This window comes from Streptomyces sp. NPDC043427 (genome assembly GCF_056436655.1).
In genome coordinates this window covers 113,803-171,473 of record NZ_JBWKCC010000006.1, presented here as the reverse complement: position 1 = coordinate 171,473, position 57,671 = coordinate 113,803, and the positions used below count along the sequence as shown (strand labels likewise).

Sequence of the window (57,671 nt, the reverse complement as noted above, 5' to 3'; positions counted from 1 at the left end):
CTCTTGAGCGCGGGTTCACGCCGGCCGCACTCGGCCCAGACTGTCTTGCCGCCGGGATGGTGGGGCTCGCATCCCCAGGCATCGGCAAGCGAGGCGACGAGGAGCAGGCCGTGCCCCGACTCGCCGTCCCCATCCCCATCGCCGTCTCTGCCTGGTGCCGGTTCGGGCAGGCGGTCACCCCGGGCGTCCGTGACCTCGATGCGCAGGGTGCCGGCCGTGAGGGTCAGGGCGAGTCGGGCGTGGCGGCCCCGTACGCGGCCGTGCAGGGCGGCGTTCGCGGTGAGTTCCGCGATGAGGAGGGAGGCCGTGGCCGCGACCTCGTCGCCGGCCGCGGCCTCCGGGCAGTCCCGCTGGTCGGCGAGCCAGCGTTCGGCGGCGTGACGGGCGGTGTGGGCGCCGTGTCTGCTGGTGGGGAACGTGAGGCGGAAGTGATGGGTGGTGGCGGTCGGTTCACCGGTGACGGTTTGCTGGATCACCTCACCGAGAGTGACGGAGTGCTTCTACTGTGTGGAGGGTGCGGGGCGGTACGGAGGGTGACTGTCCCGGGGCCGAGGGCGGGATGTCCGGGCGTACGGCCGTGACCTGGCCGGACGTTCGGCGGTTCGCCCCAGGTACGACGGAAGTGGGCGGTGGTACGGGATGGCGGCACAGGCGGGCGGTTCGGGGGTTCCCACCGGCGGTGAGGCGGACGGTACGGACGAGGTGGCCGACCTGTTCCGGGCGCTCGGGCGGCAGATCAAGGTCGCGCGGACACGGGCCGGGATGAGCCAGAAGGAGCTGGGCGACCGGCTCGGGTATGGGGAGGAGACCATCTCCTCCATGGAGCGGGGGCGGCGGACGCCTCAGCCTGACCTGCTGGTCGCGGTGGATGAGTTGCTGGAGTGCGGGGGGCTGCTGGCGTCTGCGGCGGAGGATGTGGAGCGGGCGCGGGCGCGGAGGAGGGTTCGGCATCCGGAGTGGTTTCGGGATTATGCGCGGTTGGAGGCGGAGGCGGTTGAGCTCTGCTACTTCGCCAACCAGGCGGTGCCGGGCCTGTTTCAGACCAAGGAGTACGCACGTGCCGTGTTCGCCAGCCGACAGCCACTCTTCGACGAGGAGACGATCGAGCAGCGCGTCACCGCGAGGATGGCACGCCAGGAGCTGATGACCCGCTGGCCACCGCCGACCGTGAGTGCCATCATCCAGGAGAGTGTGCTGCGCCAACCATTTGGCGGACTGGATGTTCAGCGTGGGCAGTTGGAGCGCCTGCTCAGGACCGGCAATTTGCGACACGTGGAAATCCAGGTGATGCCGACGACCAGTGAGGATCACGCCGGAATGGGCGGTCCGTTCACTCTGCTCACCCCTAAGGGCAAACCACAGGTCGCCTACCTGGAGGTCCAGCACATCAGCCGTCTGATCACCGACCCGGACGAGGTACGTGTCCTCGCCGCGAAGTATGGAAGCATCCGGGGACAGGCGCTCACTCCGCGCGAGTCCCTGCGCCTGATCGAGAAGATGCTGGGAGACCTATGAACACCGAACAGCCCATACGGCTCACCTGGTTCAAGAGCAGCTACAGCGGTGACGAAGGCGGCGAGTGCATCGAGGTCGCCGCCGACGGGGCCGCCGTCCGCGTGCGGGACTCCAAGGAACGGAACGGCGGTCCGCAACTCGCGTTCACGCGGGGCGCGTGGGCCGGGTTCGTCGCGGACCTCGGGCGGGACGGGTTCTGACCCACCCACCCGAGGCTGCGGCACTCAGGCCGTGTGACGCGGCCCCTTCCCCGGCGGCGGGTCTAGCACGGTTCGGTACTCGTCGCCGGTTTCGCGGGCCTCTTCCATGCGGTCGTAGATGTCGAGGATGAGGTTCTTGGTGCGGTAACTGCCATGGGCGGCTTCCTCGTCGCTCTTGAGACGGGAGAACGCGTCCATGACGTACGCCGCGTCATCGCGAGCCAGTCCGTAGAGGTGGAAAAAGGCAGCGTCCAGCTCCGCACGCAGCAATCCACGCCGTTCCTCATCCCACCTGAACGGGTGTCCCGTCACACCGATCGCTCTGGCGAAGGCCTCCATGTCACTCGCGGTGTACGCAAGTTCAGCCACTCTTGCGGCAATCCACTCCGCCACGGGCTCGCCGCTGCTCCATGGACACGGCTGGTCACCTGCCTCGGGGCCGGGCACTGGAAGCTGGTGGGCCGTAAAGAACTTCAGGTGTGTACCGCTGAACTTCTGACGCGCCACGAAGTCGAGCACGTAGGAGGACAGCGCCGCCTGAAGCAGCGCAGGATTGCCAAAGGAAGGCAACATCAACAACGTGCCATCAGGAACGGCAGTGCGACGCAGAGCTGTGTTGATCATGGTCCGGCGGTCCGAGGTCCGGCAGATGTCACGCCACCCCAACAGCCAGTCCTCGTACCATTCCTTGTCCGCCAGCCGCGTGTCCACCCCCGCCCACATGATCCGGTTGCCCTTCTTGTCCCGCTTGCCGGAGTCCACGTCCTGCTCCGGCACCCAGTACCGGGGCATCGGAGCGAAGTCGGGGTCGTCGTGCTGTTCCGGCGTCACGCGCGGGAGGGTGCCGACGTTGGCCTGGGCCTGGGTCTGACCCTCGTACGTGCCGAGGCGGTGGTCGAAATGGTGGAGCATCTTCGCCTCGTACAGCGGGAGATAGCGGCGCGTCTTCCCCTCCTCATCGATGCGCGTGAAGACGTTGCCGGTCAACTGCCATCCCTCGTCCTCCAGTTCCTGCTTGCCTCGGAACAGGTGGGAGTCGGAGGCCATGTTGAACAGGCCCTGCCGGAAGGTCAGCCCCCACGGGTTACTGCCGCCTCTGCCGAATTCGTCCGGTTCCTTGAGTAGAACCGGGACTCGGCTGTAGATGCCGAAGGTGATCTCCGCGTCGCGCCGGGACTCGAAGACGGGGAGGTTCCCGGTGTTCGGGTTGACCAGCAGGATCTCCTCCAGCGGCATGGCGAAGCGGCGCTCTGGCAGGTCCTCCATGTACCAGGTCCCGAACGCGAAGGACGCCTCACTAACCCGCTCCTCCGGGCCTGTGACCGTGAGCAAGCAGAAGCGCACGCGATGGTCCACATCCCGGCTCAGCACGAACGCCTCGTTCTTGAAGTCCAGGAACGACACCAGCCGCTTCGAGCGCACCAAGTCGGAGAAGAACGGTGCCGTCGTCGCGTCCGTGGCGATGCCCGTCTGCAGGACCAGCCCAAACCGCCCTCGCGGCGCAATCGCGTGTGACGCGGCCTCCGCGAACAGCGGATACGTGTTGAGCTTGCCCCGCGCGGCCAGCGGGAACCGACCAGACCAGCGCGCGAGATGAGAGAAGCCATCGGACAGCCGCTTGTCGGCGATGTACTGGGCGTGCAGTTCCCGGTCGGCCTCGTCCTCGCTCTCCGCGAGTTTGCCGATCAGGGCCTGCCGCGCCGCCTGGTTCGCAGCCTTGGCGATCTTCGGTGCCGTGGTGGCGAAGTACTCCTCGGTCTTGAACTCAAGGGTCTCCCACGGCGGGTTCCCCAGCACACAACTGAACCCGCCCTTCCACCCGGTCCGCTCGTCCACCCCCGACGCCTTCGCATCCGCCGGAACCCGGAACACCTCCGGGAACTCCAGATGCCAGTGGAAGAAGTGGTACTCCTCCCGCAGCCGGACGACCTCCTCCACCGTGCCGTCCGGCAGGCTCGCGCCGCCGTCCTCGGAGTGCAGCGTGAGCAGCGACTTCGTGGTCAGCGCGGGCGGCGTCGCCGTCTTCGTCTTCTTCCAGACGAACGCCGCGCACCAGGCGTCGGCCAGCTCCAGTGCCCGGATGTAGTCCGGGGAGGTGGTCAGCTCCCGATACGCCTTGGCCTGGTTCTGGACGTCCTCCAGTTCCTGCGAGTCCGTCCCCGTGATCGCCGAGACCTTCTCACCGAACTCCGCATTGGACTCGGCCAGCACCTCCTCCTCCGCGAACAGCGCGTCCTGGCTCGCCCCGTGGCGCAGCGCGACCTTCCACGCCGTCCGCTCCGCGGCGTTGCGCTTCCTCAGGTCGGTGACGTGCTTTGACTCGTCGCCTTCCAGCGGCTTGAACGCATCGTCGGGCAGGCCCTCGGCCAGCAGCTTCGGGGTCGTGCCCAGCAACCCGTTGCCGTGCTTGATGTGGGCGTCGAGGAAGGTGAGCGGCCGGCCCGGCTCCATCGCCTCGATCCACAGGGACACCTTGGCCAGCTCCACGGCCATCTTGTTGAGGTCGACGCCGTACACGCACCGCGCGATGACGTCCCGCAGCGCGTGCCGTACGTCCTCGGCGCTCGGCTCGGGATCGTCCGTGCGGATCTCGGCGAGGCGGCGGGCGATACGGCGGGCCGCGGCGACCAGGAAGTGGCCGGAGCCGCAGGCCGGGTCGCACACCGTCAGGGCGAGCAGCGCATCCTCGCGCTCCTTCTTCGTCGTACCGGACTTGACCGCCTGCTCGATGACCGGGTCGAGGGTGGAGTCGAGGAGGCAGTCGATGAGCGGGGACGGGGTGTAGTAGGAGCCGGACGTCTTGCGGTCGTTGCCGTCCAGCTTGGCCAGGACGTACTCGTTGCCCTCGCCGAGGCGCGGCTCCAGTTCGAGCAGGGACTCGTAGACCGAGCCCAGTTCGTCGGCGCCGAGGTGGCGGTAGTCGACCTTGCGGGGGCGGCCCAGCTTGACGTCGTACACCTCACACAGAGCCTGCACCGCTTCGTACAAGGACCTGTTGGACAGGCTCAGGCCGTCCAGGATCCGGTCCGTGGCGGTGGGCTCGAACAGGCCGCCCAGCGCCGGGAGTCCGAGTTCGGGGCGGCCGCCGGGTTTGCCGAGACCTTCGATGACCAGCCGCAGCGCCTGCCACTGGTCGCCGTGGAGGGTACCGGTGCGGCGGGCGACGCGGCGCAGGCGGGCCGTGGAGAAGTACTTCTCGTACGTGTCGCGGGCCTGCTTGGTGGCGTCGGGGTGCAGGAGCAGGTCGCGGTCCTCGGTGACGAAGAGGAACAGCAGGCGGTAGGCGAGGCGCAGCAGGGCCGGGTGGAGGTCGTCGCGGACGTTCCTGTCGCGGGTGCGCAGGGCGTCGCGCAGGGCGGCGTTGTCGGGGTGGGCGATCAGGCCCGTGCCGATCACCGTCAGGGCCTTCTCCACGCCCTTGCGGAGTTCCTTCAGCGCGCGGGTGCCACTGTCGATGGCCTCGGTGCGCCACTTCTCCAGCGGGCAGGTCGCGGCCGGCTCGCCCTCGGAGCGGGGCTCGAAGCGGGTGCGGTGCAGCAGGCGCCAGAGGAGGACGAAGTCGTCGGAGCGGTCGCCGTCGAAGATCGCCCGGAGGTCGAACTCGATGAATGCGGCGCCGGTGAGCGAGGCGGACTCGCGCAGCAGGCGCAGCTGGCGGCCGTTGGAGAGGACGCCCCAGAGGGTGGAGTCCGCCGAGCGGTTGAGGTACTCCTGCACCATCGACTGGGGGGCCTGCTTGGCCAGTTCGGTGGTGCGCGTGTCGAGGGGGACGTTCCAGCCGGTGAAGTGGACGGGGACGTGCGCCCAGTGGTGGCTGACCTCGAAGTCCTTCTCGCCGTCGTGGGAGGGCAGGCCGGGCGCGGGTACGGGGGTGAGGGCGCCGAAGCCGAGCTGCTCGAACAGGGGCAGCAGCCAGCGTTCGGTGGTGACGCCGACCGCGTGCACGCCGGGGTCGGCGTCGGCGCCGTCGCGGGTTAGGGCGTCCTGGTAGGCGGCCCACACGCCGCGCAGATAGCCCCAGGAGCGTTCGGCGGCGTCCCGTACCGAGTCGCCCTTGGCGTACAGGCGGTAGTCGGCGGGCTTCGAGCCGGTCTGCTCCTTGCCCTCCTTGATGCGGACCAGGAGGTCGTACGGCAGGAGGCCGCCGACGGTGGCGACGGTGTCGGTGACAAGGGTCCTGGCGGTACTCATGCGCCCACTCCCTGGGGGAACGTCGGGGCCGGGCGGTAGTGGTACACGCCCAGGATGTCCGGGTCGCCCTGGGGGACGACCTTCAAGCCGGCCAGGCGGGCGCGGGAGGCGGTGCGGACCCTGCGGTGCGAGGCCTCCAGGGTGCGTCCCAACTCGGCCGACTGGTCCCGTAGTTCCGGCATGATCGCGGGCAGGGCGGCCAGGATCTCGGCGATGTGCTCGGTGGCGAACTTCGGGTCGGTGTTCTGCGTGGCGCGGGCGTCGAGGAGGGCCACGGCCTCGTCCTCCGGCAGCCACTCGGGGGCGTCGGGCCTGCCTCGGTAGGCGACCACACGGGCGTCCTCGGCGAGCTGCTCGCGCACCGAGCCGTCACGGGCGGGCAGGTTCAGCTGGAAGCGGTGGCGCACCAGCAGGAGCGTGGTGTTCCGCTCCACGGCCTTCGTACGGACGACTCCGCAGCGGCGGGCCGGGCGCTGCCACTCGGGGACCTTGCCGGCGTCGTCGAGGGCCGCGTCCAGCACGAAGCGGGCGACGGCGGCGACCACCGGATCGGTGCGGGTGAGGGCGGCCTCGCCACGTGGGGCGCTGGGGGCGTCGTGGAAGATGACCGGGCGAGGGTGGCGGGGGCCGAGCGCGTGCGAAATGGTGTCGCGAAGGCCCTCCGGAAGGGCGTCGGTGTGCGCGGTGAAGCCGCCCTGCTTCGTCGCCGCGGGCATACCGCGCAAGGCGCCCAGGGCGCGGCGGGTGAAGTCCCGTACCTCCTCACCGGTGCCGAGCGCGGCACGGATCTCGTCGACCTCGGCGGCCACCTCGTCCTTCTTGATGGTGAGCTGGGCGTAGCGGGAGCGGTAGCGCTTCTCTCGCTCGGCGGAGGACTGCCAGGCGATCTCCAGCTGCTCGGCCACCTCCTCCTGGGCGAACAACCCTTCCTGCTCGTAGGCCGACCGCTCTCCGCGCAGGATCAGGCCCTCGAAGACGGCCTGCATGGCGCTCTCGGACTCCTGCGGCACGGGCACGGAGATGCCGGTGACGCGGCGGATGCGCTCGTGCTTGCGGAGCAGGACGTTGAGGACGATGCCGTCGACGGGGTTGTCGGTGCCGTACAGGGTGAGCGCCTTGACGACGTCGGTGCGCTGGCCGAAGCGGTCCACGCGGCCCTCGCGCTGTTCGTGGCGGGTCGGGTTCCAGGCAAGGTCGTAGTGGACGACGGCGTCGAAGGACTCCTGGAGGTTGACGCCCTCGGAGAGGCAGTCGGTGGCGACCAGGACGCGCCGCTCGGGCGCGGGGTTGCCCTCCTCGTCGGTGCCGGTCAGCTCGGCGATGCGGGTGACACGCTGGTCGGGCGAGAGTTCGCCGGTGACGGAGGCGACCGCGACCGGGTGTTCGGTGCCCTTCTTGTTGAGGATTTTCTTGAGGTGGTCGGCCACGTAGTCGGCGGTCGCGATGTAGCGGCAGAAGACGATGGGCCGGTAGCCCTGGTCGAGGAGGTCGGAGACGGTGGTGATCAGCTTCTTCAGCTTGGCGTCGCGGGTCGGGCCGTAAAGCTTCTTGGCCGATTCGGCCATGGCGACCAGGCGGGCCTTCTCCTCGTCGTCGGCCTCGGTGCCGGTGGCGTCGGTGCCTGTGGCCGTGGGACCGGTGGCCGTGGGGAGGCGGGTGCCCGGTACGGCGTCCGCGGACTCGGGGGTCTCGCTGTCGGCCGGGTCGGAGACGGTGCGCTCCCCGGTGCGGTCCGCCTCGGCGGGGGTGTCCGCCTCCTCGACGCCGGCGCGCGTGTTCAGGGACTGCACGGCGGCGGCCGGGGAGGAGGACAGGGTGCGCAGCAGGGCGAGGGTGGACCACCAGCGCTGGCGCTGCTGGAGGGCGCCGTCGGCCGCGCGTACGGTCTCACGGGCGTACGACAGGACCTCGTCGAGGAGCTTCTTGTAGTCGCGGTGCAGGGTGTAGGCGGTCTCGGCGGTGTCCCGGGAGGAAGGGAAGTGCGCGCCGTCCTGGAAGTCCTCGCGGATGTCGGCGCGGCGGCGCTGCACGAAGAACTCGGCGAGCCGCCTGCGGCCCGCGTCGGTGTCGAGGGGGACGGCGGCCAGGCGGTCGTCGAGCAGGCCGATCAGGCGGCGGAAGGGCTCCTCCTTGCCGCTGTGCGGGGTGGCCGTGACCAGCAGGAGGTGGCGGTCGGCCCGGTCGGCGAGGGCGCGCAACAGGGCGTACCGCTGCTGGGAGGAGCGGGCGGACGCGCCGACCGTGGTGTCGGAGACGCAGGAGTGCGCCTCGTCGACGATCACCAGGTCGGGGCAGTTACGCAGGAAGTCCTCGCGGTGGCGGGGGGACTTGATGAAGTCGGTGGAGACGACGTACGCGCCGTCCGGGCGGAACACCGACTGGCCGTACGGGGTCTCCCGCTCCAGACGGCCGATCGTGGACGGCAGCACGAGACGGGCGTCGACGCCGAACTTGCCGTACAGCTCGGCCCGCCACTGCTCGGCCAGGGCAGGCGAGCACAACACGACCAGGCCGCGGGCGTCGCCCTGCGCCAGCAGCTCGGCGGCGATCAGCCCGGCCTCCACCGTCTTGCCGATACCGACGTCGTCGGCGATCAGCAGCCGGACGGTGTCCTGACGCAGCGCCATCAGCAGCGGGACCAGCTGGTAGGGGCGGGGGTCGACGGCGATCGAGGCGACCGACCGGAAAGGGCCCGCGCCGGAGCGGAAGCCGATGCGCAGGGCGGTGCGCAGCAGCCCGGCTGCCTGCTGGTCGCCCAGGTCGGAGGGGGTGGGCGGGGCGAAAGTAGCCTGGACCACGGTCTCCAGGCCGGGCAGGACGCCCGCGATGTCGTCGTCGGCGCCGCCGAGCGGGCGCAGGACCAGCAGCTCGGCTGTGGAGTCGGGCAGCACGACCCACTCACGGCCCCGGGCGTGGACGAGGGAGCCGACGGCGTACGGCCGGGTCGGCTGGGCGGCGGTGGTCATGCGGGCCTTCCGGGTCGGGGCGGTAGGGGTCAGGGCGGGAGGTCGTTCGGGCGGGTCGGCTGGGGCGGTGGCCGGGCGGATCGCTTGCGGGCCGTGGGACCGGGGCGGATCGAAGGGGTCCGTCCCGGTCCCCGAGATCAGCGGCGCGCCTCGCCGAACACCGAAGGGTAGTCGGCCACGGCCTTCGACCAGTCGTCGTCGTAGCGGATGCGGATGACCTCCCAGCCGATCTCCTTCAGCCGCTCGGCGGCCTCCTCGTCGCGCAGCGTCGTCTCCGCGTGGTCGTGGTGCGGGCCGTCGACGAAGACCGCGACGGGGCCGAAGGAGGTGTCGTAGACGAAGTCCGGCTTGGACAGGGCCGCGCTCAGCTTCACCTGCTGGTGGTCGGGCAGGCGGTGGCCGTGGGTCCTGAGGTAGGCGACGAACCGCTCCTCCAGGGAGGAGTCGGCACCTTCGATGAGCGCGTCGGCCTGTTCGTCGCGGGTGCGGCCCGCGTGGCTGGAGCCGACCTCGCCGTCCGCGAAGTCCATCAGCAGCTGCTTCACCAGGTGGCGGTCGATCATCCGGTGGTGGCGCTGGTTGCCGAAGGAGAGCAGGCAGTCGTAGCAGCCCTTCTCGCACGGGTCGCCGTTGCGCTTCTCGGCTCCCCGGTCGCGGCCGACCTGGTCGAAGTGCGCGATCTCCAGGGCCCGGCGGGCGGCGCGGGCGAGCGCGCCGGGCTCGGCCTGGAGGCGGCGCAGGACGCCCGCGCCGCCCTCTGCGCTCTCGATGAACAGCAGCCGCTCGCGGGGACCGTCGTGCGGCGGCAGCTCCTCGGTGTCCAGCTCGGAGTCCTCCAGCTGGAACTCGGCCTCGATGCCCCGCTCCAGCGCGTACTGGAGGGTGATCGCGGTGTCCTTGTCGACGGGGGCCGCGAGCTTGAGGACGAGGATGTTGCGGGTGTCCTGGACGTACGGGATGACGGGGATCTTGCGCACGACCTTCTCCGCGTCGGCGAGGCCCTCGTCCTCCACCGGAGTCTCCCGGCCGGGCGCGCTCGTGCTCTGCCTGCCGGTCGAGCCGGCCAGCCACTGACCGGTGACGGGGTCGAGCCAGAAGCCGATCTCGCCCTTGGCGACCGAGCGGCGGTAGCCCAGGTTGGTGAGCCGGACGGTGGCGCTGTCGCCGTAGACCAGTTCGGCGAGGAGGCGGCCGGCCGCCGCCTTCGCCTCGGCGCGCAGCGAACCGTCACGGCCGTCCTCGTGCTGCTTGAAACGGTAGGAGATCTCCACCGCGTAGCCCGTGCGCTGGCGCTCCTCCTCGTCGGAGGAGATCCGGTCGCGACGGTGGGTGAAGACGGTGTGCAGGTGCAGCAGCCCGGTGCGGGGGTCACCGTACGAGCTGCCACAGCCCAGGCAGGTGTCCTCCCGCCGCTCCTCGGGGGACAGATAGCCGCAACCCTGGCACACCTTGGCACTCTCGGTGGTCAGTTCGCCGCTGGTGTCCGGGGGCAGTTGCACCCGGTCCACCTTGAACCTGCTGCCCTCGTGGTAGATCAGCGCGCCCGGCCCGAACTCGCGGATCGCGATGAACCGGGACCGCTGGAGGTAGTCGCCGTCGTAGCCGCGGCTGGTGCGGCCGGTGCCGGGGATGTACGCGGCGAGCGGCAGCCGGGGGAAGGAGTAGCCGGGCAGGAAGCCCTCGGAGGCGAAGTAGCGGTACGGGTAGAAGTCGGACAGCACCGTGCGCTCGCCTCCCTGCCTGTTCTCCAGGAGGGCGATCTGGTTCTCCGCCTGGGCGCGGCGGCGGACGGCCTGAGCCTGGGAACGGCCGGTCGCCGTGCGGTTGCGGATGTTGTCGTGCTGGATCTCCCGCTCCTCCAGGGCCTTGCGGTAGAGGTTCCGCCAGCGGCCGCACTTCTCGTCGAAACGCCCGGGGGCCTTGGCGACGGTGTCCTCCAGCCACTGCTCGTGCCACCAGGACGTCTCGCGCAGGGCGTCGACGCATCCCGCGAGGACGGTGCGGGCCCGTGCGAGGGCGCGCTGCTGGGCGGCCGGCTTGCCGATCTGCTCCCGCACCCCGTCCAGCAGCTCCAGCGAGGGAGTCTTGCCGTCCGTGTCGAGGATCTTCGTCATGGTGCGGCCGAGTTCCAGACGGGTCTCGGCGAGCCAGATGGCGTGCACGTGCGAGGCGAGCAGGTCCTCGTTGGCCAGGTCTAGGCGGGGCGCGGCGACGGTGCCTGCGACCATCTGGTCGGAGCGGGTGAAGTAGTACTGGTCGTGGCTGTTGCCGGTCGCGCAGTACGTGGTGACCAGCGCGGGCTGGCCCGAGCGGCCCGCGCGGCCCGAGCGCTGGGCGTAGTTCGCGGGGGTCGGCGGGACGTTGCGGAGGTTGACGGCGTTGAGGCTGGCGATGTCGACGCCGAGCTCCATCGTGGGCGAGCAGTAGAGCAGGGGCAGCGGCAGCCCCTTGCTGAACAGCTTCTCCCGCTCCTCGCGGACGTCGGGGTGAACCTGGGCGGTGTGCTCTGCGGCGTGCAGTCCGGCGAAGGTGGACGCGACCTCCTTGTAGAGACCCTTGAAGAAGGCGTTGACGCGGGGACCACGGCCGGTGCGGTAGGTGCGGCGCAGCCGGTCCACCGCGCCGTGCTCGTCGTCGCGGGCGTGCCAGCGGATCACCGGGTGGTGGATCTGGTAGCCGGGGTCCTCGCCCCGGCCCTGGGTGATCCGGCTCAGGACACCGCCGTCGGCGAGGACCTCCAGCAGGTCGCAAATCACCTTCTGGGCGTCGTCGAGGGAGAGGTCGTGGCTCCAGTCCGGGAAGGTCTCCGGCTTGCGGACGTGGCGGCCGAAAGCGCCGCGGCCGGTGAGGCTCTTCTCGCTGCGGCTATGGCCGGGCCGCCCCGCGCGCGGCAGGGCGACGGTCGGTGTGGGGGGCGCCGCCTCGGTGTCGGCGATCCCCCAGGCGTCGTTGAGCTTCGCCGACTCCTTGCGCAGCTCGTTGAACTTGGCCTCGGTGAAGTACGGGGTGTCCACGGCCCGCTGGCGGCGCAGCTCGTCCATGAGGACCCGGGCGAGATCGAGCCGGGTGGCGGGAGTGGCAGTGCGCAGCGGCCCCGCCGCCTGCTGCCAGCGCTCATCGTCCTCGGCGATCTGGTCGAGCCCCGCGTACTCCAGGCCAAGCAGACCGGTCTGCTCCAGGTTGGGCATGGTCACCCGCCAGCCGCGCTCCAGGTCCAGGAAGAGCCGGTACTCGGCCACCTGGGCCAGCGCGTCCCGCGTCTCCTCGGCGAGCGCCTCCACTTCGGTGGGGTTGTTGGCGTACTCGTGCGGGGCCAGCCCCAGGGCCTCGACGACCTCCTCGCCCAGCCGCTTCCAGCGCAGCCCCTTCTCCCCCGCCTTCAGCATCGCGCGGTACAGCGCACCCCGCAGCTGGGTGACCATCACGAAGTCGTTGAAGTGCCCGGACTGCAGGCTGGCGTCCTGCCGGTTGTCGACGAAGGTGAGCAACTTGCGTGCGTCCTTGCCGAGTTCCTTCTCCGGCAGACTCTTCAGGTGGCGCACGATGGAAGCGCTGACGACAGACGTGGCTGTGGACCGGCCCTCCTGGTCGAGCGTCATCAGCTTGGCGAAATCCCGCTCCCGCACTTCCTCGTAGCTGACCCCGCACTCCAGGCAGAACAGGAACGGGGCAGGAACGTAGGCGGCGTACAGGCCGTCCCCGTCTTTGTTCACCGCCGTGCCGTCGGGCCTCACCCACACAGGCTGCGGGGCGCGCTTCTTACGGCTCGCGGTGAGGGCGGGCGTGCCCTTCTTCGGATCGAGGGTGAGCCAGCTTTCGGGGAAGCGGCGCTGGTCGATCGCGTCCGTGACACGCTCGGGCCAGGGGTTGGTGGCCGAGAGGTAGAGGTAGCCCTGCTCGTCGTCCGCGTCCTCACGGGTGCGGAAGGAGACCGTGCCGTCGTCGCTCTGCTCGCGGGCCACGGTGAGGTACTCCTGGCCGCACTCGCGGCAGAAGGACAGCGGCAGCAGGAGCTTCTCCGGCTCTCCGGGCACCCGCTGCTGGTAGGTGCGGGTGATGTGGCGGCTGTCCGCCGGCTCCAGGGAGACGTACGCCGAGCCGCCCTTGGAGAGGAACTGGTGGAGGCGGAACGCGAACAGCGCGCGGTCGTCGGCGTCGCGGACCTGCGTGCCGGCCCGGAGGGTGGACCGGATGGCCTTGGCGCAGGCGGTGTACGGCTCGTCCTCGGGTGCGTCGCGCGGGATGTCGAAGGCTTGCTCGCGCAGGGCCCGCGCGGCGAGCTCCACGGTGGTGGGCTTGGCGCGCACCAGCAGGCGGGTGCCGTCCTCGTCGGTGGTCTCGGTGAGGCCGAAGGCGGTCTCGACCCAGCGGGCCAGAGGGTCGGTCTTGAGTGCGTCGTACTCCAGCGGAGGGTTGTTCTCCCTTACGCGGGCGGCGAGTTCGGCACGCGTGGGGGGCGTGTCGCCGGTCGCGCGGACCAGGGTCTCGCCCACCACCCGGTCCGGGGAGATCTCCGTGTCGAACAGCGTGGAGGCGACCTCGACGACCTCACGGCGGCGGGCGGCGGGGGTGCCCTTGGTGGACATGGTGGCGGAGGTGCCGACGCACTGCAGGGAGGGCGACTCGCACGCCTCGCGCACGCGCCGGACCAGCAGGGCGACGTCGGCGCCCTGACGGCCGCGGTAGGTGTGCAGTTCGTCCAGGACGAGGAAGCGCAAGCCCTTGGCCCGGCCGATGAGACGCTTGCGCTCCTCGGGGCGGGTGAGCATCAGCTCCAGCATCACGTAGTTGGTGAGCAGGATGTCCGGAGGGGTGTCGAGGACCGCGTCCTTCTCGGACTGCTTTTCCTGGCCGGTGTAACGGGCGTACGTGACGGGCTCGTCGCCCTCGCCGTATCCGGCGGTGAGGAACTTTCTCAGCTCGCCCCGCTGGCTGTTGGCCAGCGCGTTCATCGGGTAGACGATGATCGCCTTGATGCTCGGCGGGTCTCCGGGCCGCTTCTCGCTCAGGATCCGGCTGACGATAGGCACGATGTAGCCGAGGCTCTTTCCGGAGCCGGTGCCGGTCGTCAGGACGTACGAGTCCTTCGAGTCGGCGGCCTCGATGGCGTCGCGCTGGTGCCGGTGGAAGCGGATGGGACGGATCGTCGCGCCCCGCTTGTCCTTGCCGGTGCGGAAGATCCGCTTGCACTCGGGGTGGAGGAGGCCGAGGTCGTCGGCGAGGTGGTCGACGGTGCCGCCGCTCGCGAAGCTCGGGTTGAGCGAGAGCCAGGGGTCGGGCCACTGGTCGCCGTCGGCAAGGGACTTGGACACCTTCTCGCCGATCCGCGGGTCGTCGATCACCACCGATCCGGACGTGTATTCCTTGTAGTCCCGGATGAGCCGACGGTGCACCTCGAAGACGTCCACGTGATCCTCACTAGCTCCCGACGCGATCCACGCATCACCGTAGTGGGTGAGGCGCACGGGACGAACCGCCCCGCCTCCACCCCATTAGAGCAAGAGTATGTGAACTCAGTCAACGAATAAAGCGTCGCGCGGGCGGCATTCGAAGCACCGCCGTGTCACACTCTCCCTGACACCAGCCCGGGCAGGGCGCGGCAGGGCACGGAGGGGACGGGCCGCAGCGCAAATGGACACCGGAACACTGATCGCCGGTCGCTACCGGATCAAGCGCCTCATCGGCCGGGGCGGCATGGGAGTCGTCTGGCTCGCCCACGACGAGAACCTGGGCCGCGACGTGGCGCTGAAGACCATGAACGTCGATCTGGGACTCACCGAGGAGCAGCGCGCCCGCGACGCCGAAAGGTTCCGCCGGGAGGCGCAGGCTGTCGCGCGACTCGACCACGCGGGCCTCGCCACCGTCTACGACCTCGGCGAGGAGAACGGCACCCGCTTTCTCGTCATGCAGTACGTGATCGGACCCCCGCTCGACGACCGGATCGTCGAGGAGGGCCCGCTCTCCATCGAGGAGACCGCGTCGATAGGCGTCCAGATCGCCTCGGTCCTGGGTTCAGTGCACGCCCGCGACGTCGTGCACCGCGACCTCAAGGGCAGCAACGTCGTGATCCGCACGGACGGCGTGGTCAAGGTCCTCGACTTCGGAGTCGCCGCCTTCCTCGACCCGGACACCACAGGCCTCACCACGACCGGTGAGCGCCCCGGCAGCCTGGAGTGCATGGCGCCGGAACAGGTACAGGGCAAGCCGGTCGATCCCCGCACCGATCTGTACGCGCTGGGCTGCCTGCTGTACGCGATGCTGACGGGCGAGCCGGTCTTCACGCACGAGTCCGAACTGATGCTGCCCGGCATGATCCTTGAGCAGCCGCCCGTACCGCCCGGAAGGCTCCGCGCGGGCATCCCCTCCGAACTGGAGGACCTGGTGCTCCAGTTACTGGCCAAGGACCCCGACGAGCGACCCGCCCACGCCGGCGAGGTGTGGCGGCGCCTCGCCGTGTGGCTGCCCGAGCGCCGCACCCCCGAACAGGCACTCCTCCCGTGGGCCGAAGTGGACCCGCTGCGACCCTTCACCCACCCCATGGGACCCGAGGCCCGGCCGGTGCGGGCATGGGCGGCATCGGTGCGGAACGGCCGACCCGGGCGGACGGGGGCGACGTCCGGGCGCGACGGCCGGCCGTCGCGCTGACCCGCGCGCCTCGCCGACCGGAACGCGACGTACACCCCCAAACCCGCCATGATGCATCTGTGAACAAAGTCAATGGTCATGTACGCTGACCGATGCAGTTCGGAGGAAGGGTGGCTTGATCACACACCCATGACCGGGGGAAATATCCTCCCTCCACCAGAAATGCCCTGGGAGTGTAGATGTCCACGTCGCGCGCCGTACCGGTTACCTTGGCCGAAATCGCCCGCCTTGCGGGTGTGGGACGAGCCGCGGTGAGCAACTGGCGGCGGCGGCATCCGTCCTTCCCGGAGCGGATCGCCGGCACCGACACCAACCCTCAGTTCTCCTTGACCGACATCGAGGGCTGGCTGCGCGACAACAAGAAGTTGAAGAAGTCCGCCGAGAGGGAATGGCTCTGGCCCGGTTTCGAGGCGCTCGGCGGGCGTGACGAGACAGGGGCCGCGATCGCCGAGGTAGGACGGCTCCTCTCCGGGCGGGTGAGCGACGAAGGCGAAAAGATCCGTGCCGACACACGGGAGCTGATCAAACGGGCCGTGGATCTCGGACAGCGTGAAGGAGGCACGGATACGTTCGCGTTTCTGCTGCGCCGCTGGCTCGACGTCCATGTGCGCCAGATCGCCACGACCCCGGAACCGCTGGCATCCCTGATGGCACAACTCGCCCTCAGGACGGCCAACGGCGTGGCGGGAGACAGCCCGCGCAACTCCGCCAGCACCACGGTCATGGACCCTGCTTGCGGCCCCGGGCATCTCCTCCTGGCCGCGGCCGACGCCGCGAGGGCATCCGGCGCCGAGGCACTCACGCTGCTCGGCAATGACCGGGACGCCGTCCTCGCCTCGCTGGCGGGCTCCCGCATGGCCCTCGCCGAGAACGAGGGCCACAGGGAGAAGGAGAGGGCGCAGGTCTCCGTACGGGCTGCCGACTCCCTGCGCGACGACCCGTTCTCCGGCACCCCCGCCGACATCGTCCTGTGCAACCCGCCCTTCAACGAACGGGACTGGGGATACGAGGAGTTGGCCACCGACTCCCGCTGGAGCCACGGCCTTCCCCCGCGCACCGAGCCCGAACTCGCCTGGGTCCAGCACTGCCTGGCCCAGCTGCGGCCCGGCGGCGCCGCGGTACTGCTGCTGCCGCCCGCCGTCGCGGCCAGGAAGGCCGGCCGCCGCATCCGCGGCTCGCTGCTGCGCACCGGGCAACTGCGGGCCGTCGTCGCGTTGCCGCCGGGCTGCGCCGCACCGCACAGCGTCTCCCTTCACCTGTGGGTGCTGCGGATGCCCGCCCACGGGGAAGGCACGCCGGTGGGCGATCGGCTGCTGGTCGCCGACGCGGCCTCGCGCTTCCCCCGGGACCCGGAGGAGAAGTGGACCCCCGACTGGGCGGCGATCAGCGCTTTCGTGCGCGAGGCCGTCGAAGAGGCGGACTCCCCACAGGCCCCTGCCTACGTACGACAGGTGCCCGTCATCGAACTCCTCAACGACGAGGTCGACCTAACCCCTGGACGCCACATTGCCCCGTCCCCAGCGGACACGGCACCCCGACTGGCCGAATCCTGGCGGGAGTTCACCGGGCTCACCGCGAACATGAACAAGTCGGCCAGGCTGCTCGCGGCGCTCGACCTCGCCACGGCCGAGGCGGACACACCGACGGCAACCACAGTCGCCGAACTCGCCCGGGCCGGGGCGCTCACCCTGCGCGGCGGCCAGCAGCCGCCGGAGGAATCGATCCACGCCGGCCCGCCGCCCGACGACGGCATCCCCTTCCTCAGCGTCCCCGATCTTCTGGTGGACGGCGAACCCCGCAGCTGGCTCGCTCCCAGCACCGCGGCGGCCGGCGAGGCCGTGATCGCCGAACCCGGGGACATCGTGGTGGTGGGCGTCGCCCGTGCCTTCTCCGCCTGGGTCCACGAGGGGTCGCCGACCGCCCTCGGCCCACAACTGCATGCCGTGCGAGTTCAGCCCGAACAGCTCGACGCCTGGTTCCTCGCCGGTTCACTGCGGGCTCCCGCCAATGCCCGGCAGGCCGGCACCCACACCACGAACTCCTCCCGCATCGACGTCCGCCGTCTTCAGATCCGCCAGGTTCCCCTCGGGGAACAACGACGCTACGGAGAAGCGTTCCGCGAACTCACCGCCTTCGAACGGCTGTTGCGCCGCACAGCCGACCTCGGCACCAGCCTTATCCGCGACCTTGGCGACGAACTGGCAGCCGGACGCCTCGCCAACCAGGCGTAGCTCATCGGCTCGACCACACCGGCCGGCGTTACGCCTCCTTGCGCCTGGGCTCGGCCAGGTGGGCCGTGAGCTGGGCGTCGACCGCGTGGCGTACGGCCTCGACACGAGCCGCGAGTTCCGGTGGCAGTCCGGCGGCGGTGCGGCCCGCCGTGTCAACCGCCACAATGGCCGCCTCCAGTTCCCCGAAGGTGAGCCGGCACTCAGCCAGGCGCAGCCGGATCAGCGTGCGATCGGCCCGCTCGGCCGGGCCGTCCCCGTGAATGAGTTCGTTGTCGACGGCCTGGTAGAGGCGGGCCGCAGCGCCGAAGTTGCCGGAGAGGCGGAATCCGTCCGCAGCCCCCTGCCACACGCGCCGCACCAGAGGGCGCCGATCACCCCACTCCTTGCGGACCTGTTCTGTCAGACCGTGCAGCCGGTCGGTCGCGTCGCCCGGCTCACCGGACGCGATTTCCGACTCGGCCTGCGCGCAGAGCTGTTCCACCACGCGGGCGTCCAGCCACTCGTCGGCCGGTGCGGACGCGACACGCAGCGTGAGAGCGACCGGGCGCGGACGAACAGCCCGGTCCCGCGGCAGACGCAGGGGGGCGGTGGGGTCGGGGTGGGTGCGGGGCCGGGGCTCGGGATCGCTGACCCCCGGGGCGAACGGGTCGAGGACCTCCAGGACCTCGTCAACGGCCGGGCGCTGCTCGGGCTTCTTGGCGAGCATCCGCAGTACGAGATCGTCGATCGGCTCCGGGATGCCCGCGGCGTACGTGCTCGGTGGCAGCGGCTCCTCGTTGAGGTGCTTGTCGGTCAGGCCGGACTCCGGGCCGAGCGAGAACGGGGGCCGCCCGGTGAGGAGTTCGTAGAAGATGCAGCCGAAGCAGTAGACATCCGTGCGCGTGGTGGGCTCGCGCTCCAGGAGCTGCTCCGGCGCCAGATAACCGCGGGTGCCAAGCGTCGAACCGTGGGCCGTGTAACGGGTGGCGTCGGCGTGCAGCGGCTTGGCGATGCCGAAGTCGATGAGGACGACCCACCCCTCTTCATCGATCATGATGTTCGCGGGCTTGAGGTCCCGGTGTACGACCGGGAGCGTGTGTGCGCAGGCCAACGCCCCTGCCACCTGGATGGCGACGGCAACCGCCGTGGCCAGAGGCAGGGGGCTGTGCTCGTCGAGGAACGTCCGCAGACTCACTCCGGTCACCAGGCGCATGGCGATGTAGGGGACGCCCCGGTGCGATCCGCTCCCGTAGAGTTCGGTGATTCCCGGATGATCGAGCGTGCCCAGGAGGTTGGCCTCGCGCCGGAACCGGGCGTTCCTGACGGCGAGTTCGGCATCCCGCTCGTACGGGTCGAGGCAGTACAGGGCCTCGGAGTCGTGGCGCAGGAACTTCACCGCCACCTCCCGCCCGCCGGACACCTCTCGGGCCCGCCAGACCTGGGCCATCCCGCCCTTGCCCAGAGAGTCCTTCAACTCGTAGCGCCCGTCGACCAGATCACCCACGCCGGGCCTGTACGTATCCGCGTCCACCACTGTGCCCCTTCGCACCACTGTGCATCAGACCCACCAGCGTAGCGTGAAAGATTCTGAACATGAGACGTTCATGGACTCAGTTCACAGATTTGTGCCATGCTCTAGTGGTGCCCGGACGTCCTCGACCTCCCGTTGCTCTGGGCACCCTCCTGCCCATACCGCCTGACGGGGGTCATTATGCAGAGCCCACCCGGTGTCACCGGCCACGACTGGTTGATCAGAGCGAGCCCCCGGATGGCCCGGCCCGACGACGCGGCCTGTCCCACCCACCGACGCACCGCTATGCGGCCCCTACTCGTCGCCGACCCAACCGTGCCGTTCCGGCGGCCACCCCGCGAGGAGTTCGGGTTCGGCCCGCTCTTCACCGCCCTCGACCTGGTGGAACACGACGGATGGTCTGTGGAGCGGGTACGCGAGGAACTCCGGGGCACCCGCGGTCCCTTCCGGGGATGGGGCGCCCCGGTCCACCCCGCCCACCTGGCCTGGACCGCCCACGCCATGGAGCGCTACGTGGCCGCCCGTACCCGCGAACAGGCAGCCGCCGTCGAGGCCGGGCTGCCTGAGACCAAGCCGGTGAAGCAGCCATGGACGTGGCGCACTCCCCGCACGGACGCTCCCGACGCCCGTGGCGCCCGGCAGTACGAGCACACCCTCTGGGGCCGCATGTACGCCTCCTCCGACGGAAGGGTGCGCGACCTGTGGCTGCCTTCCATGGGCCGGGCCAAGACCGCCCGCCCCGACGCGGAACTCGGGGCCGTGGCGCAGGTGATGGCCTTCGGCTCGCCCACGCCTCGCCGCAAGCAACGCGCCCAGCCTCCGCCCACCGCGACCGAGAGCACCAGCTTGCCCCGATTGGTCCGCGTCTTCGACGTCGGGTGCGCCGACGGGTCCGTGGAGGAGCTGCTCTCCGAGGACCCCGCCGGGGCGAGGCAGCGGTTCCGGGACGACGCTGTACCTGCCTTCCTCACGGCTGCCACCGAACTCGGCGTGCGTCCCGGGGAGAGCTGTGTCGACTGCAAGGCCATCGCCGGCTGCACGGATCTGAAACGCACCCCGCGGCTGTGGGGCGGGCGCCCTCCGGCTCTCGCACGCCAACGCCGCTCTGTCTCCGTCTGGGACCTGCGGCTGCACGCCGAGTGCCCCGCCCAGTACCACCTTGTGCGGCGACTGCACCTCAACGACCTCTCGGCCGAGGACCGGGGGGCGCGGCGCGGCAGAGCCGTCGATGCCTGGCTCGACGCAGAGCACGCCGAACGCCCGGTGCGCGGCTGCCGGGACCGCGAGATCCCCGAGCCGACGGCGGTACGGGCCAGGGCCGGACTCGACGACACCTCCGCACGCGAGGCTGCCGGGATGCTCGCGGAACACCGGCTCCTGTGCCCCCTCAACGGACTTGACGCCGACGAGCAGGTGCTCGTACAGCATCGGGTCACGGCCTACGTGCCCGAACTCGACATCGTCGTCCTCGCCGTACCCGACCTGGTGTACACCCACCGCGGCCGGTGGATCTGGCGCGAGACCAAGACGTCGGCCCGCCCGCTGTGGGAACGCGATTCCCTGCTCCACACCTATCCCCAACTCGCCCTCGGCGTCCTGCTGTTCCACGCGGGCGCGCTGGGCGACGATCCGCGCCGCTCCTGGGTCGAACTGGAGCACCTACGTGAGGGCCACGGGGAGAGTCGGCTGGAACCCATCGACCCCGGCCGCGACGAGAACGTCGACGAAGCCCGGGCCGTCATCGCCGAACTCGCCCAGCCACTCCTGGACGACACCACCTACGAACCGAGGACCGGACGCCACTGCCACGGCTGTCAGGCCCGGACCTGGTGTCGGCCCGGCACCGCCTACGTCACCGACCATCCGCGCCCGCCGAGCCTCGACACGCAGACCTCGCCACGAGGAGACGCCACGCCTCATGCCTGATCAACAGCTCGTACCGGACTGGCTGTCCAACCCCGATGTCGTCCTCCTGCGGGACGTGGCCACCGCCGTACTGCACCTGGCGGCCGTCGACCGCCTCGACTCCTTCACTCTGCCCTACCCGGCCGGCGCGCAGCGGGCCCTGGATGCCCTGGTACTCCAGTGCCTGCGCAACGGCGCCAAGCCCCCGGCCGGGGTGCCCGAGATGATGCGCTGGGCCCGCGCCCGCCCCTTGGGCAGCTGGCCCCTGGACCGACTGCCCACCGACCTGTTCGACACCGCGGACCGGCTGATCGAGGAGGATTCCGGAGAACCCTCGCAGCTCTGCCACGAGCTCGCCGTGCAGGGGTACGGCGACAGCACCGGACGGCAGTACGACCGCCTGGTGATCCACGAGGCCCTGCGCGCCTGCCGGGCCATGTCGTCACCCGAGTCGTACACGGCCTTCCGTCGCCTCCTGGTGGATCGGCCCGTCCTCACCGAGGCGGACTGGGCCGAGGTGAGCACCGACCTCTTCCTCGACCCCGTGCGCTTTCTCGTCGAGGAGATCTATGCCCCCGTCCCGCTCGGGTTCCGCCGGGACGGCGCGTACCTGTGCTGTCATCGCTGCCTGACCCTGCTCCATCCGGTGTCCGACACCGAGTGGTGGTGCGAGCGCGACCAGTGCCGGCACCAAGGCCCCCCACCGCACGGCCGGGAACTCGTCGCGTCGGAGGTGGGCGAGCTGCGTCAACTGCGGAAACCTCTACGGCAGTTCGTCACCGGGCCCGGACGCGCCGAGGTCTTTCTGGAGGGCGAGCTACGCGCCCTGGGCTTCACCGTCGAGATGTGGCCTGGCTTCGACGCGTACGACCTTCGCATCACCTTCCCCGACGGTCACGTGTGGGCCGTCGACGTCAAGGACTGGGCACACCCCGCCTTCCTCGGGCGCGCCGCCACCGCCGTCCGCCCCGAGCCCCCGTACGACGAAGCCTGTTGGGTGGTGCCCGAATTCCGGGTGCGCGCCCGCCGTGACTACCTGGCCATGTACGCCAAGGAGCGGGGCGTGGGGGCGGGCGGTCTGCGGCTGCTGACGGACGACCAGCTGAAACGGGCCGCGCGGCTGCGGCTGTCCGGCGAACGCGGGCCGGACGCGTCCATCGCGCCCCTGCACACAGTGCCTCCGGCCAGGGAGCACGGCGGGGCAGGCACAGCGTCGTCCCGGTCCGGAAGCCAGACGGCGGCGACCGGCAGCGCCGGGAAGAAGGGAACAGACCATGCGTGACCGCAGCAGCTGGTACCAGCCGGTCGTCGCCGCATTGGGGCCTTGGCCCGAAGAACACGCCGGAACCCGGCCCGCTCTGCTCTGCCAGGTCGAGCTCGCTCTGCGGCTGATGGAGACCGCGGCGCCCGGTCACGCTGCCGACGGGGCGTGGACGCTCCTCGGCGGCTACGGCCTCGCCTTCGCGCGGGCCTCGAAGCTCCCCAGCGACACCGCCGAACAGGTCGCGCTGACCGCTGCCAGGCACCTGCTCTGGCCGATGCGTCGCGGCCGGATGTGGCAGCAGAGCCTGGACGCCTACCTGGAACTGCCCGAACGTCTGCGCGCGTACCGCGTCCCGGCGGCCGGGGGGCCCGCCCATCGAGTCCCCCTCAAGGTGGCGGCCGACCGCTTCACCACCTACGACGACGCGCTCGCGAACCTCCCCGGCTTCGCCACGCAGGTGCTTCCCCCAGCGGAGGCGGGCGAACACCGCTTCATGGACCGCCGTCACCGGCGCACTTCCGTCACGGTCCCCGCCGATCTCGTGCGGGCCCCCTGCCCCGGCCACCCCCTCACCGCCGACCGCCCCGCCACCGCAGGTCCCCTCGACGTGCCGCTCGACGAACTCGCCGACGTCGCACGGTGGATGGACGCGGAGGAGCAGCGGCGCGGGCTCAAGGCGGGGAACTGGGAGCAGCGTCTCGCCCAACTCGAACTCGATACCCGTACCCCGGACGGGACAGTCTTCGAAGCGGCGTCCGCGCTACCGCTCGACCGGCTCACCCACCTCGTCGGCATGGTCGGCGCCGGCAAGTCGACCTTGATGACCCTGCTCGCTGTCTGGGCGTACCACAACGGCCTGCGCATCACACTCGTCGTCGGCGACGTGGCGGAACAGCTGACGCTGACCGAGCTGTTCCGCACGCTCGGTCTGAGCACCTCCCTGGTTCAGGGGGGCACGACGCGGCCGCAGCACACTCAGCGGCTGCACCGCAGACTCGCCGCACGGGGAGAACACTCCCTGCTGGCGCACACCGGTCCCGTCTTCGCCCACCTCAGCACCGCCTGCCCACTGGACGCTTTGCGCGCACTCGACACGTCCGAGCCCCTGCGCTACACCGACGCGCCGTGCGGTGCCCTTCACCCCGCTCGGCGCCAGGAGACCGCCGAGGAGCCCGCGGCCGAGCGCGCGGTACGCGAGCTCGAACGAGCCCGAGGCGCCGTCGACGGGGAGGGCGCCACGGACGACACCGACACCGACGAGGAGGACCTGGGCACCCCGCACGCCTGCCCGCTGTGGAGCGTCTGCCCCCGGCACTCCGCCGCGCGTGACCTCGTGGATGCGCTGATCTGGGTGGCCAACCCGGCCAGTCTCGTCCAGACGGCGGTTCCGCGTCAGCTCAACGCCGAGCGCCTGCGCTATCTGGAGCTGGCCTGCCTGCGCAGCGACATCGTCGTCGTCGACGAGGCCGACCGCGTACAGATGCAGCTCGACCAGATGTTCGCCCCGTCGGCCACGCTCGTCACCACCGGTGTCTCCGACTCCTGGCTTGACCAGCTACAGACCCACGAGATCGCCGAACTCGCCCGGCAGGGACGGCTGCAGCTCTCCGACCAGGACGTGGAACGGTGGTCCGCCGCCCTGGACGTCGTTGGTTCCGCCGCGGACCGGCTGTACGCCATGCTCATCGACGACGGAGGCCTGCGGGACTGGGCGCAGATCGACTACTTCAGCGCCTGGACCCTCCAGGAGAAGCTGCTGCAAGCCTGGTACCCGCTGGCGCGAGGCCAGGCCGCCGGGTGGCCGGACAGCACGAACGAAGGGGATGTCGAGGACGAGAGCGCACTCTACGAGGACGAGGAAGGGCTCGGGGCCGGTGGCGACTCCCACATCCCTGACGCTCCGTGGGCGCAGCGACGCACCGAGATCACCGGGTTCTTCGACACGTTCCGCGACGATCCGCTCGGCGGACGCGGCCCCTACGGAACCCCCGCCGACGAGCTCACGGCCCTCGCCCACGATGTCCTGCACACCCTCGACGAGAAGCGGACACGACGCCGAGTCCGCGCGCTCCTCGACTCCTTCCTTGTCGGAGCGCCAGGCCCGGAACAGCGCCCCATGCCCGCTGCCAAGCGAGGCAAGGAACCTGCCCCCGAGGACGTGCCACTCACCGAGCAGTGGCGTGAACTCAACGCACAGCGGCTGGAGTTCACCCTCGTCCTCGCCGCCCTGCATCAACGCCTTGACCGGGTGACGTTCCTGTGGCCTCAGGTGGAGGCAGCGCTACGGCTGGACTCCGCGGCCCACGAGCTGACCCGCCGCCCGCCCCTCGACTACGCGCCACTGCTGCCCGAAGCGCCCATGGGCAACGTCCTGGGCTTCCAATACTTGGTGGACGAACGGGCCGCCGCCCGCAACAAGGACGGACACCGTACCGGCACCCTGCGCTTCTTCCGTTGCGCGGGCGTGGGCCGGGAGCTGCTCCTGGGTCTTCCCCAGCTCGGCGCCGACCCAGGCCTCGGCAAAGCCGGCCCACACGTGCTGTTGATGTCCGGCACCAGTTGGGCCGGCACCTCTACCCGGGCCCACGTCCTCGCACCTGTCCGCGCCGTACTGAAACCGCAGCCCAAGGCTCTCGACGCCATCCGGAAGACCGTGTTCCGAACCGAGTTCCTGTACGACGCCGCAGGACAGCCGATCCGGCTCTCCGGCCAGGACCCCGACCAGCGCGAGGACGTCCTGCGCCTGATGATCGACCGGCTCGCCCGGTCCCGGAGCGACGGCAACTCCTCCCCTCTCCAGAGCGAACTCGCCCGAATCCCCGACCAGCGCCGCAGACGTGCCCTGCTCCTGGTGGGCAGCTACGCGGAAGCCAAAGTGGCCGCCACCGCCCTGAACGAGATCCCGCGCTGGCGTGGCCGTGTACGCGTCCTGGCCTCCGACGACGCCGAACTAGAGGCCGCCGTCGACGGGACTGCGTCGGCACGAAGCCAGGCGCCAGCCACGGAATCGGGCGCAGGAGCGGTCCGGCGTGGGGACCTCGCGTCCTTCGCCGACGACCCGGACGCCGAACTGCTCGTGGCGCCCCTCCTCGCTGTGGAGCGAGGACACAACATCCTCACCGCCCCCCAACGGCCCGGCGAGGAGAAGGTGGCGGCGTTCGGGACGGTGTTCTTCCTGGTCCGCCCGCACCCCCGCCCCGACGACCTCTCCCTGGCGGTCTTCGCCATCAACGACTGGGCGACGCGGTTCGTACGCGGTCAACTGAAGCTGCCGGACGAAGGGACGTTCAGCGACATGGTCGCCCAGGCCGGGGACCTGCACGCGGCAGGCAGCGCTTTCCGGACCACCGCACGCGGCGTATGGCGACACGTACTGTCACGGCCCTACATCTACTCCTCGCTCTCCGATGACGAGAAGAAGTCCTTCGTCTGGGACCAGCTCGTCACCATCTGGCAGGTCATCGGGCGCCTCGTCCGTGGTGGCGTACCCGCCCGCGTCGTGTTCGTCGACGCGGCCTTCGCACCGCGACTCGCCGCAGCACAGGCCCCCTTCGCCGGTCAGAACCGGCGTCCACGCCGCACAGGCGACCCGGGGTTGCTCGTCCGACTGCGGGACGTCCTGGCGCCTTACTTCGCCCAGAGCGACACCGACACCGTCACGTACGGCGCGCGCACCGACCCCGCCGACGCCGCACTCGTCAAGCTGCTCTACCGCCCGCTGTACGAAGCACTGTGCGCCATGGGGACGTCACCCGGCCCGCGATCGGTCGACTGAAGCACGCCAACCACCGCCCCTGGGCAGCACTGTTGGCGGGCAACCGCACCCGCCCACGTACGGACATCGCAGGGAGAACCGACATGTACAAGAACATCCGCCGATCCGCATACCACCTGGCCGAGGAGGGCACCCCCTGGACCGAGGACTTCCACGCACTCCCTTTCCCCGAACACTGGCATGCCGGACTTCTCGAACTGCACAACCACGGGCGGGACGAGGAGAAGCGGCAGCCGACGCTGCCCACCCGCCGACTCGACGGCGTGCTCCAGACCCTCGCCCCCGACGTGATCGTCCGCCCCCGGCCGCGGATCCCGGTGGAACCGGGGCCGCAGGCCGCCGAGGACTTCTGGATGTACGTACCGGCCTCGGCGCCCGACCCCCTCCCCGGCCGTTCCATGCAGCAACTCCTCGACGCCTGGCTGCGTACCCTCGGTCCCAAGGGCTCCGCACAGGATCCCCGGTTCCGCTCGCAGTTGCTCGCGAGCAGCACCGAGCTGAAGCAGAACCTGCCCGAGTGGCAGCCGGTCAGCGGCGTCGAACTCCTCACCACCCCGACCACCCGGAGCGGCACCGCCGCTCCGCAACCGCGCCAGTTCCAACTCGCCACCGACGCCCTGGCACGCCGCATCCTGACCCTCGACCCCTTCCCGTTCGAGGGAGGGGAGCTGCGGTTCCGGGCGCTGCCCCGCGGACCTCGCGACCAGGGCGCGGAACTCATGTCGCAGCCTCTGTGCCGGACCGTCAAACGCAAGGAATGGTGGTTCTCCGTCCTTCTGAACATCTCCCTGCACACCACTCCGTTCGACCCCAGGCCGCGTCTCCACCTGCACTGGGGTGTACGCCGCTGGGCAACCCACCCTCGGGCCACCACCAAACGCCTCAACCTGCCCTACCGGGAGGCCACCACCGTCTACCTGCGGCCCACCATCCCCTGGCTGCCCGGCGCACCGGCCACCGAACGCTACGCACTGGCACGCCTGCGCCGCGACCGGGCCACCGACACCTTCGTCTGGTCGGAGAACGACACCGCCGGCATCCTGCGCGGACTCAGCCTCGCCGGCAACTTCCCCGACCCCGAACAGCTCCTCACCGAACCGGTCTCCTGGATCGGCGAGGGCCGCGGCGTCAGGGCCGCCGTGGTCCACAGCACCAGAATGGGCAAGCACGAGATCGGCACCGGCTTCATGCCCAACCAGCGGGCCCAGCTCACCGAATGGGCCGAGCAGGCCCTCCCTGAAACACTGGCCCGGGTACCCGACCTCACGCGCGGACGTGGCAAGGGCATCGGCGCTCCGGAGAACCGGCGGCCCAAGCCCAGGACCGACGAGGCCAAGAAGACCGAGCTGCTGCGCGAGACCCGGGCACGGCGCGTGGCACTCGCGGCACAGGCCCGGATCGCCTCCCACAGCCAGGAACAGGCCGGCCCGCCCGTGGTGGAGGCCCGGCTGCTGTGGCAGTCGCCCGAGGTACGCGGCGAGGCAGTGGAACAGTTCGCCAAGGCCCTGGGCCTCGACGGCGACGGCGGCGCCAGTGCCGCCCACGTCACGGACCAGGACTTCGACGAGGCCACGCCCGGAGCACCGGTCGTCCTGGAGTGGCGGACGGCGGAGGTCACACTCCGGCTGCGCTGCCTGCCCCTCGCCGACGGACTGGGCGACCGGCTCGTGCCCGACCCGGCGGTCAAAGGCAAAGGCGCGGCGCTCGCGGCGGCCGTCGCCGAACGGCGCCGCGCCCTGCGCGCCTGGCTCCGCGCGGACGGCGCGGACCCCTCCCGCCCCGAACTCGCCCTCGTGGAAGTCGCACACCGCAGCACGTTCCGCCCAGCGTTGACGGACCCCAAGTTCGCCATCCGCCTCGGGTGCGCCGACGCGGGCCTGCTGACTCAGTTCGTCGTCACCTCGTCCACCGACCGGCAGATCGACAATGCGGAGAGCCTCGACCACCGCACGTGCAGCTCGTGGCTCGACGGACTGCGCCAGCTCGGCGTCCGCGTCCTGCCCCAGCACACCCTCGGTGACGATCTTCCGGACTCGCTGCAATACGCGGCGGTGTGGATGGTGAAACGTCGCAAGGACGGCCCGACCCGGTTGCCCAAGCACCTGCCTGTGGCCGTCCTGGTCACCCCGCTCCCGGCCGGGGAAGGCCTCGCGGCCGTACGCGGCTGGGATGACACCGCGGGGGAATGGGTGCCCTATCCGCAGTTCCTCCTCGGTCTGGTGAAACAGGCGGAGATCGACCCCGAAGCGTTCACGGAACCCGGGACTCCAGACGATGACGCACGTTCCGATGCCCCTAGGGTCACCGGCAAGCAGTGGCGCAGCAACCTCGCCCAACAGCGCAGGGAGACCGCGGCATTCCTCCAACGCGTGCTGCACTCCCTCCGAGGGCAACCCACCGCACTGATCACCCACGCTCAGAACAGCCGACTGCACTGGCCCTGGCTCCAGGACGGCCAGACCGAACGCGATCTGATCAAGACCGGCCACGCCCCGGCAGGACGACTGGACGACGAACTGCGCCTCGTACGCGTGCGCGGGTGCGGCGGTCGCGAGAGTGCCCAGTGGTGGGGCCTGGGCGACCCGGGCAAGCCCCACGGGCAGCCGGCCGGCTTCTGGGCACAGAATCCCCAGCAGCAGTACGGGGCTTCGTCGCGGGAGCGGGTCTTCTACAGCACCACCGAACGCCCCGGCACCCATGCGATCTCCCCCGCACTCGACCGCCTCGCCACCCGGGTCAACGCGGCAGGCAACCTCACCTCGCAGGCGGGCACCAGCGCCTGGAACCCGACCCTGGTGGAGATCGCGGTACTGGGCTGCCACGAAGACGACGACTCCGCGGCCCCCGAACTGGAAAAGCCCGACGACCCCGAGGCGCTGGCCCTCGCCATGCACCAGCTCCGCCAGGCCCCGGACTACGCCGCCGCCCTGTCTCTCCCCCTCCCCCTCCACCTCGCGGGGCTGGCCCAGGCATACGTCCTCCCGACACTCGCGGACGGCGACGGGACTTCGAACGAGGACTGGGACTCGCCTGCCGGTAACCAGAGCATGGAGGACCCAGATCTCGCCGACGCGGCCGGACTGTCCACAACGCCGGACGACGAGGCCAAGACTGACCACGACTGACGACGGGATCGACACATATGCAGTGCCCTGACGACGGAGGACACCGGTATCCACAGAACCTGTGTTCTGAGAGTCCGACGACAGCCCCTGCGTGCACCCTTCTCTACTCGTGTGCGCGGTCCAGCGGAGGAAGGCGGAACGCTGGGGTGACCGTGACCAGTTCGGGTCTGGCCGCGACGTCGGTCACGTCGCCATCGGTGCCCTCGCCGCCGGCGCGGTCAGGCGTTTCCCTCACTCATCCCGTTCCAGGGTTCGAACCTGCAACCGCTTACCCGACAGCACGTCTGACGAGCCAAATCACCCCCGCCGGCCGTTCCCGCATCTCACGGTCGGCAAGGGGTTGCCGGTCATCGCCTCGGCGCTAGCGTCCAGTGCACGTCGCCTGAATCCGGGCAGATCCACCACCCTTCCAAAACGCCGTTCGCCGTCAGATGGCTGAGCACACCGTGGAACCCTTGATCGCGCAGGCCACAGTCACGGATGATCCGGTCGCACTCACTCAGTCCTTCCCCCGAGGACGGATCGCTGCGCGCCGCGAGATAGACGCCCGACAGTCGCAGCTGCGGCTCTGCCCCACCGATCCGGGCAGGGCACCCGGTGCGCAACGCCCAGTCGGCCGCGCGCCGCCGGTCGGGGCGGGCCGGTGACTGGGCGAGCAGCGTGGCGTCGCGAAGCTCCGCAGCCACCCCGGCCGCTCCGGGACTGTTCACCATGCTTGCCCACCGCGCCCGTTCCAACTCGCGACAGGCCTGCACCGGATCGATACGAAGGCTGCGCAGCAGGCCCGCACGGAGTTCGACGTGTAGGTACGCGTTCATGCGCAGGGCGCACTGCAGGGCGAGGAGCCTCGCCCCGGCGGACACGTCCGCGGGCAGGGCCGCGGCCAGGTAGCTGAGGATCTCGCTCACGCGGACACGCTCCCCCGGCCCCCGGCTGGGCCGGGGACCGCGCGGCCGCACGGAAGGCGGGTGGAACGGTGCGGCCAGCACGGTGTCGGGCACAACGGCGGCCTGGGCGGTTGCCGCGGCGCAGGCGCCGCAGGCGTCGGCGAGGCGCCAGACACGGCCGCCGCGTTCGCAAGCCAGGAGCAGGCGGATGGGCCCCGCGCACCCGCGGTGACGGCGGTGCCAACGGCAGCCGCGTTCATGGCACTGACAGATCCGCAGGTGAGGAGCCCTCAGGTCACCGCGGGCATGCCGGGCGAGGTGAGCAAGGGCCGCCGAGCGCGCGGACTGCGCGGTGACCCGCCGGCCGTCCTGGGGACAGTGCTGGCAAACGAGAACGAGCCCACCGGTCTGGCATCGCAGTTCCACCGTCCAGGTCCGCTCCGCCTGAGGACACACGGTGCGCAGCCTCATGGGGGTGTGGCCCTCCTTTCCCGGTCCGGCGCCAGCCCCACCGCGCGGTACAGCGGGACGGCCGACACCGTAGTGCAGACCCCTGCCCTCCCGCGGTGGAGACATCTGGAGAAATAGGGCAGAGGTCTGCACTGACAGGGCAGGGGTCTGCACCGTCGGATGGTCGGGTGACGATCTTGCCGCCCGATCCGGACCTCGACGCCCTCCGACTGGAGCTCGGGCGTCTGCGGGCTGAGCGCGGGTGGAGCTACGACAAGCTCGCCTCCCGCAGCGGCCTGGGCAGGCGCACTGTGATCGAGATCGAGCAGGGCCGCACCGTCGGCACCCTCAAGACATGGCACGCCCTCGCACACGCCCTGGACACACCGCTCGACGAGCTCTTCGCCACCCTCTGCCACGAGCACGGCCTCCCCGGCACCGACGACAGCTCCGACAGCTGATACGGGCCCGTCCGGCGCCGGCGGCGATTCACTCGTTCCGGCAACGCCCTATCGAATGCGCGAGCAAGCGTTCGCACTGTTGTCGCCCCGCCCTGCTCTGCCCGGGGGATCATCAGGGTCGCGTACCGCAGGCGGGGCGTGTCGGCTGGCAGCTTCGCCCGCATGTGCTCCTCTCCTTCTCCTTCCGCTCGACGCTGGGACGGCAGCCGCGCGAGCGCGCCCCAGCGGCGGTCCCTGCGTATCGTCCCCGACAGTGCCAGCCGGTTGCTGCGACGCGGCCAGACCACGTCCTGCCGCGAATGCGGCAATCCGGTCGAGTGCTACCTGGGGGCCGACGACCGGCTGGTGCGGCTGCATCCGCACGAACTGCCGGTGGCCGGGGTGCCGGAGTCCTGCCGCTGGCACGTCAGCCGCGGCCTCGCCCATCCCGCGGGCGACGGGAGCAGCTGGTGCCGGCTGGCACACGACCTGCTGTGCCCAGCCCGCCCGGCTCCGATGGCCGCGCCGCAGCTGTCCGGCCTGCGCCGGACTCTCGCCCTGCGCACCCGCCGTCTGCTGGACACCAAAGTTCTCGCTGCACCTGCCACACTGGCAGGCGGCCCGCCGCCGGGCGAGGCCGTCTGTCGTCCGGCCCGGCCCGTCGTGCAGCTGCTGTTCGTCCGCTACCTGGCCTCCCGCCCCGTCGATGAGATCCAGTGCGTCGCCCAGACCCGGCGCCGAACCCGCTGTACGGCCGAGGTCCTCGGCCCTGGCGGGTTGCACGGGGTGTGGACCCTGGTACCCGTGACCATGCACCACGGTCAGCTCGCACTGCCGTCGGATGTCATGGCCGTCTACAGCCTGTCCGCACTGCCATACCAGGAACAGCTGCGCTGGCGCACCCAACGGTGCCGGGACCATGCCACAGCGTCGACCGCCGGTGACCTCGCCGTCGCGGACTGGGAGCCCTTCGACCCGCTCCGCCACCACGAGCACATCCACACCCGCCTGCCCACGCACGGGCGCCGTCCCAACGGCCACGCACCCCGGCGGGTCTTGTCGTGACGCATCAGTACGCCGTCGAGATCGTCCTGACGCGGCCCGCCACCGTTCGGGAACTTCACCAGGCCCGCCACCGGGTGACGTTCGCCGCGAACGCAGACCGCACCCGGCTGATGACGGTGCAGCGCGGCAAGAGCCCGGGCCGCGCCCTGCACCGCCTGCGCCGCCGCCTGGACACGGTCCTGCCGATCGACATGCTGACCACGCACTATCCCGACCGCCAGGGCCATGTCCTGCTCAATGTCGCCCTCAGCCGCCGCGCCGACGCGCAGATCCGCGAGGAGGCGGCCGCGCTTGGCCAGCGCGCCGGGGACGTCCTGGCCGAACGAATCACGACCTATCTCGCGCACGAGCAACGCCAGCGGCGCCACCGCCTCGAATCGCCGATACAGCGCCTGCTCACCCACCACACCCTGGAAGAAGTTCTGGCCTGCGCCGCAGGCCGCCTTCTGCAGGTACGTCTGCCGCGCTGAGCCCGCCGGCACCAAACGCCGGGGACGCTACCTGGCCTTCAACAAGGACATCGCGCAGGACGCCGCAGCCCGCTTCCCGTCCACGGTGCAGTGCCGGACCGCCCACGCCACCGCCTTCGCCGCACTCGGACACCGCTATGCCGACCGACTCAACAGCCCCCGCCAGCCGGCCTGGAAGACCGGACAGTCCCTCGGTATCCTCCGCCCCGTACGGATCGCCGACCACGAGATCAGCCAGAGAACCCTGTCCCACAACGTGCTGCGCACCGTCACCCGCTTCTGTCACTCCGCCGACAGCGCGCTGGCCCAACACCACGTGCCGCGCCTACGCGGCCTCGACGCCCCCGCCGCCCATCGGCAGTTCGCCGAACTCGTGCTCCCCTTCGCCGCCAAGGCATGGGCGGACCTGCAGCGCCCCGACCACGGCATCGTCCGCTTCGAACACGACCACTACCTCAAGATGTGGGCGCTGACCAGGCCGAAGATCGAGGCCGACTTCCTCCTCCTCGACGAGGCCCAGGACACCAACCCGGTGCTGGAGCAGGTGTTCACCGCACAGCGCGACCACGCCCAGCTCGTCATGGTCGGCGACTCCGCCCAAGCCATCTACGGCTGGCGGGGCGCAACCGACGTGATGACCGGCTTCGACGCCGAACAGCTGACCCTCACCCGCTCGTTCCGCTTCGGGCCACAGATCGCCAACGAGGCCAACCGGTGGCTCGCGCTCGCCGACGCCCCTATCCGGCTGACGGGCACCACCAGCGTTCCCGCAGAGGTCAGCAGCGTCGACCACCCCGACGCCGTGCTGTGCCGCACCAACATCGGCGCCATGACAGAGGTCATGCGTCTGCTCGGCGAAGGGCACCGCGTAGCCCTCACCCGGGGAGGCCAGCAACTGGCCCAACTCGCCTCTGCCGCACGCGACTTGAAGGAAGGGCGCCGCACTCATCACCCCGAGCTGGTGCTGTTCGCGTCCTGGGGCGACTTGCAGGACTACGCCGCCTACGATCCGGCCGGCTGCGACCTGCAGCCCTTCGCCGACCTCGTCGATACCCATGGTCCCGACGCCATCCTCGCTGCCGTGTCCGACCTCACCGAGGAAGCACACGCCGACGTCACCGTCTCCACCGCCCACAAAGCCAAAGGCCGCGAATGGTCGACCGTCAGGATCGGCAACGACTTCCCCCAGCCGAAGGACCCCAACTCCGGCACGAGCGCGGCCGACCAGGCCCCGGAAGTAAGCGACACGGACGCCCGTCTCGCCTACGTCGCCGTCACCCGTGCCCGCCACCAACTCGACCTCGGCGGCCTGGCATGGAACGCCGCCCCTTAGGAGAACGAGAGTGGTTGACGCCGCAGACATCGAGGGCAGCCAGTTCCCCAGCCCGTCCGGGACCAGGGCGGCCGAGTGGTGGCCCAGCCAGTCGGCTCGGTCATCTCGCAAGCCTTGTGCAGCACACTTAACCTCTCGCTGGTGTCGTCGCAGGTAGAGCTACATGCAGTTACAGAGAGTCAACGACGGCAACCATGATTTGCCAACTAGCCTTCTCATGATTTGCCAACAAGGATTCTCCACCCGCTCCCGACCTGCGCGTCTCAGTCCATGATTTGCCAACTAGAGTTCTCGGTCACAGCCGCCGCGACCCCGCGACCCCGCGGGGTCGGCCGGACCGGCCGGACCGGCCAGCGGCCCGCATGCCGAGCGAAGAATCAGAAAACCGCAAGAGAACAACAGGTTAATCAAGCACTCAAGGAATGAGGTCTTTCGCTCGTTTCACATTGCTCGCGACGACCGTGGATTTCCCCCGGGAAACAGCACCACGTCGACGGAAGACCGGAATGGCGCCGAACAAAATCAGTCCCAGGAGCGAAGCGGCCCCGACGATTGTGCCCAGCCGTAGGCCGGGTGGGTGGAAGGAACAGGTGAGTCGGGTCGAGGAGCCGTCGAGCGGCATGGCGATCAGTCCGTGGAACTCCTTGGCGGGTACGGCCGGGGTGTCCCCCAGGGCGCAGCGCCAGCCGGCGATCCTGGGTGCCGCGACGACGGCGGTTCCCACGCTGTGGGCGGGGAGCTTCGCCCGGAGGGTGCCGTCGGACACGGACACGTCGGTGGCGCCGGTGGCCGTGAGGCGCTCGGCGGCGGCGCGCAGCCGGGCGGTGTCCAGGCAGCCGACCGCTCCGTCCGGGACGAGGCTCATACGGGTCGGGGACAGCTCGATCCGCAGGGTGCCGGAGGCCGGAACCCGGCCGAGCCGCTGCATGGCGGCGATCTTGGTGCCGTGGTCGGACCTGAACCGCCCGGTCGGGCCGTCCGAGTCACCGGCGACCCGCGCCGTGCCCGAGAAGTACGGCGCCCACAGGTACACCTCGCTGCCGGCCGCGCAGCGGGCCGTGATCGTCGGTTTCCGTACGACGCCGGGAGCGGGATCGCCGATGCGCAGGCCGGGCCGCTCGTCGCCGCTGCGGGACGGCTGCCGGCCGGCGCTCGTGCGGACCGTGAGCCGCGGGATGTCGTACACGCGGGTGCCCAGCAGCAGTTCCTGGTTGCGGTACGGCGAGGGCCCGAAGCCTAAGCGGTTCGCGCCCGGGCGAGCGGGGGTGGTGGAGGGCCGTACGGTCACCAGCGGCGGTACGGCCTGCCGGGTCACGGTCACCTGGCTGCCGTCCTGCGGGAACCAGTTCTGGTGGGGGTCCGGCGGGGAGTGCACCCGTGCGCCGACGGAGAAGATCACGTCCGTCACGGCGTTGTCCAGGCTCTGCAGGTTCCGGCCGCGTGAGGTGAAGCCGCCCCCGAGGGCGGGCAGTGTGCGGCTGAGGATGTCGGACGTGTGGCTGCTGTAGTACTGGGCGCCCTGGCCGCCCACCACCATCGGATCGTTGGCCACGGTCTGCTCCCGGCCCGGGTCCGTGCGGTAGCGGGGCCAGCCGTCGGCCTCCTCGACCGCCCGCGCCTGGCTCTCCTGCCGCTGCCCCCAGGGCGCGTAGTCGTCCATGTGGCCGAACCGGAGCCGGGTGGCGACGGCGGAGGTGGCGGTGGCCTCGCCGAGCTGCGCCCCGACCAGCAACGTCACGGCGAGCACGGCCGGGGTGGTGGATCTCAGGCCTGCGGGGAGCGGGCGGCGGCCGGGGCGGCCGAGCAGGGCCAGTCCGAGCAGCGTGCCCCCGGCGGCCGGCAGCAGCACCGGCCAGGCGACGGGGCGTACCAGGTCGCTCCTGCTCGCGACGGCGGCGATCAGTGCGAGCAGCGCGCCCGCCGCGCCGAGAGCGCGCAGGTCGGGTGGGCCGTACGAGAGCGCGTACCAGGCGGCGATCACCAGTAGCCCGCACAGGACGAAGGTCTCGCGGTAGGAACTGCCCTGGGGCGTGGCGAAGGCGTGCCAGGCCAGTTGGGTGGGCGCCCACTGCATCGACAGCACCATGCCGGCCACGAGCAGCGTCCACGCGGCGCGCACACGCCGGGGCACCGCCCGTTGGAACGGCAGGGCGAGGGCGAGCACCAGCGCCGTCATGCCCACGTAGACGCCCGGTGTGCCGAAGCCGTACGTCGTCGGCAGCAGGCGGGCCAGGAAGTCCTCCCCCGCCACCGGGACGAACCCCCGGAAGCGGCCCGGAGAGGCGTGCTTGCTGCCGAAGTAGACCACCGCGACCACCGGAGCGGCCAGTCCCACACCCAGGGCGACGGTCAGCCCGGCGCGGCCCGCCGCGGCGAGCGCCTGCCGGCGGGAAGGACGGGCGAGCAGGAGCCTGACCAGCAGCACCAGACCGGCGCCGACGGTGGCCATGTACGCCGTGTAGAAGTTGGCGATCCAGGCGAGGGTCACGACCAGCACGCCGAGGACCCGGTGCCGGCCTTGCAGGATCCATTCGCCGACCAGGCACAGCAGCGGCAGCGCGATGAGGCCGTCGAGCCACATCAGGTTGTAGGCCGCGTCCGCCACGCTCCAGCCGCACAGGGCGTAGGAGGCGCCCAGCAGTCCCGCCGCCCACCAGCGGCCGGGGCGCAGGGTGAGCAGCAGCCAGGCCATGACGGCGCCGGCGGTCGCCGTCTTCAGCAGGGTGATCACGTACACCGCGAGATCGATCTCGTCCCGCGGGAACACCCCTACGAGCAGGGCGAACGGGCTGGTGAGGTAGGTGCCGAGGTCGGGCAGGAAGCTGGTGCCGAACCCCGACTGCCAGTTGACGAGGAGTCCGCCCTCGGCCCGTCCGTGGAGCAGGTCCCACAGGTGGGTGTGGAAGGGCACGTACTGGTTGCCCAGGTCGTTGACGCTGCGGGTGCGCGGGCCGAAGGGGTAGCTGCGGGCGACGGCGTCGGCAGCACAGAACGCGGTGACGGTGAGGGCCGCGGCCAGCAGGGCGGCCAAGCGCCGAGCATTACCACTTCCGCGCAATGCGGATGTGGGCAGGGTCGGGCTGGGCATTTTCGGGAGTCCCCCGTCCGTGGTCGATTTCGCCGTCTTAGACGAGCGTTTCTTCCGGACGGTTGTGCCGCCACTGGAAAGTGACGAGTGGAATTCCGAATACGCGCGAGGAGTGGGAAATAGAAGCCGTCGGCCGCCCGTGCTCAGCCGGGCCGGTGTGCCGTCGGGGATGGCGCCGGGCGGGCCTGGGGAGAGTGCACCCAGGCCCGCCCGGCTGGTTCGGCTACCTCTGCTTGAGGCGGAGGAAGGTGATCGAGTTCGCCGGGAAGGTGTACGTGAACCTGTCGGCGACCCCGGTGAAGGTGGACGCCACCGGCGTGACCGGTGTCTGCGTCTCGCTGTTCACGGCGTCCGGCGCGGCGGCCAGCGTGGTCACCTTGGCCCTGGAGGACACCTTCGCACCGCCGAGGTCGACGGCCGTGCGGGCGGCGTTGGGCTGGGCGTTGACGACCTTGACGATCAGGTCACCGGTCTTCACGTCGCGCGTGACGACCTGGCGGAACGGCTCGGCCGGCTTGTCGTCGGTGAAGCTGCCCCACTCCTTGCCGTCGAGGTAGAGGGTCACCTGGCGGCCACGCACCTTGATGTCGATGTCGTAGGCACGGCCCGTCTGGACCGACCCCGCCTTGGAGAGGAGCGTCGACTTGCCACCGTCCACGGCCTGCTCGACCGCGCTCTGGGTGTTGTTCCAGCCACCCAGGTTCCACCAGTAGTAGTTGCCGGTGTCCTTGACGCCGAAGGCGACGAGGAAGCCTTCCTTGCCGGACTTCTTGGTGGCCTTCACGTGCACGTCGTAGTCGTGCCAGCTCACGTCACCGGCCGAGACCATCGTGTTCTCGGCGGCCGCGTCGCTCTGGACGTACTGGCCGTCCTGGACGCTCCAGCTGCCACCACCGGTGTGGCTCCACTGCGAGGCGTCACCGGAGAAGTCGTCGGCGAGCAGCGTCTTGCCGTCCGCGTCCGTCACCTTGACGTCGTCGTACGCCGCGCTGGTGGCCCAGGTCGACAGGCCGACAGCACCCGTGATCGGGCCCTGCAGAGCGGGCGTCCCCGTGGCCGTCGACGGCACCACCCGGTCGCCGACGTTGTTCATGAACAGCTTCTGGACCTCGTAGTTGGCCGAGTTCCAGGAGGCGTGGTTGTTGAACCACACCAGGTCCGGGCGCCACTGCACATAGTCCTCGTTGGCGAACAGCGGGGCGTAGGAGGCGAGTTTGACGACGTCCGCGTTGCGCTCCAGGCCGGTCATGAACGCGGCTTCGGCGAGGCCGTTCTTGAAGGCGTTGCCCTGGGACGCGTACTCACCGAGGAAGACCTTGGGGCCACTGCGGTCGTAGGAGTCGTAGCGGTTGTTGTTCTGCAGGAACCACTGCGGGCTGTTGTAGTAGTGCTCGTCGACCATGTCGACCTTCGCGTCCCGGTTGAGCTGCCAGGCCGTGTCGAAGGTCGAACCGGCGTCGTCGGGACCGGAGTTGGAGATGACCGTGATGTCCGGGTACGTGGCCTCGATGGCCGCCCGGAACTGCTTGAAGCGGGCGAAGAACTCTTCTGGCAGGTTCTCCTCGTTGCCGACCTCGATGTGGGTGAGGTGGAACGGCTTGGGATGGCCCATCTGGGCGCGCTTCCTGCCCCACGTCGACGTCACCGGGCCGTTGGCGAATTCGATGAGGTCGAGGGTGTCCTGGATGTGCCGCTTGAGCAGCGCGTCGTCGACGACGGCCTTGTTCTGGCCGCAGCCGGTCACCAGCGCCGGTACGACGGGCAGCGGCATCGCGCCGATGTCCTCGGAGAGCCGGAAGTACTCGTAGTAGCCGAGGCCGTAACTCTGGTTGTAGCCCCAGAAGTTGGAATTGGTGGCGCGTTGCTCGACCGGTCCGATGGTGTCCTTCCACTGGTAGGACCGGGCGCGCTGCCAGCCGGAGGCCTCGCTGTAGTCCTGCATGGAGCCGGTGTTGACCAGGCAGCCGCCGGGGAAGCGTACGAAGCCCGGGTGCAGGGCTGCGACCTTCTCGGCGAGGTCCTTGCGCAGGCCGTTGGGCTCGTTCCTGTAGGTGTCGCGGGGGAACAGGGACACCATGTCGAGGGCGGTCACGGCGGAGGAGGCGACGGTCAGGCGGCCGTTGCCGCTGGTGCGGGTGGCGGTGAAGGCCGCCTTGTACTTCGCCCAGCCGCCCGCGCGTACGGCCACCCGGCGGGCCGTGGCCAGCGTGCCGTCGGCGTCCTGCAGGGAGACCGTCAGGGTCGTGCCGCTCGCGGCGCGCGCCCACACCGAGAAGTCGTACCTCTTGCCCTGCTCGACGTGGATGCCGGTGTTGTACCCCGCGTTGGTGACGGACGAGGCGGCACCCAGGGAGAGGTAGGCGCGGTTGCGGTCGTTGAGACGGCCGTCGTCGTTCACGACCTGCGCGGTGCCGTCGACCGTCCAGGAGGTCAGCGGGGTGTACGACTTGTTGTCGACGGTGGAGTACTCGAAGGATCGGTTCTGCACGAGCTCGGCGTAGAGACCGCCGTCGGCGGCGCGGTTGATGTCCTCGAAGAAGACGCCGTACATCGTGTCGTCGATCTTCGCGCCCTTGGCGGTGGGGTCGACCTTGATCGCGTAGTCGGTGGTCGTCTCGGCGTGCGCGGGGACCGGGACGAGTGCGGCGGCCGCCAGGACGGCCGTCGCAGTGAGACCGAGTCTCCAGCGGGTGGGGGTGGTGCTGCGTGACATGGATACTCCGCGGCTCAGGTGTGTCGCTGTTCGAAATATCGAATCTTGATCAGCACTTCGAACGGCAAGATAGGGAGGGGGCGGGAGTGCGTCAATGGGTCGCACAGGAACCGATGCGACGGAGGGCGGTGCGCGGTGGGCGAGTTCTGGCCAGTGCCCGACGTTCTGAGGTACCTCGCCGGGAGGTGGCGGGTGGAACGATCGGTGCGGGATCTCGCGAGCGGGGACGCGGGTCGGTTCGAGGGGACGACCGTTTTCAGCCCGCTCGACGACGAAGGCGGTCTACGGCACCGGGAGCTCGGCACCTTCGTCTGGCAGGGCGTGGCGCGTCCCGCCGAGCGCACCCTGCGCTTCCTGCCGGGCCCGACGCACGGCACCGCGGACGTCCGCTTCGCCGACGGGCGGCCCTTCCACGACCTGGACCTGACGTCCGGGCGGCACGTCACCGACCACCCCTGCGCCGCCGACCTCTACCGGGGCGAGTTCACCGTCCGGGACGCGGACCACTGGCGGTCGGTCTGGCGGGTGGGCGGCCCGGCCAAGGACCTCGTCCTGACGACGGACTACGCGCGCGAGGGCTGAGTGGACGCTCCGTCGAAGCGGAGGTTCCAGCGACCCGCCCGGCCCGTGACGGTGGTCGTCGAGAGGGGGCGGACGTCGATGTTCCAGTACGACGACGGCGGCGCCTTGAGGGCGTACACCAGCGCGGCCCTGATCACGGAAGGTTCGGCCACGGCGACGATACGGCCGCCGTCCTCGATGGGCCGGGTGTCGAGCCAGCCGCCGACCCGGGCGATGAAGCCCAGCAGTGACTCGCCTCCGTGCGGTGTGGCGCGCGGGTCGGCGAGCCAGGCGTCCACCGCCCCCGGCTCCCGGGCCATCGCCTCGCCGAGCGTCAGCCCGCGCCAGCGGCCCATGTCGCAGTCCCGCAGGGCCGGTTGCACGAGCGGCGCATAACCGAGGGCGTCCCCGGTGGCGCGGCTGCGCGGTGTCGGCGAGCAGTAGCGCAGCTCGGCGACCGCGAGGAGCAGCAGGCCACCGGCGACATGCTGCACCTCGTCCCAGCCGGCCTGGTCCAACGGCCGGTCGTCCTCGAAACGCTCCGCCAGCAGCGGAGAGCTGCGCGCGGCTGCGACGAACGTGACCCGAAGCGCCATGCGGCGATGGTGAGCCGCAGAAGTGCGCAGGTCAAGAGGCGTTACGGGCCAGTTATCGGGGCTGCGCCGAACCTCGCTGAAATGTCCGGACGCGCCCGGGCAAGTCAGTCGAAAACGAGCGCCATCCACCGGTCTGGCTCGACGAGCGGCCGGAAGCCGACCTTCTCGTAGACGCCGTGCGCGTCCGCGGTGGCGAGCAGGATGCGCCGCAGCCCGTACGGCGTCAGGTGGGCGCGCACGGCCTCGACCATCGCCGTCCCGATCCCCTTGCCCCGCACGGACGGATCCACATAGACGTCGCACAGCCATGCGAAGGTGGCCTGGTCGGTCACCACCCGCGCATACGCGACCTGCTCCCCCGAAGCCGCGTCGAACACCCCGAAGTTGAGCGATCCGGCAATCGCCCGCACCTGCTTCTCCCGCGCCCGCCCGATCGCCCAGTACGCGTCGGTCGACAGCCAGCGATGCACACGCTCGACGTCGATGCGGTCGGGGTCGGTGGAGATCTCGTAGCCGTCTGCGAGGCCCGGGGTGTCTGTCATGGCGGGATCCTCACAGCGGCGAGGCCTCAAGTCGAACGGTTTCCGGATGCCGAACGGTTTCCGGGGAGCACCTCGTCGCAGGCGGTACGCAGCCGTCGTACGCCCTCCGCGATCTCGCCCGTGCCCGCGACCGCCGCGAAGCTCAGGCGGACGTGCCCTGCCGGGGGGTCGGCGCTGAAGTAGGGGCGGCCCGGGGTGATCGCGACGCCCGCGCGGAGGGCGGCCGCCGTGAGGGCGTGCTCTCCCCCAGAGCCGAAAGCCTGGGAGGTGCCCCCAGCGCCGTCGGGGAGGCGCAGCCAGAGGTGGTAGCCGCCGGACGGGACGTGCGGGAGGGTGAGTTCGGGGAGGTCCAGGCGCAGGGCGGTCGTCATGGCGTCGCGACGGGCCTTCAACTCGGCGGCCAGCGCCCGCAGATGGCGGGGCCAGGCCGGTGAGCCGACCAGTTCGAGTGCCGCCTCCTGGAGCGGGCGGGGAACGAAGAAGGTGTCGACGACCTGGATGGCGCGCAGCCGCTCCAGGACCGGACCGCGCGCGGCCAGGGCGCTGACCCGGAAGCTGGGCGAGGTCGCCTTGGTGAGCGAGCCGACGTGCACGACGACTCCGTCGGGGTCGTCGGCGGCGAGCGGACGCGGCAGCTGTCCGGCGTCCTCGTGCACGAGCCGCCGCACGTAGTCGTCCTCGACGACGAACGCGCCCGCCTCCCGTGCGATCCGCAGTACCTCGCCGCGCCGGTCGGGGGCGAGGACGACGCCCGTCGGGTTCTGGAAGAGCGGCTGGCAGACGAAGACCCGGGCGCCGGTCGCCCGGAACGCGTCGGCGAGCAGCGCGGGCCGTACGCCGTCCGCGTCGACCGGCACGGGCACCGGGCGCAGGCCCGCGGACCGGGCGATCGCCAGCATGCCGGGGTACGTGGGCGATTCCACGAGCACGGGCGCGCCGGGCGGTGCGACCGCCCGGAGGGCCGTCGTCAGGGCCGACTGGCCGCCCGCGGTGACCAGTACCTCCGCCGCGGTGACCGCGCCGCCGATGCCGCGCGCGAACCACTCGCGCAGCTCCGGCAGCCCTTCCAGCGGCGGCCGCCCCCAGGCGCCGGGCCGCCGTCCCGCCCGCGCCAGAGCCGCGGACATCGCCCGCTCGGGCTGCAACGAGGGATGCAGATATCCGCCGTTGAACTCGACGACCCCGGGCGGCGGGGCCGCTAGCGAGACCGTCACGCCGGAGGCGTCCACGGTGCGCGGTACGAGGTCGCCGACACCGTCCGCGCTGAGCGCGACCTCCTGCCAGGAGGTGTCCCCCGCGGGAGCGCTCGCCGCGCGGGGCCGGGCCCGGAACGCGCCGGCGCCGGGCCGCGTGACCACCAGTCCCTCGGCGACCAGCTGCGCGAGGGCCCGCGACACCGTCACCGGGCTCACCCGGAACCGCTCGACCAGGGACCGGCTCGACGGGAGCTTTCCACCGGGAGAGTAGCGGTCGAGCTCCCGCCGCAGCGTGTCCGCCAGCTCACCCACACTGCTACGCTCATTCATGAGAGCAAAGAGTAGCGCTACTGAGTCGCCCCGGATAGCAGTCACCCCTCCGAACACAGCACCGTGCACGACGCGAGTCACGGCGCCCGGCGCCACCCCCCGCGAGCGCCGCGGGCTCGGTGTCCTTCAGGCCGGACTGGGGGTCGTCGCCTTCTCGCTCACCTTTCCGGCCACCGCCTTGGGGCTGGAGGGGTTCGGGCCCTGGGCGCTGGTGGCTGTGCGCAGTGTCCTCGCGGCACTGATCGCGGGGGCCTGTCTGCTGGCCCTGCGGGTTCCGCCGCCCGCTCGGCGGCACTGGCCCGGGCTCGCGGTCGTCGCCGGTGGAGTGGTCGTGGGCTTCCCGCTGCTGTCGACGCTCGCCCTGGAGACCTCGACCACCGCCCATGCCGCCGTCGTGGTCGGCCTGCTGCCCCTGACGACCGCCCTGACCTCGGCCCTGCGCGTCGGCAGCCGACCCTCCCGCACCTTCTGGGTGGCCGCGCTCGCGGGGGCGGCGGCGGTGCTCGCGTTCACCGTGCAGCAGAGCGGCGGCGCCCTCACCACGGCCGACCTGTACCTGTTCGGCGCTCTGCTGGTGTGCGCGGCCGGTTACACCGAGGGCGGCCGACTGGCCCGGATCATGCCGGGCTGGCAGGTGATCGGCTGGGCGCTGGTGCTGTGCCTGCCCCTGGCCGTACCCGCCGCCGCGCTCGCTCTGGCACACCAGCCCGCGCATCTCACCGCGCACAGCGTGGCCGGGCTGCTGTGGGTGGCGGCTGGTTCGCAGTTCCTCGGGCTGGTCGTCTGGTACCGGGGCATGGCGGCCATCGGCATCCCGAAGGCCAGCCAGTTGCAGTTGGCCCAGCCGCTGCTCACACTGGTGTGGTCGGTGCTGCTGCTGGGCGAGCACCTGACAGCGGCCGCCCCCGTGACGGCCGCTGCCGTACTGGTCTGCATCGCGGTCACCCAGCGGGCGCGAGGCTGAGTGGGCCCCCGGGTCCCCTTTCCGCCGGCGCCCTCCGCCGTAGACTCAAAGCCACGGACCGCCGCTCCCGCTCGCGTGAGGAGGCCCCCAGATGCACGCAACCGTGGGCGACCAGCTTGTCCAGCACGGCAGGGTGGTCGGTCAGCACGACAAGGTCGGCGAAATCGTCGAAGTGATGGGCCACGAGGGCAACCCCCCGTACCGCGTCCGCTTCGAGGACGGACACGTGGGCGTCTGCTCGCCGGGTCCCGACACCGAGATCCGTCACAGGCAGACCGGCCCGTCGATGGGCCGCTAGGGCCCGTCGTCTGGATCACGCCGCAGACGCGGGGTCGAACAGCCCCCGTCACTTCCCTGCGACCTGATCCAAACGAAAGGCCCCAGGCCCCCGTCGTTCGGATCACTGCGCCGCAGATGCGCATGCCATGCCCCGCGTCTGCGGCGTGATCCAAACGAGAGGCCCCAGGTCACTGCGGTCGGCGACTCTGGCCCGGCAGGCATCACGCCTGGCCCGTCCGCGGGGCATCCTGCCCGAGGCTGTGGAGGCCTTGGACCGGGTCGCCGCCTTCGTCGAGCGCGTCGTGGCCGACCGCGTGGTGAACGGCGCCCGCAGCAAGAGGACTCGTCATCGGGGTGGCCGCGCCGGCTCCCGGTAGTGGTCGGCGACTGTCCGGGCCATGGCGCCGATCCGGTCCACCGATACGTCCTTGGCCGCGAAGAACACGTGCCCCCGCACCTGTGGGTGCTCCTTGGCGAGGGTGAGGTGCCGGGACAGCTCGGCCGGGTCCTGCCAGGCCGCCGCCTGCGCCGGGTCCCCCGCCCGGTACAGCGCCTCACCGACGTACAGCTTCGTCCTCGTGCCCTGCGCCACCTCGGCCCACCAGGGCACGAGTTTCGCGTAGTCGGCGGCGGCGAAGCCCATGTGCCAGTACAACTGCGGGCAGATGTAGTCGATCCAGCCCTCGCGCACCCACGTGCGGGTGTCGGCGTGGATGTCGTCGTACGACTCAAGCGCCTGCGTGTCCGAGCCGCGCGGGTCGCTGGAGGCGTTGCGCCACACGCCGAAGGGGCTGATCCCGAACTGCGTGGCGGGCCGGATCTCCTTGATGCGGGCGGCGGTCTCGCGCACGAGCCGGTCGATGTTGTCCCGCCGCCAGGCGGCCCGGTTCGGGAAGGCGCCGCCGTGGGTGTCGTAGGCCGCGTCGTCGTCGAAGGTCTGGCCCGGCACGGGATACGGATAGAAGTAGTCGTCGAAGTGCACGGCGTCCACGGGGTACTTCCGCACCGCGTCCAGCATCGCGTCCTGCACGAAGGCGCGGACCTGGGGCAGCCCGGGGTTGTAGTAGAGCCGCCCGCCGAACGTCACCACCCAGTCCGGGTGCCTGCGGGCGGGGTGGGAGGCGACGAGCTTCGACGGGTCGGCGTGCAGGGCGATGCGGTACGGGTTGAACCAGGCGTGGAGCTGCAGGCCCCGCGCGTGGGCCTCCGCGACGGCCGTGCCGAGCGGGTCCCAGCCCGGATCCGCGCCCTGGGTGCCCGTGAGGACCTGGGACCACGGCTCGTACGGCGAGGACCACAGCGCGTCGGCGGTGGGCCGCACCTGGAACATCACGGTGTTGAGCCGGTTGCGGACCGCCCGGTCGAGCAGGGCGAGCAGCTCGGCGCGCTGCTGCGCGGCGCTCAGGCCGGGCCGGGACGGCCAGTCCCGGTTGTTCACGGTCGCCAGCCACATCCCCCGCATCTCGGTCACCGCGCGCCGGTGTCCCGGGGCGGGCGCCGAGCCCATCGCCAGCATCGACATCGCGGCCAGCGTGAACGCCCGCCGAGTCGGTCGTCCCATGCCCCACACACCCCCGCACTCCGTGGATCCGTGCCGTCACGGACCGTCTCCGCGCCCCAGGATGCCGTACCCCGGCGATCGATCATCGGTACTTGGCGGTAACGTGCACGGTCGGAGCAGGCACCGCATCACGGCGTACTGTCAGAGCGGTAGAGCAGCAGCGAAAGGGACGATGTGACGGGCATCCCAGCGGGAGACATTGCACGCGTCGGAGTGGTGGGCTGCGGTCAGATGGGCGCGGGCATCGCCGAGGTGTGCGCCCGCGCCGGACTGGACGTGAAGGTCGCCGAGACCACCGGCGAGGCCCTGGAGATCGGCCGTACCCGGCTGTTGAACTCCCTGGCCAAGGCCGCCGAGCGCGGCAAGATCACTGAGGAGGAGCGGGACGCGACGCAGGCGCGCCTCGGCTTCACCACCGACCTCGGCGAGTTCGCCGACCGGGAGCTGGTGATCGAGGCCGTCGTCGAGAACGAGCAGGTCAAGACCGAGATCTTCCAGGTGCTCGACCATGTGGTGACGCGGCCGGACGCCATCCTGGCCTCCAACACCTCCTCGATCCCTCTGGTGAAGCTGGCGGTGGCCACCTCGCGGCCCGACCACGTCATCGGCATCCACTTCTTCAACCCGGCCCCGGTGCAGCAGCTCGTCGAGCTGATCCCGGCGCTCACCACGTCCGAGGGCACGCTCAGCCGGGCGCAGTTGTTCACCGAGAAGCTGCTCGGCAAGCACGCCATCCGCGCCCAGGACCGCTCGGGCTTCGTGGTCAACGCGCTGCTGATCCCGTACCTGCTCTCCGCGATCCGGATGTTCGAGTCGGGCATCGCCAGCCGCGAGGACATCGACAACGGCATGGAGATGGGCTGCGCCCACCCCATGGGCCCGCTGAAGCTGTCGGACCTGATCGGTCTCGACACGGTCGCCTCGGTGGCCCACTCGATGTACGAGGAGTACAAGGAGCCGCTGTACGCCGCTCCCCCGCTGCTCCAGCGCATGGTGGACGCCGGCCGGCTGGGCCGGAAGTCGGGTTCCGGCTTCTACACCTACGGCTGACCACGATCGGTGACGACCAACGGGCCCGGCACTCCGCGGAGTGCCGGGCCCGCGCCATTCACACACCGTGTGCGCTCCGGACCCGCATATGCCCCTCGCACACTCTCCCCACCCGTCCACCAGGCGAGTTCACTCATCATGCGCATGCAAGGGACGTGAGACGACTACGGAAAGGAGTGGACACGTGACCGCCGATCCCGAGCATCCCGTGGCCCCTGGAGAACTCGCAGAGTTACGTCGCCGCCTCGACGTGGCGTACGCCCGTGTCGAGGGAGGACTGGCCCTGCTGTCCCACCGCACCGAAGAGGCCGCCAAGGAACTGGACGAACTGAGCACCCGCATCGTCACGTTGGAACACGCGCGATGGCCGCTGCCCTCGCTCGCGGCCGTGGTGGCCGTCGGAGCCCTGGTGGTGACGGTCTGGCAGGCCTTCGGCCACTAGCGCCTGCTGCGGCACAAGCCGCGGGGGACGCACGGGGGATTCAGGGTTTCGCGTCCTGCCCGAGCCTGAGGTGGTGCAGCAGCAGTAACGCGGCCGCCATGTTGGCGGCCGGGACCTCCCCACGGGCGACCATGTCGGGGACGAGCTTGAGGGGGACCCATTCCCGGCGGTCCGACTCGAAGTCGTCCACGGGGTGCCCGAGGTACTCGCCCTCGTCCGACCAGTAGATGTGGTGCCGGGCGTCGGTGAGGCCGTTGGACGGCTCCACGCTCATGAGGTGGTGCAGGGGCCCCGGTCGCCAGCCGGTCTCCTCCTCGAGTTCCCTGGCGGCCGCGCGGGCGATGTCCTCGCCGTCCTCGACGACGCCCGCCGCGAGTTCCCACCCCCAGCTGTCCGTGATGAAGCGGTGACGCCACAGGAGGAGGACCTCGTTGGCCTCGTTCACGACCGTGGCCACGGCGACGGGCCGCAGTCGTATGAGGAAGTGGTCGAGGTGCCGACCGTCCGGTAGTGCGACGTCCGCGAGGTTGACGCTGAACCAGCGGTTTTCATACACCGTTTGTTCGTTCTCTTTCGTCCACTGCACGGTTCTGCCACCTTCCGTCGAGTAAGTGGCAATATCGCAGCAGGGACTGTGACTCTCCGATGGCTACAGCGGTACGCGCAGTGCCCCGTCGATGAGTTCGGCGGCCTCGGCCGTGCCCGCGCCGCCGCTGCGGACGAGGTGCTCGCGCACCGCCCTGAGTCTGTCCCGCAGGCGCTGGGACTCCATTCCCCGGGCCGCCTCGGCCATCCGCACCGCCGTGTCCACCGCCTTGTCGGCGTTGCCCTGACGCAGTTCGATCGTGCTGAGCATGGCCAGCCGGTGCACCCGCCCGCGGTCGTGCGCGGGGTTGTCGACGGCTGCGGCGGCGTGCTCCCGGGCGGCCGCCAGCTCGCCGAGACTGAGCAGCGCCTCCGCCACCTGGACGTTGACCAGGCCGGGTTGGACATAGCCGGTCTCGTCGGGTTCGTAGCCGCGCCGGATGTTTCCGGCGGCCGTCTCCGCCCGCCGGATGCAGGACAGCGCGCTCGTGCCGTCGCCGAGGTGGGCGTACGCCTTCGCCTGCATCGCGTACAGGTCGGAGGCCAGCGCGGGCGTGATGTGCTTGCCGGCGGTGCGCAGCGCGGCCTCGGCGAAGGCGACGGCCTGCCGGTACTCCCGCATGAACAGTGCCTGGTTGACGAGGAGCGCGATCACGTACGCCCCGAGGCCCCGGTCCCCGCTGGCCTTCGCGAGCCGCAGCGCCTGGTGGAAGTAGCGCTGGGCGAGACCGTGCGCGTCGGAGTCGTACGCGCAGATGCCCGCGATCGCCACCAACCCGCCTGTGGCCCGGTGGAGTTGACGGCCCGTCGCGTCGGTGTAGCTGCCGCGCAGCAGGGGGGCCGCCTCCGCGTTGAGGAAGCCGACGATGCGGGCGCGGGTCGCTATGCCGCCGGCCTTGCGGTACATCTGTTCGTAGTGGGCGCGGGCGGCGCGCAGCATCTCCAGGTCGGCCGACGTGACCCGGTGCCGGCCGCCGCGCGAGACGTCCACGTCCTCGGGCGGGTTCTCCCACTCCCACACCGGCATCACGGCGGGCGTTCCGGTGACGGCGGGCGCGCCGAGTATGTGCGGCCGCTGCTGCTCGTCGCAGCGCCACAGGGCGGTGGCCCGCTCGACGAAGCCGGAGAGCGAGGTGCCGTGCGGGGTGGACGGCTCACCGGGGACGCCGAGGCCGATGTCGTCGAGCGTGACCGGCCGGTGCAGCCGGCCGGCGAGCACCTCGCAGATGAGGTCGGGCACCTGGCCCCGCGGCCGCTGGCCCTTCAACCACCGCGCCACGGCGGTGTGTTCGTACCGCAGGGCGAGACCGCGTGCCCGTCCCGCCTGGTTGACGTGTGCGGCCAGCCCCGCGTGCGAGATCCCGGCCTCGTCCAGGATCGCGTCGAGCAAGGTGTTGGGCTGCATGGGTGCCCCCCGGGTGGCTCGGTGCCGTCAGGGTAGTGCGTGCGCCTTCACACGGGGTGTGAACGGAGTGCGCGAATCCGGGCTGTGTGCGCGCTGTTGCGGAGAGTTCCCACCCGGTTGACTGAAATACCTCGCAAGAGGCCAGCCGGGCCGCCGGCTCCCCCTCGTACAGTACGGCGGCCCGGCGCTGCGCCGGCTTCAGCGGTGGTTTGTCGGGTGCGGGTGGGTGGGGGCTGGTCGCGCCCGCGCGGCGGAGCCGCTGATGTCGCTGCCCCGCGCCCCTGGAGGTGAGCCGCACTGGGCCCTGTCGCGGTCGTTGTGCAGGACCAGCAGGGCGATGTCGTCGGTGGGCCTGCCCGCCGTGTGGTGCAGGAGTGCCGACAGGACGACCCGCAGGATCGTCTGCGGTGTGACCGGGCGGCCTCGCATCGCCTCCCCGATCGCGTCCGGCAGGGAGAAGAACCGGCCATGAGCGTCCCGGGCGTCCTCGGCACCGTCCGTGTGCAGGACGAGGGACTCGCCGAGGAGCAGGCGACCGACGGGCTCGGCGGGGAGGTCGCGCGGCAGCGGAAACGGGCCGAGGGGCGGGAGGGGATCCGCGTCGGCGAGCGGTACGACGCGGGTGCCGGTCAGCAGGTAGGGCCAGGGGTGACCGCAGTTCAGACAGAGCAGTTCGCCGTCCGGGCGGATCTCCAGCAGCAGTACGGTGACGAACTCCTCGACGACCGGGTGCTCGTCGCCTGCCCGCTCACGCAGGTGCCGGGCGAGCGCCCGGTCGAGTCGGCGCAGTACGGCTCCGAGCTCTGGCTCGTCGTGCACGGCCTCCCGGAAGCTGCCCAGCACGGCGGCGACGGTGCCGAGAGCGGCGAGGCCGTGTCCGCGTACGTCGCCCATCACCACCCGTACGCCGTGCTCGGTGGCGATCACCTCGTACAGGTCACCGCCGACCCGGGCCCCACTGTCCGCGGAGAGCTGGGCGGCGGCGGTGTGCAGTCCGCCCACGCGGGCCGGCAACGGCCGCAGCAGGGCGTTCTGAGCGGCCCGCGCGACCCGGCGGGCCTGCCTGAGCTCCTGCAGCAGAGCCCGGCGGACGTGCAGGATCAGCCCGGTGCCGAGCGCGAAGAAGACCGTCGTGGTGAAAAGCCGCGCCCCCAGGTCGCCCTGCCGGGCGAGCGGGCACACCAGCCTGTACGTGATCGCCAGCGCACCCCACATGAGCGGCAGCCCGAACACGAAGGGCCGCACTCCACGGGGAACCCCAGCCTTGATGCGGATCATGCCGACGGCCCCCCAGACAGGCCCTGACAACGGAGATCGGACCGGCCCCGAGGGGCCGGTCCGATTCTGTCGGCAGCTGACCCAAAAGGGCCAGATCACCCGCCTTTATCACTCAATCGAGTGAGGTAACCGTTGAGTGGCGAATGTGGGGGTATGCGGGCTAGCCCCGCAGCACCGCCCCCGCCCGCTCACCCGCGAGGGCGACCGCCGCGTCCCGCGCCGCCGACGCCTCGTCGACCGTCAGCGTCCGGTCCACCGCCCGGAACCGCAACGCGTACGCGAGCGACTTCTTGCCCTCGCCCAGCTGCTCCGGGTTCTCGTACACGTCGAACAGCCGGATCCCCTCCAGCAGTTCACCCGCGCCCTCACGCAGCGCCGCCTCGACGTCCGCGTGCGGTACGGACTGGTCGACGACGAGGGCGACGTCCTGCGTGGCCACGGGGAACGTGGAGATGCTCGGCGCCTGGGGCGTACCGTCACCGGCCTGCTCCAGGGCGTCCAGGTTCAGCTCCATCGCGCTGGTGCGCTCCGGCAGCCCCAGGGCCTTCACCACGCGCGGGTGCAGCTCACCCGCGTGGCCGACGACCCGCTCCGTACCGTCGGCGACGACGACGAGCTCGGCGCACCGGCCCGGGTGCCACGGCCCGTACTGCCCGCTGCGGACGGTCAGCTCGGCACCCGTCTCACGGGCGACCGTGCGCGCCGCCTCGACCGCGTCGGCCCAGTCGGCCGTACGGCCCTTGCCCCACCAGCCGGCCTGCTCGCGGGCGCCCGCGAGGACGACGGCGACATGGCGCGGCTGCTCGGGCAGCGCGGCGTTCAGGGCGGCGAGTTCCTCGTCGGTCGGACGCCGGTCGACGGGCAGATGCCCGGCGACGCGCTGCTCCTCACGCGGGTGGAAGACCAGCCCGGTCTCGAACAGCGCGAGGTCGTGGGTGCCCCGGCCGTCGTTGCGCCGCAGGGCACCGAGCAGACCCGGCAGCAGCGACGTGCGGAGCGCGGGCTCCTCGTCGTTGAGGGGGTTGACCAGCTTGACGACGCGGCGGGCCGGGTCGTCGGTCTCCAGCAGGAGCTGGTCGAAGACCTGCTCGCTGACGAAGGGGTAGTTCGGCGCCTCGACGTAGCCCGCTCCGGCCAGGGCCCGGCCGACCCGGCGGTGCAGCCGCTGCCGGTGGGTGAGACCGCGGCCCGAGGGCGGCTTGGGCAGGGTGGAGGGCAGGTTCTCGTAGCCCTCCAGGCGGATGACCTCCTCGGCGAGGTCGTTCGCCTCGGTGAGGTCGGGCCGCCACGACGGCACGGTGACGATCAGCTCGTCCTGCCCGTACACGTCACAGCCGATCTCCTGCAGACGCCGTACGACGGTCTCGCGGCCGTAGGTGACGCCCGCGACCTTGTCGGGGTGGTCGGCGGGGGCGGTGATGGTGTGCGGCGCGGACGGCGCGAGGATCTCGGTGACGCCGGCCTCGGCGGTGCCGCCCGCGAGCAGCACCAGCAGGTCGACCGTGCGCTGGGCGGCGGCGGCCGCGGCCTGCGGGTCGACGCCGCGCTCGAAGCGGCGGGACGCCTCGGAGGACAGCTTGTGACGGCGGGCCGTGCGCGCGATGGCGACCGCGTCGAAGTGGGCGGCCTCGATGACCACGTCGGTCGTGGCGTTCGCCGCGTCCCCGGTGTCGTCGTGGTCCGCGATCTCGGTGTTCGCGCCGCCCATGACGCCGGCGAGACCGATGGGGCCACGGTCGTCGGTGATGACCAGGTCCTCGGCGTGCAGGGTGCGGGTGACGCCGTCGAGGGTGACGATCTTCTCGCCCTCCTCGGCCCGGCGCACGCCGATGGTGCCCTGGACGAGCGAGCGGTCGTAGGCGTGCAGCGGCTGGCCGAGCTCCATCATCACGTAGTTGGTGATGTCGACGGCGAGGGAGATCGGGCGCATGCCGACCTTCTGCAGGCGGCGCTGCAGCCAGATCGGGGAGCGGGCCTCGTGGTCGAGGCCGGTGACGGTGCGGGCGGTGAAGCGGTCGCAGCCGAGCGGGTCGGAGACCTTCACCGGGTAGCCGAAGGCGTTGGGTCCCGGCACGTCGAGCAGCGCGGGGTCGCGCAGCGAGAGACCGTAGGCGATGGCGGTCTCGCGGGCGACGCCGCGGATCGACAGACAGTCGCCGCGGTTGGCGGTGACGGCGATGTCGAGGACCTCGTCGACCAGCTCCAGCAGCTCGATGGCGTCCTTGCCGACCTCGGTCTCGGGCGGCAGCACGATGATGCCGTGGGTGCCGTCGTCGCCCATGCCCAGCTCGCCGCTGGAGCAGATCATGCCGTGCGAGGTCTTGCCGTAGGTCTTGCGCGCCGAGATCGAGAAGCCGCCCGGCAGCGTGGCGCCGGGGAGGACGACGACGACCTTGTCGCCGACGGCGAAGTTGCGGGCGCCGCAGACGATCTCCTGGGGCTCGCCGGTGCCGTTGGCCTGGCCGACGTCGACGGTGCAGAAGCGGATCGGCTTCTTGAAGCCCTCCAGCTCCTCGATGGTCAGCACCTGGCCGACCACCAGCGGGCCCTTGAGGTCGGCGCCGAGGTGCTCGACGGTCTCGACCTCCAGCCCGGCCGAAATGAGCTTGGCCTGGACGTCACGGCCGGTTTCGGTCGCCGGCAGGTCGACGTACTCCCGCAGCCAGGAAAGCGGGACCCGCATCAGATCTCCATCCCGAACGGCCGGGTGAACCGGACGTCACCCTCGACCATGTCTCGCATGTCTTCGACGTTGTGGCGGAACATCAGCATCCGCTCGATGCCGAACCCGAAGGCGAAGCCGCTGTACTTCTCCGGGTCGACGCCGCAGGCGGTCAGCACCTTCGGGTTGACCATGCCGCAGCCACCCAGCTCGATCCAGCCCTCGCTGGAGCAGGTGCGGCAGGGCCGGTCGGGGTTGCCGACGGAATCGCCGCGGCAGACGTAGCACACCATGTCCATCTCGGCGGACGGCTCGGTGAAGGGGAAGAAGTTCGGGCGCAGTCGCGTCTTCATGCCCTCGCCGAACAGGGCCTGGACCATGTGGTCCATCGTGCCCTTGAGGTCGGCCATCGTCAGGCCCTCGTCGACGGCCAGCAGCTCGACCTGGCGGAAGACGGGGGTGTGCGTGGCGTCCAGCTCGTCGGTGCGGTAGACGACGCCGGGACAGATCACGTAGACCGGCAGCTCACGGTCGAGCAGCGAACGGATCTGCACGGGCGAGGTGTGGGTGCGCAGGACGACGCCGGACTCGGTGCCGCCGTCAGGGCCTTGCACGAAGAAGGTGTCGGCCTCGCCGCGGGCCGGGTGGTCCGGGCCGATGTTGAGGGCGTCGAAGTTGAACCACTCGGCCTCGGCCTGCGGGCCCTCGGCGACCTCGTAGCCCATGGCCACGAAGACGTCCTCGATGCGCTCGGAGAGCGTGGTGAGGGGGTGGCGGGCGCCGGCCGGTACGCGGTCGTGGGGCAGCGTGACGTCCACGGCCTCCTCGACGAGCACGCGCGCGTCACGCTCGGCCTCCAGCGCGGCCTGGCGGGCGGCGAGCGCCTTGTTCACCGCGCCGCGGGCCTGGCCGACCAGCTTGCCGGCGGCGGCCTTGGCGTGCGGGGGCAGGGCGCCGATCTCGCGGTTGGCGAGGGCCAGCGGGGAGGTGCCGCCGGTGTGGGCGACCTTGGCCTCCTGGAGCGCGTCGAGGGAGTCCGCGGCGGCGAAGGCGGCGAGCGCCTCGTCCCGCATGCGCTCGATCTCTTCCGGTTTCAACGCCTCGACCTCTACAGGGTCGTACGATTTATTCGGTGCCGACATCTCTTCCCGTGCTTCCGATTGGCTGGCTGAAGGTCCCCGTCACCGACTCACTCAGAGATCAGAGGGCCGTCTCTGGGACACAAAGGTGCCAAGGGCCGAGTCTAACGGGGTGGGGGTGTGCGCATGCGCCCGCGGGCTGCTCGGGCGGGCCTCAGGTGAGGTAGGCCGGAGTGCTCACGGGCAACGTAAATCGGAACTCCGCGCCGCCGTCGGGGGCGCGGCCCACCGTGATGGTGCCGCCGTGGGCCTCGACGATGCCCTTGACGATGTAGAGCCCGAGCCCGGTGCCGCCGCGCTTGCTGCCCCGCCAGAAGCGGGTGAAGACGCGGTTCATGGACTCCTCCGGGATGCCGGTGCCCTCGTCACGCACGACGACCGACGTGGCTGCGTGTTCGCCGTCCTCCCCGTCACGCGGGGACGGGGCGGGCGTGACGTCAATGGTGACGGTTCCCTCGCCGTGTCGCACGGCATTTTCGAGGAGGTTGCTGAGCACCTGGTCGATCTTGTCGGGGTCCGCCCACAGCGCGGGCAGCGGCTGCTCGATGCGCAGCAGGAACCGGTCGGCGGGCTGGCCCGCGGCGACGTACGCCTGGATGTGCCGTCCGACGGCGGCCCCGATGTCGACGGGCTGGCGGCGGACCTCCAGCCGGCCCGAGTCGATCCTGGAGATGTCGAGCAGTTCGGCGATGAGGCGGGTGACGCGGTCGGCGTCGGCGTCGACGGTCTCCAGCATCAGGCGTTTCTGGTCGTCGGTGAAGCGTTCCCACTTGGCGAGCAGGGTGGCGGTGAAGCCCTTGACGGAGGTGAGCGGCGAACGCAGCTCGTGCGCCACGGTCGCGATCAGCTCGGCGTGGCTGCGCTCGGTGCGGCGGCGGGCCTCGGTGTCACGGAGCGAGACGACGACCCGGCGGACGGGCCCGGTGGGCTCGCCGCGGACGTACCGTGCGGAGACGAGTACCTCCCGCCCGCCCGGCAGCAGCAGGTTCCGCTCGGGCTGTCGCACCCGGATGGCGAGTCCGCCGTACGGATCGGTCAGCTGCCACCAGCGACGGCCCTCCAGGTCCTCTAATGGGAGGGCCTTCTCCAGCGGCTGGCCGAGGGCGTCGGCGGCGGCCGTGGCGGTGATGCGCTCGGCGGCCGTGTTGAAGCAGACGATGCGGCCGTGCTCGTCGGCGACGACGAGTCCGTCGGGCAGGGCGTCGGGGTCGATGCCGAACTCGGCGAGGTCACCGGGCGACCGGGGCGTGGAGTCGTTCGGCACGGCTCGTGCTTCCCGTGTACTGCTCATGCCGACGCTCATTCCCCGTACCCCACCTCTCAGACGACTGAGGGGCCCCCGAGCTGGTCACCCTACTAGCTGTCGGTGACGGACCGGCACCCTCCGGAGGCGCGCTGTGCACGGGCCGACGCGTAGAGACATACGGCTGCGGCGGTGGCGAGGTTCAGGCTCTCGGCCTTTCCGTGGATCGGGACGCGCACGACGGCGTCGGCGAGCGCGCGGGTCTCCTCCGGCAGCCCCCAGGCCTCGTTCCCGAAGACCCACGCGGTCGGTCCGCCCATCGTCCCCTTGTCGAGCTCCTCGTCCAGGTCGTGCGCGCCTGCTCCGTCGGCGGCGAGGATCCGCACACCGGCGTCCGTCAGCCCGGCCACCGCCTGCTCCACGGGCACGCCCACGGCGACGGGCAGATGGAACAGCGATCCGACGGAGGCCCTGACCGCCTTCGGGTTGTACAGGTCCACGGACGCGTCGGTCAGTACGACGGCCTCGGCTCCGGCGGCGTCGGCGCAGCGCAGGACGGTGCCGGCGTTCCCGGGGTCGCGCACGTTCGCGAGTACGGCGACCAGTTTGGGGCGCGCGTCGAGGATCTCCTCGAACGGCGTGTCGAGGAACCGGCAGATCCCGACGAGGCCCTGCGGGGTGACGGTGGTGGAGATGTCCGCGATCACCTCGTCGGCCGCGAGATGCACCCGGGCGCCGGCGTCACGCGCCTCCCCCACGATGTCCGCGTACCGCTCCGCGGCGTCCGGCGTGGCGAACAGCTCGACGAGCGTCGCCGCGTCCCCGCTCCGATGCCCGGCCGCCTCCCGCACAGCCTGCGGCCCCTCCGCGAGGAACAGCCGCTCCTTCCCCCGGAAGTTCCGCCGCGCGAGCCGACGCGCGGCGGAGACGCGGGGGGAGCGGGGGGAGATGAGGTCGGGGGTGGCGGGGGGCATGTGTGGCTCACCTTCACAACAACAGGCGCAGCGTGTTGCTGCGTGGGGTGACTGCAACCCCCTGGGGGCGCGGGGCTCTGACATCAGCGGCTCCGCCGCGGGGCGCGACCAGCCCACGACGACCCGCATCCGAACAAGTGCAGCAGCCAGGTACACAAGCGCGGACCCGCAGGCCGTGAAACCTGCGGGTCCTCAGTACGTCGGCCAGAGCCAGCGCAGCGTCACGCCGCCTTCGGCGCGTTGACGTCGCTGGGCAGCGCCTTCTGGGCGACCTCGACGAGCGCGGCGAACGCGTTCGCATCGTTGACGGCCAGCTCGGCCAGGATCTTGCGGTCGACCTCGACGTTCGCGGCCTTCAGACCCTGGATGAAGCGGTTGTACGTGATGCCGTTGGCGCGGGCAGCGGCGTTGATGCGCTGGATCCACAGCTGGCGGAAGTCACCCTTGCGCTTCTTGCGGTCGTTGTAGTTGTAGACCAGCGAGTGGGTGACCTGCTCCTTGGCCTTGCGGTACAGGCGCGAACGCTGACCGCGGTAGCCGGAGGCCTGCTCGAGGATCGCCCGGCGCTTCTTGTGGGCGTTGACTGCCCGCTTGACGCGTGCCACTTTTTAACTCCTTGTAGCGGGGCCGTGGTGGGACTCACACGGCCCGGAATCGATTGGGTCCCGGTCCAGACGTACGGCGCGCGGCGATCGATTGATCACGCGCCGCTGACGTCACTTGCCGAGAAGCTTCTTGATCTTCGCGGCGTCGCCCGGGGCCATCTCGGCGTTGCCGGTGAGGCGACGCGTCACGCGGGACGACTTGTGCTCGAGCAGGTGGCGCTTGCCGGCGCGCTCACGGAGCACCTTGCCGGAGCCGGTGACCTTGAAGCGCTTGCTGGCACCGCTGTGCGACTTGTTCTTCGGCATAGCGCCGTTCTCTCCTCGTCGGTGGCGCTCCGGTGCCCGGTCGTGAAACCGGGCACGGTGGAGCGTCGCTGTTGTATCGGTTACGTCCTGGGACTGACGTCCCGGGGATCACGCCTCGGCGTGCTCCTCGGCAGGTGCCTCGGCCGGCACGTCGGCGTCGACATCGACATCGGCGTCGGC

At 70.9% G+C, this 57,671-nt stretch carries 38 protein-coding genes and 1 pseudogene (2 of these 39 only partly in view); 17 read left to right on the top strand and 22 right to left on the bottom strand.

The window, feature by feature from the left end; all coding sequences use genetic code 11:
• On the bottom strand, positions 1–476 hold the 5' portion of the coding sequence (locus AC067M_RS13945; protein WP_478697238.1) for an ATP-binding protein. Its footprint begins 10 nt before the window's first position; the window shows 476 of its 486 coding nt (coding positions 1–476); it begins with the start codon at positions 474–476; its stop codon lies beyond the left edge, outside the window.
• A 163-nt stretch (positions 477–639) separates the two neighbouring features.
• On the opposite strand from AC067M_RS13945, the gene AC067M_RS13940 reads away from it, so the two are divergent.
• Both AC067M_RS13940 and AC067M_RS13935 read left to right on the top strand, forming a co-directional pair.
• Positions 640–1,515 carry a helix-turn-helix domain-containing protein gene (locus AC067M_RS13940; protein ID WP_478697237.1) on the top strand — a complete coding sequence of 292 codons (876 nt, stop codon included), beginning with the start codon at positions 640–642 and terminating at the stop codon, positions 1,513–1,515.
• Positions 1,512–1,715 (top strand): DUF397 domain-containing protein, encoded by a 204-nt coding sequence (locus tag AC067M_RS13935; RefSeq protein WP_478697236.1) that lies wholly within the window; start codon positions 1,512–1,514, stop codon positions 1,713–1,715. The genes AC067M_RS13940 and AC067M_RS13935 overlap by 4 nt, the downstream gene beginning before the upstream one ends.
• A 24-nt stretch (positions 1,716–1,739) precedes the next feature.
• On the opposite strand, the gene AC067M_RS13930 is transcribed toward AC067M_RS13935, so the two are convergent.
• The 3 genes from AC067M_RS13930 to AC067M_RS13920 form a co-directional block, all read right to left on the bottom strand.
• The gene (locus tag AC067M_RS13930; RefSeq protein WP_478697235.1) at positions 1,740–5,906 is read right to left on the bottom strand and encodes an Eco57I restriction-modification methylase domain-containing protein; all 4,167 of its coding nucleotides are present in this window, start codon (positions 5,904–5,906) and stop codon (positions 1,740–1,742) included.
• Positions 5,903–8,872, bottom strand: a complete 2,970-nt coding sequence (locus tag AC067M_RS13925; protein WP_478697234.1) for a helicase-related protein — start codon at positions 8,870–8,872, stop codon at positions 5,903–5,905. Before AC067M_RS13925 ends, AC067M_RS13930 begins: the two co-directional genes overlap by 4 nt.
• Positions 8,873–9,009: 137 nt before the next feature.
• Complete coding sequence (locus AC067M_RS13920) at positions 9,010–14,280, bottom strand: DEAD/DEAH box helicase (RefSeq protein ID WP_478697233.1); 5,271 nt, start codon at positions 14,278–14,280, stop codon at positions 9,010–9,012.
• A gap of 223 nt (positions 14,281–14,503) precedes the next feature.
• Between AC067M_RS13920 and AC067M_RS13915 the strand changes: the two genes are divergently transcribed.
• Complete coding sequence (locus AC067M_RS13915; RefSeq protein ID WP_478697232.1) at positions 14,504–15,517, top strand: serine/threonine-protein kinase; 1,014 nt, start codon at positions 14,504–14,506, stop codon at positions 15,515–15,517.
• A 179-nt stretch (positions 15,518–15,696) separates the two neighbouring features.
• Positions 15,697–17,748 (top strand): HsdM family class I SAM-dependent methyltransferase, encoded by a 2,052-nt coding sequence (locus AC067M_RS13910; protein ID WP_478697231.1) that lies wholly within the window; start codon positions 15,697–15,699, stop codon positions 17,746–17,748.
• 28 nt (positions 17,749–17,776) lie between these two features.
• Here AC067M_RS13910 and AC067M_RS13905 read toward each other — a convergent pair whose 3' ends face one another.
• Positions 17,777–19,231, bottom strand: coding sequence for a serine/threonine-protein kinase (locus AC067M_RS13905; RefSeq protein ID WP_478697230.1), 1,455 nt, complete (start codon positions 19,229–19,231; stop codon positions 17,777–17,779).
• 207 nt (positions 19,232–19,438) lie between these two features.
• On the opposite strand from AC067M_RS13905, the gene AC067M_RS13900 reads away from it, so the two are divergent.
• From AC067M_RS13900 to AC067M_RS13885, 4 genes are all read left to right on the top strand, one after another.
• A complete protein-coding gene (locus AC067M_RS13900) occupies positions 19,439–21,184 on the top strand; it encodes a PD-(D/E)XK nuclease family protein (RefSeq protein ID WP_478697229.1) in 1,746 nt (581 codons plus the stop codon).
• Entirely contained in the window at positions 21,177–22,445 is a 1,269-nt protein-coding gene (locus tag AC067M_RS13895; protein WP_478697228.1) for a pPIWI_RE_Y domain-containing protein, read from the top strand. The genes AC067M_RS13900 and AC067M_RS13895 overlap by 8 nt, the downstream gene beginning before the upstream one ends.
• The gene (locus AC067M_RS13890; RefSeq protein WP_478697227.1) at positions 22,438–26,202 is read left to right on the top strand and encodes a pPIWI_RE_Z domain-containing protein; all 3,765 of its coding nucleotides are present in this window, start codon (positions 22,438–22,440) and stop codon (positions 26,200–26,202) included. Before AC067M_RS13895 ends, AC067M_RS13890 begins: the two co-directional genes overlap by 8 nt.
• An 83-nt stretch (positions 26,203–26,285) precedes the next feature.
• Positions 26,286–29,327 (top strand): pPIWI_RE module domain-containing protein, encoded by a 3,042-nt coding sequence (locus AC067M_RS13885; RefSeq protein ID WP_478697226.1) that lies wholly within the window; start codon positions 26,286–26,288, stop codon positions 29,325–29,327.
• A gap of 347 nt (positions 29,328–29,674) precedes the next feature.
• Here AC067M_RS13885 and AC067M_RS13880 read toward each other — a convergent pair whose 3' ends face one another.
• Positions 29,675–30,235 (bottom strand): hypothetical protein, encoded by a 561-nt coding sequence (locus AC067M_RS13880; protein ID WP_478697225.1) that lies wholly within the window; start codon positions 30,233–30,235, stop codon positions 29,675–29,677.
• A gap of 617 nt (positions 30,236–30,852) precedes the next feature.
• On the opposite strand from AC067M_RS13880, the gene AC067M_RS13875 reads away from it, so the two are divergent.
• The 4 genes and pseudogenes from AC067M_RS13875 to AC067M_RS13860 form a co-directional block, all read left to right on the top strand.
• Positions 30,853–31,125, top strand: coding sequence for a helix-turn-helix transcriptional regulator (locus AC067M_RS13875; RefSeq protein ID WP_351074214.1), 273 nt, complete (start codon positions 30,853–30,855; stop codon positions 31,123–31,125).
• Between the two features lie 162 nt (positions 31,126–31,287).
• Positions 31,288–32,169: a DUF6083 domain-containing protein gene (locus tag AC067M_RS13870; RefSeq protein ID WP_478697342.1), complete on the top strand. Its 882-nt coding sequence runs from the start codon at positions 31,288–31,290 to the stop codon at positions 32,167–32,169.
• Positions 32,166–32,639: a hypothetical protein gene (locus AC067M_RS13865; RefSeq protein WP_478697224.1), complete on the top strand. Its 474-nt coding sequence runs from the start codon at positions 32,166–32,168 to the stop codon at positions 32,637–32,639. Before AC067M_RS13870 ends, AC067M_RS13865 begins: the two co-directional genes overlap by 4 nt.
• Positions 32,640–32,643: 4 nt before the next feature.
• Positions 32,644–33,972: pseudogene (locus tag AC067M_RS13860) on the top strand (UvrD-helicase domain-containing protein); the annotation flags it as partial.
• Positions 33,973–34,387: 415 nt separating this feature from the next.
• On the opposite strand, the gene AC067M_RS13855 reads toward AC067M_RS13860, so the two are convergent.
• Positions 34,388–37,060 (bottom strand): YfhO family protein, encoded by a 2,673-nt coding sequence (locus AC067M_RS13855; protein WP_478697223.1) that lies wholly within the window; start codon positions 37,058–37,060, stop codon positions 34,388–34,390.
• 223 nt (positions 37,061–37,283) lie between these two features.
• Entirely contained in the window at positions 37,284–39,773 is a 2,490-nt protein-coding gene (locus AC067M_RS13850) for an alpha-L-arabinofuranosidase C-terminal domain-containing protein (RefSeq protein ID WP_478697222.1), read from the bottom strand.
• Between the two features lie 135 nt (positions 39,774–39,908).
• Here AC067M_RS13850 and AC067M_RS13845 point away from each other — a divergent pair, with 135 nt between their 5' ends.
• On the top strand, positions 39,909–40,355 hold the full coding sequence (locus AC067M_RS13845) for a DUF6314 family protein (protein ID WP_478697221.1): 447 nt from the start codon (positions 39,909–39,911) through the stop codon (positions 40,353–40,355).
• Here the strand turns inward: AC067M_RS13845 and AC067M_RS13840 are convergent.
• The 3 genes from AC067M_RS13840 to AC067M_RS13830 all read right to left on the bottom strand — a co-directional run bounded on the left by AC067M_RS13840 (position 40,337) and on the right by AC067M_RS13830 (position 42,998).
• On the bottom strand, positions 40,337–40,930 hold the full coding sequence (locus tag AC067M_RS13840; protein WP_478697220.1) for a histidine phosphatase family protein: 594 nt from the start codon (positions 40,928–40,930) through the stop codon (positions 40,337–40,339). The two genes, AC067M_RS13845 and AC067M_RS13840, sit on opposite strands and share 19 nt — an antisense overlap.
• A gap of 104 nt (positions 40,931–41,034) precedes the next feature.
• A complete protein-coding gene (locus AC067M_RS13835; protein WP_478697219.1) occupies positions 41,035–41,472 on the bottom strand; it encodes a GNAT family N-acetyltransferase in 438 nt (145 codons plus the stop codon).
• A 26-nt stretch (positions 41,473–41,498) separates the two neighbouring features.
• Complete coding sequence (locus AC067M_RS13830) at positions 41,499–42,998, bottom strand: aminotransferase-like domain-containing protein (protein ID WP_478697218.1); 1,500 nt, start codon at positions 42,996–42,998, stop codon at positions 41,499–41,501.
• Between AC067M_RS13830 and AC067M_RS13825 the strand changes: the two genes are divergently transcribed.
• Positions 42,997–43,962 carry a DMT family transporter gene (locus AC067M_RS13825; RefSeq protein ID WP_478697217.1) on the top strand — a complete coding sequence of 322 codons (966 nt, stop codon included), beginning with the start codon at positions 42,997–42,999 and terminating at the stop codon, positions 43,960–43,962. The two genes, AC067M_RS13830 and AC067M_RS13825, sit on opposite strands and share 2 nt — an antisense overlap.
• A gap of 91 nt (positions 43,963–44,053) precedes the next feature.
• A complete protein-coding gene (locus tag AC067M_RS13820) occupies positions 44,054–44,260 on the top strand; it encodes a DUF1918 domain-containing protein (protein WP_478697216.1) in 207 nt (68 codons plus the stop codon).
• A gap of 327 nt (positions 44,261–44,587) precedes the next feature.
• Here AC067M_RS13820 and AC067M_RS13815 read toward each other — a convergent pair whose 3' ends face one another.
• Positions 44,588–45,802 carry a glycoside hydrolase family 10-like protein gene (locus tag AC067M_RS13815; protein ID WP_478697215.1) on the bottom strand — a complete coding sequence of 405 codons (1,215 nt, stop codon included), beginning with the start codon at positions 45,800–45,802 and terminating at the stop codon, positions 44,588–44,590.
• Between the two features lie 174 nt (positions 45,803–45,976).
• Here AC067M_RS13815 and AC067M_RS13810 point away from each other — a divergent pair, with 174 nt between their 5' ends.
• A complete protein-coding gene (locus tag AC067M_RS13810; RefSeq protein WP_478697214.1) occupies positions 45,977–46,852 on the top strand; it encodes a 3-hydroxybutyryl-CoA dehydrogenase in 876 nt (291 codons plus the stop codon).
• A 184-nt stretch (positions 46,853–47,036) separates the two neighbouring features.
• Positions 47,037–47,294 carry a hypothetical protein gene (locus tag AC067M_RS13805; RefSeq protein WP_478697213.1) on the top strand — a complete coding sequence of 86 codons (258 nt, stop codon included), beginning with the start codon at positions 47,037–47,039 and terminating at the stop codon, positions 47,292–47,294.
• A gap of 40 nt (positions 47,295–47,334) precedes the next feature.
• On the opposite strand, the gene AC067M_RS13800 is transcribed toward AC067M_RS13805, so the two are convergent.
• The 10 genes from AC067M_RS13800 to infC form a co-directional block, all read right to left on the bottom strand.
• On the bottom strand, positions 47,335–47,880 hold the full coding sequence (locus tag AC067M_RS13800) for an NUDIX hydrolase (protein ID WP_478697212.1): 546 nt from the start codon (positions 47,878–47,880) through the stop codon (positions 47,335–47,337).
• A 63-nt stretch (positions 47,881–47,943) separates the two neighbouring features.
• Positions 47,944–49,284 (bottom strand): transcriptional regulator, encoded by a 1,341-nt coding sequence (locus AC067M_RS13795; RefSeq protein ID WP_478697211.1) that lies wholly within the window; start codon positions 49,282–49,284, stop codon positions 47,944–47,946.
• 198 nt (positions 49,285–49,482) lie between these two features.
• Positions 49,483–50,562 carry a PP2C family protein-serine/threonine phosphatase gene (locus AC067M_RS13790; protein ID WP_478697210.1) on the bottom strand — a complete coding sequence of 360 codons (1,080 nt, stop codon included), beginning with the start codon at positions 50,560–50,562 and terminating at the stop codon, positions 49,483–49,485.
• A gap of 160 nt (positions 50,563–50,722) precedes the next feature.
• On the bottom strand, positions 50,723–53,245 hold the full coding sequence (pheT, locus tag AC067M_RS13785; RefSeq protein WP_478697209.1) for a phenylalanine--tRNA ligase subunit beta: 2,523 nt from the start codon (positions 53,243–53,245) through the stop codon (positions 50,723–50,725).
• Complete coding sequence (gene pheS / locus AC067M_RS13780; RefSeq protein WP_478697208.1) at positions 53,245–54,366, bottom strand: phenylalanine--tRNA ligase subunit alpha; 1,122 nt, start codon at positions 54,364–54,366, stop codon at positions 53,245–53,247. The genes pheT and pheS overlap by 1 nt, the downstream gene beginning before the upstream one ends.
• 151 nt (positions 54,367–54,517) lie before the next feature.
• Positions 54,518–55,666, bottom strand: a complete 1,149-nt coding sequence (locus tag AC067M_RS13775) for a sensor histidine kinase (RefSeq protein WP_478697207.1) — start codon at positions 55,664–55,666, stop codon at positions 54,518–54,520.
• 53 nt (positions 55,667–55,719) lie between these two features.
• Complete coding sequence (locus tag AC067M_RS13770) at positions 55,720–56,580, bottom strand: TrmH family RNA methyltransferase (protein WP_478697206.1); 861 nt, start codon at positions 56,578–56,580, stop codon at positions 55,720–55,722.
• A 221-nt stretch (positions 56,581–56,801) separates the two neighbouring features.
• Positions 56,802–57,185, bottom strand: a complete 384-nt coding sequence (rplT, locus tag AC067M_RS13765) for a 50S ribosomal protein L20 (RefSeq protein WP_006141703.1) — start codon at positions 57,183–57,185, stop codon at positions 56,802–56,804.
• Between the two features lie 111 nt (positions 57,186–57,296).
• Entirely contained in the window at positions 57,297–57,491 is a 195-nt protein-coding gene (rpmI, locus tag AC067M_RS13760; RefSeq protein WP_004933563.1) for a 50S ribosomal protein L35, read from the bottom strand.
• Positions 57,492–57,599: 108 nt separating this feature from the next.
• Positions 57,600–57,671: the 3' end of a translation initiation factor IF-3 gene (gene infC / locus AC067M_RS13755; RefSeq protein ID WP_478697205.1), read on the bottom strand. The gene runs 627 nt beyond the window's last position; 72 of the gene's 699 nt are visible here — the last part of the coding sequence; its start codon lies off the right edge, out of view; it ends in the stop codon at positions 57,600–57,602.

What these genes read in the sequence shown, in the direction of transcription:
- AC067M_RS13790 (WP_478697210.1), bottom strand. Translation starts at nt 50,562, where the DNA reads ATGATCCGCATCAAGGCTGGGGTTCCCCGTGGAGTGCGGCCCTTCGTG.
- AC067M_RS13915 (WP_478697232.1), top strand. Translation starts at nt 14,504, where the DNA reads ATGGACACCGGAACACTGATCGCCGGTCGCTACCGGATCAAGCGCCTC.
- AC067M_RS13940 (WP_478697237.1), top strand. Translation starts at nt 640, where the DNA reads ATGGCGGCACAGGCGGGCGGTTCGGGGGTTCCCACCGGCGGTGAGGCG.
- AC067M_RS13885 (WP_478697226.1), top strand. Translation starts at nt 26,286, where the DNA reads ATGTACAAGAACATCCGCCGATCCGCATACCACCTGGCCGAGGAGGGC.
- AC067M_RS13870 (WP_478697342.1), top strand. Translation starts at nt 31,288, where the DNA reads ATGTGCTCCTCTCCTTCTCCTTCCGCTCGACGCTGGGACGGCAGCCGC.
- AC067M_RS13770 (WP_478697206.1), bottom strand. Translation starts at nt 56,580, where the DNA reads ATGCCCCCCGCCACCCCCGACCTCATCTCCCCCCGCTCCCCCCGCGTC.
- AC067M_RS13825 (WP_478697217.1), top strand. Translation starts at nt 42,997, where the DNA reads ATGAGAGCAAAGAGTAGCGCTACTGAGTCGCCCCGGATAGCAGTCACC.
- AC067M_RS13830 (WP_478697218.1), bottom strand. Translation starts at nt 42,998, where the DNA reads ATGAATGAGCGTAGCAGTGTGGGTGAGCTGGCGGACACGCTGCGGCGG.
- AC067M_RS13925 (WP_478697234.1), bottom strand. Translation starts at nt 8,872, where the DNA reads ATGACCACCGCCGCCCAGCCGACCCGGCCGTACGCCGTCGGCTCCCTC.
- AC067M_RS13890 (WP_478697227.1), top strand. Translation starts at nt 22,438, where the DNA reads ATGCGTGACCGCAGCAGCTGGTACCAGCCGGTCGTCGCCGCATTGGGG.
- pheT (WP_478697209.1), bottom strand. Translation starts at nt 53,245, where the DNA reads ATGCGGGTCCCGCTTTCCTGGCTGCGGGAGTACGTCGACCTGCCGGCG.
- AC067M_RS13910 (WP_478697231.1), top strand. Translation starts at nt 15,697, where the DNA reads ATGTCCACGTCGCGCGCCGTACCGGTTACCTTGGCCGAAATCGCCCGC.
- AC067M_RS13850 (WP_478697222.1), bottom strand. Translation starts at nt 39,773, where the DNA reads ATGTCACGCAGCACCACCCCCACCCGCTGGAGACTCGGTCTCACTGCG.
- pheS (WP_478697208.1), bottom strand. Translation starts at nt 54,366, where the DNA reads ATGTCGGCACCGAATAAATCGTACGACCCTGTAGAGGTCGAGGCGTTG.
- rpmI (WP_004933563.1), bottom strand. Translation starts at nt 57,491, where the DNA reads ATGCCGAAGAACAAGTCGCACAGCGGTGCCAGCAAGCGCTTCAAGGTC.
- AC067M_RS13795 (WP_478697211.1), bottom strand. Translation starts at nt 49,284, where the DNA reads ATGCAGCCCAACACCTTGCTCGACGCGATCCTGGACGAGGCCGGGATC.
- AC067M_RS13935 (WP_478697236.1), top strand. Translation starts at nt 1,512, where the DNA reads ATGAACACCGAACAGCCCATACGGCTCACCTGGTTCAAGAGCAGCTAC.
- AC067M_RS13815 (WP_478697215.1), bottom strand. Translation starts at nt 45,802, where the DNA reads ATGGGACGACCGACTCGGCGGGCGTTCACGCTGGCCGCGATGTCGATG.
- AC067M_RS13895 (WP_478697228.1), top strand. Translation starts at nt 21,177, where the DNA reads ATGCCTGATCAACAGCTCGTACCGGACTGGCTGTCCAACCCCGATGTC.
- AC067M_RS13930 (WP_478697235.1), bottom strand. Translation starts at nt 5,906, where the DNA reads ATGAGTACCGCCAGGACCCTTGTCACCGACACCGTCGCCACCGTCGGC.
- AC067M_RS13855 (WP_478697223.1), bottom strand. Translation starts at nt 37,060, where the DNA reads ATGCCCAGCCCGACCCTGCCCACATCCGCATTGCGCGGAAGTGGTAAT.
- AC067M_RS13835 (WP_478697219.1), bottom strand. Translation starts at nt 41,472, where the DNA reads ATGACAGACACCCCGGGCCTCGCAGACGGCTACGAGATCTCCACCGAC.
- AC067M_RS13820 (WP_478697216.1), top strand. Translation starts at nt 44,054, where the DNA reads ATGCACGCAACCGTGGGCGACCAGCTTGTCCAGCACGGCAGGGTGGTC.
- AC067M_RS13840 (WP_478697220.1), bottom strand. Translation starts at nt 40,930, where the DNA reads ATGGCGCTTCGGGTCACGTTCGTCGCAGCCGCGCGCAGCTCTCCGCTG.
- AC067M_RS13775 (WP_478697207.1), bottom strand. Translation starts at nt 55,666, where the DNA reads ATGAGCGTCGGCATGAGCAGTACACGGGAAGCACGAGCCGTGCCGAAC.
- AC067M_RS13900 (WP_478697229.1), top strand. Translation starts at nt 19,439, where the DNA reads ATGCAGAGCCCACCCGGTGTCACCGGCCACGACTGGTTGATCAGAGCG.